Source organism: Micromonospora andamanensis (assembly GCF_016863495.1).
In the GTDB taxonomy this organism is placed as follows: Bacteria; Actinomycetota; Actinomycetes; order Mycobacteriales; family Micromonosporaceae; genus Micromonospora; species Micromonospora andamanensis.
Window position 1 is genome coordinate 229,157 of the sequence record NZ_BOOZ01000007.1, and the last position, 57,534, is coordinate 286,690.

The window sequence follows — 57,534 nt, forward strand, 5'->3', positions numbered from 1 at the left end:
GCTGATGCCGAGGTTCATGCCCTGCCCGCCGGCCGGGCTGTGCACGTGTCCGGCGTCGCCGGCCAGCAGCACCGGCCCGGAGCGGAACGTCCCGGCGACCCGGCGGTGCAACCGGAACCGCGAGGACCAGAGCACCTCGCGCACCTGGTCCGGCCGCTGCCGCGGGCCACGCTCGTCGAGCAGTCGTTGCAGGTAGGCCGCGTCCGGCTCGGCCGGCGGATCGGTGACGGTGGCGACCAGGCGTACCCGCCCGTCGGGCAGCGGCGCCCAGACCAGTGGCCCACCCCGGGCGAGGAAGATCGACGCGCCGTCGCGCGGCAGGCCGCTGTCCACGCGTACGTCGGCAAGCACGAACGACTCCTCGGAGCCCGCCGGCCCGGTGAACGTGATGCCGGCCAGCTCACGGACTGTGCTGTTGATGCCGTCGGCACCTGTCACCCACCGGGCGCGCACGGTCGTGCCGTCGAAGTCAGCCACCGCGCCCTCGCCGTCGAGGTGCAGGCCGGTGAGTCGGTACGGGCGCAGCACCCGTACCCCGGCGTCGGCCAGCCGGTCGGTGAGCACCTCCTCGGTCACCGACTGGGAGACCATCAGCGCGTACCGGTGGTGGCTGGGCAGCCCGCCGAACGGCACTGTGACGAGCACCCGGTCCCGGTCGCGGACGCTGAACCGGGCCGACCGCAGCCCTCGGGCCACAAGCGCCTCGCCGACTCCGATCCGGTCGAGCACCTCAAGGGTGTACGCGTGCACGACAGCGGCCCGCGAGGTCACCGCAGGTGTCTCCCGCTTGTCGACAACTGTCACCTCGACCCCGCGCCGGGCCAGGGTGAGTGCGGCGGTGAGCCCGGTCGGGCCCGCGCCGACGACCAGGACGTCCGTACGTTCGGGCAGCATGACGACCTCCTCGGAGGGGATGCCAACAAGTGTTGGCCAACGCTTGTTGGCAACGTTAGGCCGCCCCGGACTGGTAAGTCAACAGCCGTTGGCATACGGTCGGTCACATGACGGAGGGCGTACCCGGACCGGCTCAGCAACCGCCCACGGAGCCGGCCGGCATCGGCGGACACCGCGACGCGGATCCGCCGCCGGGCGGCGGGGGCCCCAGCACGGACCCGGCGGGCGGCGGAGGACGCGAGGCGGCGCCGGCAGCGGCGGGCGGCGGAGGACGCGAGGCGGCGCCGGCAGCGGCAGGCGGCGGACGACGCAGCTCCGAGGCGACCCGCGCGGCCATCCTGCGCGCCGCCCGCGACCGCTTCGCCGCCGACGGGTACGACCGGGCGACGATCCGGGCCATCGCCGCGGAAGCGCGGATCGACCCGTCGATGGTGATGCGGTACTACGGCAGCAAGGAGAACCTGTTCGCCACGGCTGCCGAGTTCGACCTGCGGTTGCCCGACCTGAGCGACGTACCGGCCGATCGCCTCGGCACGGCGCTGGTCAGCTACTTCTTCACCAGGTGGGAAGGGGACTCCACCCTGCCCGCGCTGCTGCGCACGGCGAGTACGAACCCGAGCGGGGCGGAGCGGGTCCGCGAAATCTTCGCCATCCAGCTCGGCACGACGGTCCGCCAGGTGGTCGCCGACCCCGACGAGGCCCCACGGCGCGCCGGCCTGGTTGCCAGCCAACTCCTCGGCGTAGCCCTGACCCGCTACGTCCTGCGCCTACCCCCGGTTGTCGACATCTCCCCCGCCGAGCTGATCGACTGGCTGGCCCCCACCATCCAGCGCTACCTACGCGCCCCCGCCCCCCACTGACCCCACTGACCCCACTGCGTTGATCATGAGGTTAGCGGCGTAGTTGATCTCATTTCCGCCGCTAACCTCATGATCAACATGGTGTCATCTGGGGTTGGGGCCCTTGACGACGGGGGCGCGGACGAGGTTGCCCCACTCGGTCCAGGAGCCGTCGTAGTTGCGTACCTTCGGGTAGCCGAGCAGGTGCCGCAGCACGAACCAGGTGTGACTTGAGCGTTCGCCGATGCGGCAGTACGCGATCACGTCGTCGTCAGGCGTCAGGCCGAGTTGGTCGGCGTAGATGGCCCGCAGCTCGTCGGCCGACTTGAAGGTGCCGTCGTCGTTGGCGGCGGACTTCCACGGCTTGCTCACCGCGCCCGGGATGTGACCGCCACGCAGCGCGCCCTCCTGCGGGTAGTCGGGCATGTGCAGCATCTCGCCTGTGTACTCACCGGGCGACCGCACGTCGACAAGCGGGCGGCCGGCGTCGACGTGCGCCGACACCTCCTCGCGGAACGCCCGCACCGGCGCGTCGTCGCGCTGCGGTACCGGATAGTCGGCCCGGGGTCGGGTCGGCTTGTCGCGGGTCAACTCCCGCCCTTCGGCGATCCACTTCTGCCGGCCGCCGTCGAGCAGCCGGACGTCCTGGTGACCGAAGAGCGTGAAGACCCAGAGGGCGTACGCGGCCCACCAGTTGAAGTTGTCGCCGTAGAAGACGACAGTGTCGTCACGGCCGATGCCCTTGGCGGCACAGAGTTCGGCGAACCGTTCGGCGTCCAGGTAGTCCCGGGTCACCTGGTCGTTCAGCTCCAGATGCCAGTCGACCTTGACGGCACCGGGGATGTGGCCACTGTCGTAGAGCAGGACGTCCTCGTCGGACTCGACGACCACGAGACCGTCGTCGCCCAGATGCTCGGCCAGCCAGTCGGTGGTGACCAGTCGCTGCGGGTCCGCGTACGACTGAAGTCGGGGATCGGGATCGTTCGGCACAGACATGGTCCCCAAAGTACGCCGGGCTTCGCTCGGCCATCGCAATTCGGGTGCAGCGGATCTGGTCCGCCAGGCGTGACACTCCTGACTGCCACCGAACACGAGGACCGCCATGACCGCAGCGCCACCAGGGGCCGACCCACCACCTGTGGAATTCAGCGAGTTCTACCAGGCGCACTTCCAGCGGGTGGCGGTGCAGCTCTACGCGTACCTCGGTGATCACGCCGAGGCACAGGACCTCACCCAGGAGGCGTTCTGCCGGACCCTTGAGCGCTGGGACCGGATCAGCGGGTACGACGACCCGTCGGCGTTCGTCCGCCGGGTGGCCTGGAACCTGGCCACCAGCCGGCTCCGCCGGGTCCGTACCGCCGTGCGTCACCTGGCTCGGCAGCGGGAGGAGCACGTGCCCGGTCCGAACCCGGACCGGGTGGTGCTGCTCAAGGCGCTCACCATCCTGCCCGCCGCCCAACGACCCGCCCGAACCGACCCCGTCACCTGGCGGTCAGGTGCTCGAGCGGAAGGTGAACCCGGTGGGGGTCGCTGGCAGGTTGGCCGAACTGCGTTTCGTCGACGCCCGGCACGGCTGGGCCCTCTTCGACACCTGCGACCCCGACGACAGCGACCGGACCGACTGCCGGCTCGACCTCGCACGTACCGTCGACGGGGGTGTGACCTGGCAGCGGACGCCACTGCCGGGCACGGCCAACAAACCCCGACCGGCGGGAAGGTACTACCTGCTGCCGGTGGACGGCCGGAACCTCACCGTGGGCGTACCCGACGGCTACCTGGTCACTACCGACGGCGGTGCCTCCTTCAGCGAGCATCCTCGGGAAGCCCCACCGGAGGTCACCAAGCTCAGCGTGGCCACCCGGCGCGGGTACCTGCTCCAATGTCCGGGAAGCGGCAAACTGATCGAAATAGATTGCGCCGAATGGGAACTCGGCCGGATCGGTGCGGCAACAGTGCCGACCCAACCCCCGGTGACCCTGAGCGATGAGGCCGACAAGGATCTGATCGACGGCGGAGACGGTCGGATCTGGGTGACGATCCGAAACGGTGGCCGGCTGACCGTCGCGGTGAGCGACGACGACGGCGCGACATGGCGGAAACTGCCAGCCGTTGCGGGTGCCGCCCGGTTGCTTGTCTCACCCGACGGTCGGGACGTGTGGCTGATCAACATGAGCCACGACAACTTCGACATCTCGTCCACGAATCGGGTGTGGCGGTTGGTAGGCGACCGGTGGCAGGAGCTGACGCAACTGCCACCCGACACGAACTCGGTAGGCGCGGTCAACGGTGGCCTGCTGGTGGTCACCAATCCGTGGGGCAACGTCGGCTACTGGACGGGTGACCGCTACCTCGACGCACCCGAACTCCGCCGCCTCGCCAACGGCGAGCACCCCCCGACGGTCCAGGTCCTCTCCGACGACACGATCGTCGTCACCACCCCGACCGACACCACCCTCGGCACCGGCCCCACCCAAACCAGAACCTGGACCCGCCACCTCCACTGACCCCACCCCACCCCACCCCACCCCACCCCCGCCCCACCCCCGCCCCTGCCCCGCCCCGTTGATCATGAAGTTATTGCCCTAGTTGATCTCCAAATCGGGCAATAACTTCATGATCAACGAAGTGAACGGGGGGTGCGTGGGTGGGTGGGTGGGGTGGGGTGGGTTAGTCGGTTAGGGGGGTGAGGGTGGGGCGTTTGGCGGTGCGGGTGTCGCCGGAGGAGCGGCCGGTGAGGCGGCGCTTGATCCAGGGGGCCAGGTGTTGACCGGCCCAGCGGAGGTCGGCGGTGCGGGCGGAGAGCCAGGGGGTGGGCTCCGGGTTCGGCGGGACCAGCAGCCACTCCTCGTCGCAGCCGACGCCGAGCGCGGTGAGCACCTGGCCGGCGACGCGGCGGTGCCCGGCCGGGGACAGGTGCAGCCGGTCGGTGCTCCAGAGCAACGGGTTCAGGTACGTGTCGTCGGCGTACAGGTCGACAAGGATCGCGCCGTGCCGCTCGGCGGTCTCCCCGACGGCACGGTTGAGCAGGGCGACCCGGGGCGCGATCAGCCGTTGGCCGGGCAGCCGTGCCATCACGTCGGCGAACCGGAACAACAGCACGTCGGCACCGCCGCTGCGCAGCCGGCCGACCACCTCGTCGAAACGGCTGACCAGGGCGTCCGGGTCGAAGCTGCGACGCAGCACGTCGTTGCCACCTGCCGCGAAGCTGATCAGGTCGGGCTTCATCGCCAGCGCCGCCGGTGCCTGCTCGGCCACCACACTCGGGAAGGTCCGCCCCCGGATGGCCAGGTTGGCGTACGCGAAATCGGGGCCGACCTCGGCGGCGAGCCGGGTGGCCACCAGATCCGCCCAACCCCGGAAGCTGCCGTCCGGGTACGCGTCGTCAAGACCCTCGGTGAAGCTGTCCCCGACCGCGACGTAACTGCGCCAGCGCACGCTCACTCCTCCGACCTGCGAGTAGGGAAGGAACCCCTGCCTACCACCGGAAGTTTTGCATCGGCCACCCGTGTGGCGGTGCCCCGAGCGGGGGAACGTGGCGGACGTCATCGACACTGCACGGGTGATGGTGTCCATCCCCGCCGGGCTGGTGCAGCTCTCCGACCGACGGACCGAGCGTCGGTGGTCGGTCGAGGTCGAGGCGTACCAGCTCGCCGCCTTCCCGGTCACCCAGGCCGAGTACGCGCAGGTCACCGGCGAGCGTCCCAGCGCCTCCCCGGGTGACCGGCGGCCGGTCGAGAGCGTCTCCTGGCGGGACGCGATCCGGTTCTGCAACGCCCGCTCGGCGCGGGAAGGGCTGCGGCCGGCGTACCGGGTCGACGGTGAACGCGTCGACTGGGACGGCTCCGCCGACGGCTACCGGCTGCCCACCGAGGCCGAGTGGGAGTACGCCTGCCGGGCCGGCACGACCGGCCCCCGGTACGGGCCACTCGACGAGATCGCCTGGTACCGCGACAACTCCGGCGGACACCTCCACGAGGTCGGTGGCCGGCAACCCAACACCTGGGGCCTGTACGACATGTTGGGCAACGTGTGGGACTGGTGCTGGGACATCTACGACGCGGAGGTCTACGGCAGCTACCGGGTGCTCCGGGGCGGCGGATGGTTCGACGAGCACTGGAGTTGCCGCGCCTCGGTACGCCGCCGCAGCCATCCGACCTTCACCGTCGACGACGTGGGCTTCCGGGTGGCGCGCTCCGGCTGAGCGGGGGGCACCGCAGTCGGCCGGTCGCGAGTAGTGTCCTGAACCACACGCCCCGTTCATGCTCCGTACACCTGAAGGATTCTGCTGTGGCCGTTGGTCGTCGCTGGCTGTCGCTGACAGCCGCTGCCGCGCTGGTTCTCGTTGGCGGGATCGCTCTCCCCGCCGGTCCCGCCTCGGCGGTCGACCCGGATCCGAAGTTCACGTTCGAGTTGACCGGTACGACGATTCCTGTCGGGTTCACCAGGAAGACGCTCCACCTGAAGGTCACCAATCTGACCGATGAGACCCCGAGTGTGATCGAGTATCGCGTCCGGCCCGACGAAGTGGCCTGGCAGGACAGAGCCTGGTTCCTCTGGGGGCAGGGTGGTGCTTCCGGCGAGTGTGACGGCGACTCTGCTGGTTGGTACTGCCGCGCCGGCGCCGGCACGTCCACGGGTCCGGAGCTGCTGCCGGCACCCGGCGGCACTGTGGACTACCCCATCTCCGTAAGCACCGGATCAGTAAAGGAGCCCTTCGAGGGCAAGATCCAGATCGAGGCCTACATGATCTGGGGCGAGGACGGGGAGCGGGTCACCGAGACCAGAGAGTTCACTGTCACGCTCGTCGACGATGCCGAAGCCGACCTGTCGGTGGTGGCGCCGGACGTCAAGCAGTCGGTGCGCGTCGGTGCCGGCGGCCGGCTGGAAACCACCGGGACGTTGAACCCGGGAGAGACGGGCGCGGTGCGGTACCGGATCGCCAACCATGGTGTGAAGGCGGTAAGCGGTGTCACCGTCACCCTGGGCCTGCCTGAGGGCGTGACCTTCACCCAGCCGCCGCAGGAGTGCGCAGTCGGCGACGACGGACGGTCGGCGGTCTGCACCTACGATTCGCTCGCGCTCGTACCGCCCGGCGAGAACAGCGAGCCGGACGACGACGTCCACTCCGCTGTCGAGTTGTACAACCTGGTGACGGTGCCTGCCGACAGCAAGGCCCCTGTCACTCTGGCCGGCGGGACCGTGCAGGTCGAGGGCCTGACCGACGGCATCAGCGCCCGCTCCGCCCCGGAGCGGACCGTGCTGCCGGCGAACGCCGTAGCCGTACCGGCGGCCGACGTCGACGCCAGCGACAACCAGGACGGGTACGCCGTCGTGGTCGCCGCGAAGAAGGACGACGACAACGGTGGCGGTGGTGGCCTGCCGGTCACCGGGCCGCAGGCCGGGCTGATCGCCGGAGCCGGTCTCGCCATGGTCGCGGCGGGCATCGTGCTGCTGCTCGCCCGACGCCGCCGATCGGTCGCGTTCGTCTCCGGCGACGACACCACCGCTTCCTGATCCTTCCGCCGACCGGCCCCGCCCGGGGCCGGTCGGCGCAGAACCGGGCCGGTGAGCGCAGAGCCGGGCCGCTACCGTGCCCGCCGACCTCAATCCGGCAGACACCGCCCCGCCGGCCCTGGTACAGCGGCGCAGGGCCGATTCCGGGCCGGTCAGTTGGTACGGCAACGGCCGGTGCAGGCGGGCGGCAGGGCGACAGCCGGCCGACGGTACGGGCCCCAGGCCACGAACCGCTGGAACAGTTCGCGCGGGGTCGGGCCGCCCTCCGGGTCGAGCCGGAACAGGTCATGGGTCGCCTCGTAGTAGAGCCCGGACAGGTAGACCGCCAGGTCCAGCCAACGGTTGTCGTACTCGACGCGGAGCAGCAGCCGGGCCTCGGCGCACGGCCAGGACAGCCCGCAGGCGCGGCACAACCAGAGCGGGCGTAGCGGCAGATGCTGCGGCCCGTCCAGCGGGCGCCGCCGGGGCCGATCGGCCGCCGGGCCGCGGCGCGGCACGGGCATTCGGTTCGGGTCGGGCATCTCCACCTCCTGCGGCGAATGGGAAGGGGCCGCCCCGACACGGGGGATAGCGGGGCGGCCCCGGCGCAGTCCCACCCCGTCCCCGATGGATGGGAGCAGGACCGCCAGTGACAGTGTGGTGACCAGGCGACTACTGTCGGAAGGCACCGCCGCCGGTCGTGGTGCGATCGCCCCCCGGCGGGGAAGCCCGTCCGAGCAGCCGATCGATCGTGGAGGCACTGTGGAATCCGAGCCGACCGCCGAACTGATCCGGGCGCAGTTGCGTCGGCTGCGGCTGGCCGCCGACCTGACCCAGGAGGATTTCGGCAGGCAGGTGCACTTCTCCGGCTCACAGATCTCCGCGATCGAGTTGGGGCAACGCCCGTTCGACAGGCTCTTCCTCAAGCGGGCCGACGAGGTGCTGAACAGCGACGGCCTGCTGCTGGGCCTGCTGCGCATCGCCGAGCTGCACGGCCAACCGCACTTCCTGCGCCCCTGGCTGGACGCCGAGCGCAGTGCCACGCAGTTGCGCTGCTACCACCCGACGCTGGTCCCGGGTCTGCTCCAGACCGAGCACTACGCCCGCGCGGTGATCCGCGCCGACGACATGCTCAGCGACGACGAGGTGGAGCGGCGGCTGGCGGTGCGAATGGACCGGCAGGCGATCCTGACCCGGCCGGATCCGCCGATCCTGATCGCGGTGATCGAGGAGGCCACGCTGCGCCGGGCCGACGAGAGCTTCCGGGGCATCATGACGCAGCAGATCGGGCACCTGCTCGACTGCGTGAAGCGCGGCGGCGTGCTGATTCACGTCATTTCGGCCGAGGTCAGCGTGCATGTTGGGCTCGACGGCCCGTTCGCCCTGGCCCGGGGGGCCGACGGCGACTGGGTCGGCTACCTGGAGAATCACGTCGGCGGCGCGACGATCGACAGGGCCGACGAACTCGCTACCCTGCATGCGAGGTGGGAGGGGATCCGCAGCGTCGCCCTCCCCAAGGGACAGTCCGAGCTGCTGATGAAGGAAGTGATGGAGTCGTGGTCCACGATCTGACCGGCGCGACCTGGCGCAAGTCCACCCGCAGCGGCAGCAGCGAGTGCGTCGAGGTGGCCGACAACCTGTCCGGCGTGGTCGGCGTACGCGACAGCAAGGACGCCACCGGCCCGGTGCTCACCTTCACCCCCACCGCCTGGCGTCACTTCGTCGCCAACACCAAGCGCGGCTGACCCGCACACTGAGCAGAGTTGAGACATGGTTCCGGTGTGATCGGCACCGGAACGCCGAGGTGGGCGTCCGGCGCTCTCCGGTTGCGGCATCTGGGGGCTTCCCAGCCGCCGGAGGCCGCATGATGCCGCAACCGGAGTGGATCAGCGGCGTCGCCGCAACCGGGCGGACCACCGAGCGCTGGTCCGGCGGGATGGGTGGTCAGGCAACTTCTTCTGCGAGTACTGCCACCCGCAGATCCGCCACACGCTCAACCGCAAGCACCTCACGCGAGGTCAACAGCCGCCACCCGGTCAGCGGGAGGCGACGGCGAGTACCGCGTCGGCGAAAGCCTGCGGTGCCTCCTGTGGCAGGTTGTGCCCCACCCCGCCGCTCACCGTGCGGTGTTCGTACGGGCCGGTGAACTGCTTGGCGTACACCTGGGGTGGCAGGTGGGGTGCGCCGTTGGCGTCCCCCTCCAGGGTGATCGTCGGCACGGTGATCGGCGGTTTGCCGGCCAGCCGCTCCTCCAGGTCCGCGTACTGCGGCTCCCCGTCGGCGAGGCCCAGCCGCCACCTGTAGTTGTGGATGACGATGTCGACGTGGTCCGGGTTGTCGAACGCCGTCGCGCTGCGCTCGAATGTCGCGTCGTCAAAGTCCCACTTCGGCGAGGCCGTCTGCCAGATCAGTCTGGCGAAGTCGCGGGTGTTCCGCGCGTAGCCCTCCCGACCGCGTTCGGTGGCGAAGTAGTACTGGTACCACCAGGCGTGCTCGGCCACCGGGGGCAGCGGCACCCGGCCCGCCGCCTGGCCGTCGATCAGGTAGCCGCTCACCGCGACCAGGCCCCGGCAACGGTCGGGCCAGAGCGCGGCGACGATGCCGGCGCTACGGGCACCCCAGTCGAACCCGGCAAGCGTCGCCCGCTCGATTCCCAGCGAGTCGAGGAACGCGACGGTGTCGACAGCGAGGGCGGCCGGCTCGGCGTTGCGCACCGCGTCGGCGGACCGGAACCGGGTGGTGCCGTGGCCGCGCGCGTACGGCAGGAGCACCCGGTGGCCGGCGCTGGTGAGCAGCGGCACGACCTCGGCAAAGCTGTGGATGTCGTACGGCCAGCCGTGCAGCAGCAGCACCGCCGGCCCGTCCGGCGGACCGGCGTCGACGTAACCCACATCGAGTACGCCAACCTCCACCTTCCGCACATCAGCAAACAACGCCCCCACCCCCACCTCAGACGGCGACCCCCACCAGTACCCGAATCTAGAACGTCGCGACGGTCACCGAGACTCCTTCCGCAGATCTTGGTGCGGGGACGCCCTGGAAGGGCGCTACCGCACCAAGATCCTCCTCAGGGACGCACGCGGGAGAGGGCCCAGGCGATCACGCCTGAGACGACGCCGACGATGACGCCGGTGAAGAGGCTGCTGATCGCGGCGAAGAACCGCACGATGACTTCCTGCGTTCCCGGCGCGAGATCTGCCAGGTTGCCGCCGAGGATGGGCTGCTCGTCGAAGGCCACCTGCCAGAGCAGCTGGTGGGTGACTGCCAGCAGGACGCCGTACAGCAGACCGACGACGAGCAGGGTCAGGAACGGGTTGGGTACCCGCTTCACCAGCGCCACTGTGATCCACACGATCGGCGGTACGACCACCAGCAGCAGGTTGACGAAGGTGCGCTCGTGTACCAGGTCCAGGTCGTGCAGCACGACCCGGGGCAGTCCGAGCAGTGCCAGCCCGAGCAGGGTGAGCAACGGAAGCCCGAGAGCCGGGCGTGCTGACGTGTTCATGCCGGCAACGCTAGGAACGATCGGCGGCCACGCCATCCGCTCACGGACCCGCTCGAAGTACGTCGGCAGGCGACTGCCGGTGTCGCCTGCCGACGACTCCGGCCGGCCTGAGCTCGCCGTACGCTGAAAATCGTGGCCGGCCAGTCGACGCAGCGGAGGGTACGTCCCTGGGTCACCGACGTGCTCCTCGGCGTGGGCGTCGCGGTCACCGTGTCGATAGTCATCAGCGCGAACGAGGGTGGCCGGCACGGGCCGGACCGGGTCGCGTACCTGTGGGCGGTAGGCCTGGGCGCGTTGATGCTGGTGCGGCGGCGCTACCCGGTGCTGGTGCTGGCCGTCAGCGTGCTCGGCCTGTTCGCCTACTACGCCGCCGGCCACCCGGCCATCGGCCTGGCGGTGCCGGTGGCCGCCGCCCTGTTCTCCGCAGCCGAACACGGCCGGATCACCGCCTCGATCGTCGCCGCCGTGCTGGTGATCATGGTCTCGGTGGTCTTCCGGCTCGCCGAGGGGCAGGATTTCTCCTTCGTCGTCGGCTACGAACTGGCCGGACACGTCCTGCTGATGGGTGCGGCCATCGCCCTCGGCGACAGCCTGCGGTCCCGGCGGACCGCGCAGGCGGACGCCCGACGGATCGCCGAGCTGACCGAGGCCCGGTACCGGCAGGAGGCACAGGCCCGGCTGCGGGACGAACGAATGGCCATCGCCCGGGACCTGCACGACTCCCTCGGCCACACCACCTCGGTGATCGCACTGCACGCCGACGTAGCCCGGGAGGCACTGGGCCGTGACGAGGCCGCCGCCCGGTCGGCGCTGGAGCTGATCCGGTCCACCGCCCGCCGCAGCATGGACGACCTGCGGCGGACGGTGACGCTGCTGCGGTCACCTGGCGACCCGCCACGCACCGTCGTCTCGCTGGCCAACCTCGACGCGGTCACCCGGGCCGCCTCCGCCGCCGGATTCGACGTCGACGTGCGGGTGGCCGTCGACACGCCCCTGCCGGCACCCGTGGAGGCCGCCGCGTTCCGGATCGTGCAGGAGGCGGTCACGAACGTGGTCCGGCACTCCGCCGGTAGCCGCGTCGAGATCCACGCCGAACAGCACGCCGGTCAGCTCACCGTCACCGTCGCCGACACCGGCTCCGAGGGCCCGCAGGCGGCGGTCCGGTCCGGGCACGGCATCGCCGGCATGCGGGAACGGGCCAAGAGCCTCGGTGGCACGCTCACCGCCGGGCACCGGCAGACGGGTTTCGTGGTACGCGCGGTACTACCCCTGGAGCCGGTATGACAAGCGTGCTTGTGGTCGACGACCAGGATCTCGTCCGAGCCGGGATCCGTACCCTGCTGGCGGCCGACCCGCAGCTCTCAGTGGTCGGTGAGGCCGCCGACGGCCGATCCGGTCTGCGCCTGGCCCGCCAGTTGCGGCCGGACGTCGTACTCATGGACATCCGGATGCCGGTGATGGACGGCCTGGCCGCCACCGCGGCGATCCGCGCCGACGACGCCCTCGCCGCCACCCGGGTGCTGATCCTCACCACCTTCGACGACGACGCGGACATCATCGAGGCGGTCGCCCTCGGTGCCGCCGGCTACCTGCTCAAGGACACCCCCTCCGACGACCTCCGGCGGGCTGTGCACACGGCTGCGGCCGGCGGAAACCTGCTCTCACCCACTGTCGCCCGCCGGGTCATGGAACGGCTCGCCGCCGCGCCGAAGCAGCCGCCGCCCGATCCTCGGCTCGCCGTGCTCACCGACCGGGAACGTGCCGTGCTGACCCGGGTGGGGCTGGGCGAGACGAACGACGAGATCGGCCGCGCGCTCTTCATCAGCCCGGCCACCGCCCGCACGTACGTCAGCCGCCTGCTCACCAAACTGAACGCCCGCGACCGCACCGCCCTCGCCGTCATAGCCCACCGCGCCGGCCTCACCACCCCCGACCCGTAACCCCCACCACCACCCCGTCCCGCATCCACGCCAGGCCCCACCCCCGCGGTGGGGTGGAGAAAGGGGTCGTTGGGGTGGGGATTGAGGTTTTAGGGTGCGGGGGTGATGTTGCGGATGTCTACGTCGTTGATCCGGACCCTGCGGGAGGATCCGGCGGACGCGGAGGTGCCGAGTCATCGGCTGTTGCTGCGGGCCGGGTACATCCGGCGGGCCGCGCCGGGCGGCTACACCTGGCTGCCGCTGGGCAGGCTGGTGCTGGACCGGGTCACCGAGATCGTGCGGGCCGGGATGACCGCGATCGGCGACCAGGAGGTGCACTTTCCGGCGCTGCTGCCGGCCGAGCCGTACCGCACCAGCGGACGGTGGACCGAGTACGGCGACGACATCTTCACCCTGGCCGACCGGCGCGGTGCCGAGCACCTGCTGGCACCGACCCACGAGGAGTTGGCCGCGCTGCTGGTCAAGGATCTGTTCACCTCGTACCGGGACTTCCCGGTGACGCTGTTCCAGATCCAGACCAAGTTCCGCGACGAGGCCCGCCCGCGCGCCGGCCTGCTCCGGGGGCGTGAGTTCCTGATGAAGGACGCGTACTCCTTCGACCTGGACGACGAGGGCCTGCGGGCCGCGTACGCCCGGCACCGCGCGGCGTACCAGGAGATCTTCGACCGGCTCGGCCTGGACTACACGGTGGTGCACGCGATGTCGGGCGCGATGGGCGGCTCCGCCTCGGAGGAGTTCCTGGCCACCACGCCGGTCGGCGAGGACACCTACGTCGGCTGCACCGACTGCGACCACGCGGCAAACACCGAGGCGGTGACCACGCCCGCCCCGGCGGCCGGCGACCCGCAGGCGCAGCCGCTCACCGAGGTGCACGACACCCCCGAGACGCCGACGATCGCCAGCCTGATCGCGCTGGCGAACGACCGCCGGCTGGCCGGCCGGGACGACTGGTCGGCCGCCGACACGCTCAAGAACGTCGTGCTGACGGTACGCCGACCGGGCGTCGAGGCACCCGAACTGCTTGTGGTCGGGGTGCCCGGCGATCGGGAGGTCGACCTGAAGCGGCTGGCCGCCGCGCTGGCACCGGCCACCGTGGACGTCTTCGACGCCTGGGACGAGCATCCCGAGCTGGTCCGGGGCTACCTGGGGCCGCAGATCTTCGACAAGCTCGGGGTCCGCTACCTGGTCGACCCCCGCGTCGTGCCGGGTACCGCCTGGCTGACCGGCGCGAACGAGGCTGGCCGGCACGCCACGAACGTGGTGTGCGGCCGGGACTTCACCCCCGACGGCACTGTCGAGGCCGCCGAGGTGCGCCCCGGTGACCCCTGTCCGGCCTGCGCCACCGGTCGGTTGACCATGCGCCGGGGCATCGAGATCGGGCACATCTTCCAGCTCGGTCGCCGCTACACCGACGCCTTCGCCGTGGACGTCCTCGGTCCGCAGGGCAAACCGGTCCGGCCCACCATGGGCTGTTACGGGATCGGGGTGTCCCGGGCGGTGGCGGCGATCGCCGAACAGCACCACGACGAGCGGGGACTGGTGTGGCCGGCGTCTGTCGCGCCGTGCGACGTACACCTGGTGGCCGCCGGCAAGGGTCCGCAGCTCGACGCGGCGCTCGACCTCGGTGCCCGGCTCGCCGACGCGGGCCTGCGGGTGCTTGTGGACGACCGGACCACCGTCTCCGCCGGGGTGAAGTTCACCGACGCCGAGCTGATCGGCATCCCGCGCACCGTCGTGGTCGGACGCCGCCTGACCGACGGGTACGTCGAGCTGCGCGACCGGGCGACCGGGGAACGCGCCGAGCTGCCGGTGGCGGACCTGGTGGAGAAACTGTCGAGCGGGTAGGGCGGAACATGGTGTAGCCGTCAGGTGACGGGGTACCGCAGTCTGATCGGCTCGACGTTTCTCTGGAGGGGCTCTCATGACCGGTTACCGGGTCGCAGACGTGATGACCAGGCAGGTGATCTACCTGCCTGCGGAGACCACCCTCGACGAGGCGGCCAGGGTGATGAAGGAGGCCGACATCGGCGACGTCGTCGTCACCGACGGCGCGAACCTGGCCGGCATCCTGACCGACCGCGACATCGTGGTACGCGCGGTGGCGGAGAACGCCAACGCCAACACCACCACCATCGGTTCGATAGTCACCCGCGAGGTCGTCATGATCGAGCAGTTCTGCACGGCGGGTGAGGCCGCGTCGCTGATGCGTGAGCGTGGCATCCGGCGCGTACTCGTCTGCGACAACGAGCGGAAGCTGGTCGGGATCGTCTCCCTCGGTGACCTCGCCATGCAGCTCGACCCCACGTCGGCCCTCAGCGAGATCAGCGAGCAGTCACCCACTGTGTGAGGCGGCGTCCCCGGCCCGGACGCCTCCGGTCCGGGGCACCGGCCGACACGTCGACCCCGCGGCGACGGCGGTAGCCTGGCCGAATGCCCGAGATGCCGAGCAAGCTGGCCGAGATCGTCGACGAGTTCGCCGGGGCACCCCGTGATCTGGTGCTGGAGATGCTGTTGGAGTACTCCGACGCCGTGCCGCCGCTGCCCGCCGGGCACCCCGGACACGAGAGCATGGAACAGGTCGTGGAGTGCCAGACCCCGTTCTTCCTGCGCGCCGAGGTGACGCCCGAGGGCACCGTCGCCACCCTGTTCGACTGCCCACCTGAGGCACCCACCACGCGGGCGTTCGCCGGCATCCTCGCCGAGGGGTTGGCCGGCGCCACCCCGGAACAGGTCCTCGCCGTCCCGGACGACCTCTACCAACGGATGGGCCTGGCGCAGGCGATCAGTCCGCTGCGGGTGCGCGGTGGCACCGCCATCCTCGCCCGGCTCAAGCGGCAGGTCCGCGAGCAGACCGCCTGACCCGGGCAGTGACCTGGGCGGCAGTCGGGAACAGACCTGCCGGCCAGCGGGTTGTCCCCGGTCATGGAGATCGACATCTACGCTGACGTGGTCTGCCCCTGGTGCTGGATCGGCCGCCGCCGATTCACCGAGGCGCTCGCGTCGTACGACGGCAAGGTGACAGTCCGGCACCGGCCCTTCCAGTTGGACCCGTCGCCGGTTCCGTCGCCGCGCCCGACGCTCGACGTGCTGGCCGAGAAGTTCGGCGGCCAGGAGCAGGCCCGGCAAATGGTCGCCCGGGTCGTCGAGGTCGGCGCGAGCGTCGGTCTGGACCTGCGCTACGACCGGGCGATCGCCGCCAACACCTTCGACGCGCACCGGCTGACCACCTGGGCCGGTCAGCGGGACCGCGACGGCGAGATGGTCGAGGCGCTGCACCGGGCCCACTTCACCGACGGCGTCGACATCGGCTCCCGGGAGGCGCTGGCCGGGGTCGCCGCCACCGTCGGGCTGGACGGCGACGAGGCCCGCCACTTCCTCGACTCCGACGCAGGGGTGGCCGAGTTGAGGGCCGAGCTGGCCGCCGCCCGGCAGCTCGGGGTGACGAGCGTGCCCACCTTCGTACTCGCCGGCAGGTACGCGGTCGCCGGGGCGCAGGAACCGGCCACCCTGCTGGCCGCCCTCACCGAGGTCGAGCAGCGGGAGGCCGCCGCACACTGACGTCCGGCCATCGACGCCGTTGATGTTTCACGTGCAACGACATCGACGTCTGTCGACGGTCAGACCGGCCTGGCCAGGTCTTCCACCACCCGCGCGCCGGGCAGTGCGGCCAGCGCCGGGCCCGGCAGCGCGATCTTGCTGTGCCGTACGCCCGACCCGATCACCACGTAGGGCATGGCCACCACCCGCGCGTCGACAAGGATCGGCCACTGCAACGGCAGCCCGATCGGCGTGATCCCGCCGTACTCCATGCCTGTCAGCTCGACCGCGTCCGCCATCGGCGCGAAGCTCGCCTTGCGTACGTCAAGCGCCCGGCGGGCCACCCCGTTCACGTCGGCCCGGGTGGTGGCCAGCACCAGGCAGGCCGCGTACCGGGTCACCCCCTCGCGCTTACCTGCCACCACCACGCAGTTGGCCGACTCGTCCAGCCCGACGTCGTACGCGGCACAGAACGCCGCGGTGTCGGCGAGGTCGGCGTCGATCGGCGCGACAAGCACCGCGTCGACGTCCACCGGAGAGCCGGCCGGCCACTGGGCGAGCGCGGCGGCGACCGGCGGAGCCAGCAGGTCGGTACGGGTGCGAGCGGGCTCGGTCTTCAGCGTTCCCATCACGCCTGTGATAGTCGCATCCTGAGTCGGCGACGCGGGCAGGGACCGCCCGGTGTACGTGCCGGTCAGCCGCCGTTGGTCAGGAAGCCGTGCCGTTCCAGCATCGCCCGGTCCCGGGAGGCGGCCATCTCCTCCGCCCGGGCGGCCTGGACGCGGCGCACCTCGATGTCCTCCAGGGCGTGCCGCACCGCGAGCCGGATCACCCCGTACAGGAAGACGAACCCGCAGACGTACAGCAGACTTGTGATGACGAACGTGAGCATGGCTCGACGGTAGGGCGAACGTGAACCCGAACAGGTGTCAACGAACCGGCGTTCGCCCGTACGTGTCGGACAGGTAGTCGGCCCAGGTCCGCCGGCCCGCCGGTCGGGCTTCGGTGACCAGGCCACCCGACCGCAGCTCCCGGCCGAGTCGACCGGGGAACCGGATCGGCAGCAGTGGACGGCGGGATCCGCGCGCCTGCCGCCAGGCCCGTACCGCCGCGTCGAAGCGCTGCACCTCGGGGCCGCCGTACTCCACGATGCCGCCGCGCGCTCCGGCCTGGAGCAGCTCGATCAGCTTGTCCGCCACCTCGCCGGCGTCGACCGGCTGGGCCAGCACCGCCCGGTCACCGACGACCGGGCCGAGCTTGCTGGACAGGCGCAGCAGCTCGTCGATGAACGGGAAGAACTGGGTGGCCCGCAACACCGTCCACGGCACCTCGCCGTTGGCGATCACCTGCTCGGCGGCGAGCTTGTGCCGGTAGTAGGAGTAGGGCACCCGGTCCACGCCGACGATCGAGACGTACACCAGGTGCGTCACTCCGGCGGCGGCTGCGGCGGCGACCAGGCGGCGGGTGCCGAGCACGTCGATCTGGTGGGTCCGCCTGGTAGGCGAGGACGCCAGGTGCAGCACCGCGTCCACGTCGGTCACCGCCGAGGCGAGCCCCTCGCCGGTGGCGAGGTCCGCCACCACCCACCGGACCCCCGATCCGGTACGCGGCCGGCGGCTGGTGGCCCGTACCTCGAACCCCGCGTCGACCAGCCGGGGCAGCACCTCGCGGCCCAGCGTGCCACCCGCGCCGGTGACAAGTACGCGCATGTCAACCTCCCTCGTCGCCTGTCCGCTCGACGGAACGAGCCGGCCACGACGTGACCGGCTGTGAGCGGACTCACTTCGCCAGGTCGAGCACCGTGATCACCGCGAAGAGCGCGATGACCGCCTCACTGACCAGCCAGGAGTGGCTGTCCGCCCAGTCCCGGATACGCGGCAGCACCACCGCTGCCCGACGACCGAGCAGCAGCAACGCCAGCAGCGGGAGAGCGAGCAGGACCAGGGTGAGCAGCACGAAGGGCAGCAGATGCCACCACGGCAGGTCGTGCCGGGCGGCGCTGGCCCCGACGGTGGCCATGGTCAGGTCGTCGGAGGGCATGCCCAGGAACAGCAGCAGGCCCACCTTCAGCGCGTACCCGGGGCTGGCGTGCTGGAGCTGGCCCATCCACCGTGGCGGCCCCGAGTGCCGGCGTAGGAACACCACCACAGCCAGTACCGCGAGCAGCGCCAGGACGAACCAGTCGAGCCACCGTTCGACGGTGCCCCGCCCCGTACCGGAGAAATTGAGCTTGAACAGGTGGACCGCCAGCCACGCCACCGTCGTACCGCCGAAGACGACGATCGCCGCGCCCGCCAGGTATCCCAGCGAGGCGGCCCGTGGCCGGTCGGACGAGGCGAAGAAGACCGCCGCCACCAGTTGGGTGCCGGCGACCATCACCACGGCCAGCGGCAGCAGCGTCAGGAAGGTCATCGCCAGCTCATCCTGCCGGCTGCCCCGACCGCGCACTGCCGCTTCGGCAATCCACCCGCCACCCGGCGCTGCTCGGCGCCACCCCGGCCCGGTCAGACCGACGCGGTACCCGGCGTGGGCACGACCCGACCGGCGAGCAGGGCCCCGACCAGCGCCAGCCCGGCCGCGACGGCGAGGGTGACCCCGTAGTCGAACCGCCCCGGTGCCACCCCTGCGGCGAGTACCGCACCGGTGAGCGCCAGCACCGTCGCCGCCGCCAACGAGTCGCACAGTTGCAGGGAAGAGCTGTTACGCCCCTGCTCGCCGGCTCCCGACAACTCCAGGGTGAGCGCCGACAGCGACGGATAGAGCAGGCCCATGCCGAGCCCGGCGACCGCCCAGCCGACAACGCCCACCCACACCGGCACTGCCGGAAACACGCAAACCCCCACCACAGCGGTACCGACAGTGATGCAGCTGAGGCCCGCCCTCGGCAACGTGCTCCGGGACCGGGGCGAACTGATCCGCCCCTGCACCCAGGAGCCGAGCGACCAGGAGAGCGCGCCGGTGGTCAGCACCAGCCCCGCAGCCGTGGGCGTGAACCCCCGCTCACGCGACAGCATCAACGGGATCACCACCTCGGCACCCACGAACGCGGCCGAGGCCAACCCGCGCAGGCCGACCACTGTCGGCAGGCCGCGAGCAGCCCGCAGGAACCCCGCCGGTAGCAGTCGCGGAACGCAGATCAGCAGGCCGGCCAGGGCCAGCCCGACAAGCGTCACGGCGGCGACGCCGCGCTGCTGACCCCCGATGTGCAGCAGTGCGGCGCTCACCCCCGCCCCACACGCCCAACCGATCCGGGCCAACGCCCCGACGGACCAGCGGCTCGCACCGACCGCGCCCATCGACCGCAAGCCCGGATGGATCAGCAGCCCCGCCGGCACCGCCACCGCCGGCACCGCCAGGAACACCCACCGCCAACCGACGTGCTCCACGACCAACCCCGCCACCACCGGCCCGACAAGCGACGGAACCACCCAGGCCGCGGCGAACGCGGCGAAGATCCGGCGGTGCAGCCGTTCCGGGTACGCCTGCGCGACGATCACGTACAGCGCCACCGACAGCAGACCCGAGCCGAAGCCCTGCACGATCCGACCCACCACGAGCGTTGCCATGGTGGTGGCGGCCCCGGCCAGCAGCAACCCGGCGACGAACCCGGCGAGACCGGACCACATCGACGCCCGCGGCCCCCGGGCGTCACACCAGATGCCGGAGAGCACCATCGCCACCACGCCGGCCGCGAAGGGACCACCGAACGCGATCCCGTACAGCGCCAGGCCGTCGAGCGCACGGGCGACAGTGGGCATGGCGGTGCCGACCGCCAACGCCTCGAACGCCAGCAACGAGACGAGCGCCACGCTGCCCACTGTCATCGCCCGCAGCCGAGGGGCGAACAACGACTCGGCGCGTACCGGAGACGGGGCGATCAGCATGGGGCAAGCCTCGGACCTCAACCCATCTTCAAGTCAAGGGTGACGCGGCTTACCTCAGGCGGACTCCAACGCCTCACCCAGCCCCTTGGCCAGGCCGGACAAATGCTGGTCGGCCAGCAGATGCCCGGCCGTGATCACCAGCGCCAGGGGCCACTCGATCACCTGGAGCACGGTCAGCACCCCGATACCTGCGTAGTACGTGAGCTTGTCCGGCGGCGGCACCGCCACCTCCCCCAGCCACGGCACATTCACCCGGCGGGTGAACATCTGCAACGACTCCCGGGTCCCACTGAGCTGTCGTGTCAGCGCACTCATCTCGCCTCCCCCCGTACCGATGTCGCCCACCTCGAATTCCTCCACCGCCACCGTCCATGCCCACCCGAGCGGGAAACTTTCCCCTGCTCCGGGGGGCATAAGGGACGTCCGGCCGGGAAGCCAGGCCGCCGGGCACGAACGGTAGGAGGCAACATGCGGTTTGACGCCGTCGGAGTACCTCCGGTGGTGGAAGCCGCCTCCCGCAGCGTCGGTGCCGTCGCGACCCGGCTCGCCCGAGCGGCCGGGCTGACCAGCCGGCGGGTGTGGTCCCGCCCCGGCCGGCACCACATCGAGGTCCACGGCGTCTGCCAGGACGGCGGCGACACCCTCGCCCGCCAGGTCGAGACGGCGCTGGAAAGAATGCCGGGAGTCAACTGGGCCCGGGTCAACGCCCCGTCCGGCCGGGTGGTGGTCGCCGTCGACACACCGGGCCCCAAGGTCCGCGAACTGGTCGCCACAATCGCCCGGGTCGAACGCACCTGCCCGCACGAACCCGATCCGGAGATCCCGCCGCCGCACCCACCCGAGGAAGGACCGCGCACCCCACGTACCCTCGGCGCGCTCGCCTCCGACGCGCTCGGCCTGACCATCTCCGCGGCCACCCGGATCCTGCCCGTCACGCCGGTCCCCGGTGAGGTCTCCGGACTGCTCAGCGCCATCGACCTGCACCCGAAACTGCACGCCCTCGCCGGTCTGGGACTGCGCCGCGACCCACGCGCCGAGCTTCTCTTCCCACTCGCCGAGGCGGTGGTGCAGGGCCTCACCGGCGGCTGGACGGGGATAGTGCTCGACGGCGCCCAGCGGATCGTGCAGTGGGGCGAAGGGCTGGCCCAGCTACGAGCCTGGGAAAAGGCCGAACCCCGGCTCACCGGCGAACCGGATCGCGCCGTCGCCCGTACCCCCACCGACGACCGTCCCTGCCCGAAACCCGACGGCTCCGTCGAGCGGTACATCAACCGGATGCTCGCCGGCGGCGCTGCCGCCTTCGCCGCGGCGACGCCCGTGGTCGGCCCGAAACGGGCCGCCGCCCTGGGCCTGTCCGCGCTGCCCAAGGCACCGGGCAGCGGACGCGAGGGGTACGCGGCCCAACTCGGCCGGATCCTGGCTCGCCGCGGCGTCATCGCGATGGACCGCAGCGTGCTCCGCGAACTCGACCGCATCGACACGCTGGTGCTGGACGCCCGGATCCTCGGCTCCGACCGGGGTGTCCTGGCCGACCTGGCCCCGCTGCCCGGCGTCGACACGTCCCGAGTGGCCGCCCAGGCGTTCACCCTCTTCGAACCGACCGCACCTGACGACGTACGCCACCTGGACGGTTGGCGGCTCGGCCCGCTTGACCGCCTCGACGTGCGGGACCCTGGCGACACCGACGACAGCCGGCGGCTACGCGAACGCGGCGGCACCCTGCTCGGCCTGGCCCAGGCCGACGCCCTCACGGCCGTGCTGCGGGTCGAACCGGAGCCGGCACCCGGCGTCGAAGCCCTGCCGGCCGTCGCCCGGCAGGCCGGCCTGCGACTCGTCGTGGCCGGCGGTGACCCGGACCGGCACGCCACCGCCGACGCACTGGTACCCGGCGGCGACCACCTCACCGAGTCGGTACGCACCCTGCAACGTGAGGGCGCTGTGGTGATGCTCGTCTCCGGCGACCGGCCCGCGCTCGCCGCGGCGGACTGTGGACTGGGCCTCGCCGACCCGGATGACTCCCCACCGTGGGGGGCACACCTGCTTGTCGGTACCGACCTGCGGGTCGTCGCCCTGATCATCGAAGCGGCCGGGGTGGCCCGGCGGATGACCGCACAGAACCTGCGCATCGGACTGGCCGGCACCGGCCTCGGCGCACTCGGTGCCTTCACCGCCGACCCGGCCCTGCTCCCCGGCCGTACGCTCGCCTCGGTGAACGGTGCGGCGGCACTGGCCTTCGCCCACGGCGTCTGGCGGGCCGGTCGGCTGACCGTGGGGACCAGCGCACCCGCGCCCGCGATCACCGCCTGGCACCTGATGCCGGTGCCCACAGTCATCGACCAGCTCGGCACGGACCGCGACGGGCTGACCGAGACCGAGGCCCAACGACGACAGGCCAACCGCCCAGGGGAGGCAACCGGCCCCGGTGGGCTGCTCCGCGCCTTCGTCGACGAACTCGCCAACCCGCTCACCCCGGTGCTCGCCGCCGGGGCGGTGCTCTCCGCAAGCTTCGGTTCGCTCGTCGACGCCGCCCTGGTCGGCGGGGTCGTCGGAGCGTCCGCGCTGGTAGGAGCGGTACACCAGCGCAACACCGAGAAGTCGCTCGCCGAGTTGCTGTCCCGTTCGGCGGTGACCGCCCGGGTCCGCCGCGACGGCGTCGAACGGGTGGTACCCGCCGACGACCTCGTACCCGGCGACGTGATCGTGCTCGAATCCGGCGACGCCGTACCCGCCGACTGCCGGGTGCTGACCTCCATCGGGTTGGAGGCCGACGAATCCTCCCTGACCGGCGAGTCGCTGCCGGTCACCAAGACCGACAAGCCGGTTGTCGCCGCCGCAGTGGCCGAACGCTCCTCCATGGTCTACGAGGGAACCAGCATCGCCGCCGGCCGGGGCGACGCAGTGGTCGTGGCCACCGGCACCGACACCGAGGCCGGACGCAGTCTCGCCCTGGCCGGGCAGGCACCACCGGTAAGCGGAGTCGAGGCCCGCCTGGGCAAACTGACCCGCACCGCGATCCCGATGGCCGCCGGATCGGCGATCGCGGTGGCCGGCGCCGGGCTGCTGCGGGGCGTACCCCTGGCCCAGACCGCCGCGACCGCCGCGAACCTGGCCGTCGCCTCAGTGCCCGAGGGGCTGCCGTTCCTGGTCAGCGCCGCCCAGTTGGCCGCCGCCCGACGGCTCGCCGAGCACGGCGCGCTGGTCCGCAACCCGCGCACCATCGAGGCACTTGGCCGGGTCGACGTGCTCTGCTTCGACAAGACCGGCACCCTCACCGAGGGGCACCTGATGCTCGCCGGAGTGGGTGACGCCGACTCGTACGCCCCACTTGAACAGCTCGACGACCGGTTGCGACGCACCCTGGCCGCGGCGTTGCGCGCCACCCCGGCCGCCGAGGACCCCGAGGAACTCTCCATGCAGACCGACCGGGCGGTACTGCGGGGTGCCCGCGCCGCCGGTGTCACCGAAGACGACGGGGCGCCCGGTTGGCGGGCCGCCGGTGGTCTGCCGTTCGAACCGTCGCGCGGGTACCACGCAAGCGTCGGCGAGACCGGCGGTGGATTGCTGCTCAGCGTGAAGGGCGCGCCAGAGGCGGTGCTGCCCCGCTGCGCCGCCCAACGCATCGGCGCCCGGGACGAGCCGCTCGACGACGCGGGCCGGGCCGAACTGCACAGGCTGCTCGGCGAGCGGGCCGGCGCGGGGCACCGGATCCTCGCCGTCGCCGAGTGCACGGTCGCCGACCCGGACATCACCGACGACGGCGTACGGGGCCTGGTCTTCACCGGCTTCCTGGCCATCGCCGACGGGGTACGCGCCAGCGCCGCGCCAGCCGTCCGCCGGATCCGCCAGGCTGGTGTGCACACCATCATGATCACGGGGGATCACCCGGCAACCGCCGAGGCGATCGCCGCCACCATCAGCGACGGAGACGCCCAGCGGGTGGTCACCGCCACCGAACTCGACACACTCGACGACAACGCCCTCGCCGAACGACTGGCCGGCACCGACGTGGTGGCCCGCTGCACTCCGGCCCACAAGGTCCGCATCATCCAGGCACTCCAGAAATGCGGACGCACCGTCGCGATGACCGGCGACGGCGCCAACGACGCCCCCGCCATCCGGCTGGCCGACGTGGGCATCGCCCTCGGCCAACGGGGCACCCCGGCGGCCCGCGCCGCAGCCGACCTGGTGGTCACCGACGACCGGCTGGAGACCATCATCGCCACCCTCGTCGAAGGTCGGGCGATGTGGTCCTCGGTCCGCCACGCGCTGAGCATCCTCGTCGGCGGCAACCTCGGCGAGATCGCGTTCAGCGTGCTGACCGCCGCCGCCACCGGCCGGGCCGCGCTCAACGGACGCCAGCTGCTGCTCGTCAACCTGCTCACCGACATGGCACCCGCGCTGGCCATCGCCGTACGGCCACCCGGCGGCGACCACGCCGACGGGCTGCTCCGCGAGGGCCCGGACAGCTCACTCGGCCAGACCATGACCCGCGAGATCGGGCTGCGCGCCGCCGCCACCACGCTCGGCGCGACCACCGGCTGGATGCTGGCCCGCTACACCGGCACCCGACGACGCGCCGGCACCGTCGCCCTGGTCTCCCTGGTCGGTACGCAACTCGGCCAGACCGTGCTGGCCGGCGGCACCAGGCCGACCGTGCTCGCCGCCACCGCCGCGTCCTTCGGCGTACTCGCCGTGGTCGTGCAGACCCCCGGACTGAGTCAATTCTTCGGCTGCACCCCGCTGGGACCTGTCGGCTGGACCATCGCCACCGGATCCGCACTCGGCGCCACCCTCGCCAACGGCGCCCTCACCCAACTCGTCGCAGGCTTCCCACAGACCGACGACGAACCGGTCGAAGGCGAACACACCGACGGTGAGCAGGCCGGCGGTGGACAGGCCGGCGGTGGACAGGGGGCCGACGACGAGCCGGCCGGCGCGGGCTCGGCCGGCCCAGGCTCAGACCGACCACGCGACCCTGCACACCGTGCGTAGCCGTTGCTGCCGCAGCGGCCCGTCCGGCGTCAGATGGCGGGGTCCCAGGTGGCGGCGGCGCGGCGCAGCCGGTCGTTGACGGCCCGCCCCAGACCGGTGTCAGGTACCGGCTCCGCGACGATCTCGGCCACCCCGACGGCGTCCAGTCGATGCAACGCGTCGAAGAGCCGGGCCGCCGCCTCGGTCAGATCACCGGAGCCGGAGAGCACCTCCACCGCCGCCCAGTCACCCGCCGGCCGGTCCCGGAACGCCAGATACCCACGCCCCGGCCCGCCGGCACCAGCCGACTCGGCGCTCGACACCAGCCGCAACGGCGTACGCGGTGCGTAGTGCGCGGCCAACGTGCCCGGCGCGACCGGCTGCCCCGAGCTACCCGGCCGCACCGTCACCGGCCCGATGACCTTCTCCAACTCCTCCACCGGCAACGCACCGAGCCGCAACACCACCGGATGGTCGCCCCGGGCGTCCACAATCGTCGACTCGATCCCACACCGGCTCGGTCCACCGTCGAGCACCACGTCCACGGCCGCACCCAGCCCGCGCACCACATGCTCCGCACGGGTGGGACTGAGCTGGCCGAACCGGTTCGCGCTCGGCGCCGCCAGCGGAACCCCGGCAGCGGCGATCAACCGTCGAGCGTGCTCGTGATCCGGCACCCGCACCGCCATGCTGTCGAGCCCGGAGGTGACGATCGGCGGGATCTCGTCCGGACGGTCCACGATGAGGGTCAGCGGCCCCGGCCAGAACCGGGCCGCCAGCGCCGCAACGGCCGGCCCCACCGCGCCCACGAGCGGTTCCAGATCCGCCGCGTCGGCAAGATGGGTGATCAGCGGATCGAAGCTCGGCCGCTGCTTCGCCTCGAAGATCCGGGCCGCCGCCCGGGCGTCCAACGCGTTCGCGCCAAGCCCGTAAACGGTCTCCGTCGGAAAGGCCACCAACCCACCCGTACGCAGCACGGCAGCCGCCTCGCCGAGGTCACCGTCGGCAGGCAGGACACGAGGAGATCCGATGCTCACACCTTCGACGCTAGCCTGCGGCTGACGCCCCGCCCGACGCACCCCGAGACAGCAAGGAAAGTGCTGGTGGAGCCCAGGGGACTCGAACCCCTAACCCCTGCCTTGCAAAGGCAGTGCTCTGCCAGTTGAGCTAGGGCCCCTTAGCGGCGTTACCGCCGCAGGTCGGCAACGAACGCCGTCAGCGCAGGTCCGGCGAGGTGGTCGCCTCGTGCCAGAGGGCGCGCTCGTCGTTGGCTTCCTTGACCTTCTTGGCCACCACCGCGGCCACGCCGACGACACCGACCAGGATCAACAGCTTCTTGAACATCGGGGCTGCCCCTTACGCTCGACGTGCCGTCGGACCATGTGCGGTGGGGCTAGCTGGAATCGAACCAGCGACCTCAGAGTTATCAGCTCTGCGCTCTAACCGACTGAGCTATAGCCCCGCGTAGCGACGAGCAAGGTTAACCCATCCGCCCAGCGGCTCCCAAATCGGGGCCAGGCCCGCCAGCCACCCTCCATCGCCCCCTGAACCTACCCGAGCACGAGGACCCGGTACACCGGGTTAATCGTTCGCACGACCTCCGGCGCACCCTCCGCAGAATGCGGCATCCCGCGAAGACCTGGCCGCCGGGGACCCCCCAATGCGGCATCCGGGGCTAACCCAGCCGCCGGAAGCCCCAACATGCGGCATCCCGCGCGAAACCCAGAAACGCCGGCCCGCGCCACCGGTGAGGGCGGCGCGGGCCGGCGTCGGAGATCGGGTCAGTCCCGCTCGGCGAGGGTCAGCTCGATGCCGCCCACCAGGTCGGCGCAGACGTTGTAGACGAACGCCCCGAGGGTGGCAAGCGCGGTGAACAGCACCACGTTGACCAGGCCGATCAACGCCGAACTGAAGATCACACCACGGGCGGTGATCTGGAAACCTTCGGTGCCCTGCCCACCGCCCGCGTTGACCAGGTCACCGAGGCTGTCGTTCACGCTGGCGAACACGCCCATCGCGTCCAACGCCAGGTACAGCACCGAGGTCGCCACGACGATGACGATGAACAGCACCACCGACACCGCGAAGGCGAACTTCATCACCGACCACGGGTCGATCCGCTTGAGGTTCAGCCGAGCCCGACGCGGTCCGCGCGAGGCAGCCGAGCTGACCGAGGTACGCGCCGCGCGTACCGCCTCACCGACCCGCGCGGCGCCCACCGCCGTGCTGACCCCCGGAGGCAGACCACCGCCGCTGGCCGGCCGGCCGAGCCCGAGCGGCCGGGTGGTGTCCGGCTTCGGACCGGCCCCGGTCACCCGGGGCTGGGTGCCCGTCGTTCCGGTGCTGGCCGTCGGCAGGACCCCGGTGCTGGTCGTCGGCAGAACCCCTGTCGTACCCCCGAAAGGCTTGCCCGCAGCGGCAGCCGGCGACGGTGACGGCTTGCCGACGGAGGTCGTGGAGACGTCCGTGGTGCTGCCGTCCTCGGTCACCTTCGCCTCGGTGGCGTCGCCCTCCGACTCGTCCGTCGGCTTGTCGGGTGGCGGAGCCATACCGGGAGCCCGGGTGAATTTCGGGGCAGGCGCGTCGGCGGGGACGGTGGCCCGGCCCACGGCCGCGCGGCCGGTCGATGGCGTGCCGCTCTTCGCGGCTTCCTCGTCGACCGGGTTGGCCGAGGTCCCCGCGTTCCCCGACTTCGCCTGTGTCTCCGTCATTCAACTAGTCCTGTTCGTCAGGCTCGTCGGCATTGCGAGCAATCGCCACGATAGTCACGCCGTCCGGAAGGTCCATCAGCTTGACCCCCATTGTGTTCCGGTCACGCGTACGGCGTACAGGCTTCACCGGAGTCCGGATGACGCCACCGTTACTGGTGATAGCGAACAGCTCATCGTCCGGGTCGATCACGACAGCGCCGACCAGACCACCGCGTCGCTCGGTGATCTTCGCAGTCAGCACACCCTTACCTCCCCGGCCCTGCACCGGGTATTCCTCGATCGGCGTACGTTTCGCGTACCCGCCGTTCGTGGCCACCAGGACGTCCAGACCTTCCCGGACGACCTCCATGGCCAACAGCTCATCTTCCTCGCTGAAGCGCATGCCGATCACGCCGGAGGTGGCCCGACCCATCGGGCGTAGCGCCTCGTCCGTGGCGTTGAACCGGATCGCCTGGGCGTTCTTGGAAACCAGCAGCAGGTCATCGGTGGGGCCAGCGAGCGCAGCACCGACCAGCTCGTCCTCATCGCGCAGGTTGATCGCGATGATGCCGCCGGACCGGTTGGAGTCGAACTCCTCAAGCCGCGTCTTCTTCACCAGGCCGTTCTTCGTCGCCAGGACCAGGTAGGGAGCCACCTGGTAATTCGGGATCTCGATGATCTGTGCGATCTGCTCATCCGGTTGGAAGGCGAGCAGGTTGGCCACGTGCTGGCCCTTGGCCACCCTACTGGCCTCCGGAAGCTCGTACGCCTTGGCCCGGTACACCCGACCCTTGTTCGTGAAGAACAGCATCCAGTCGTGCGTCGAGCAGACGAAGAAGTGGCTGACGATGTCGTCCTGCCGCAGCGTGGCGCCGCTGACACCCTTGCCCCCCCGCCGCTGGGAACGATAGAGATCAACCTTGGTCCGCTTGGCGTACCCGGTCCGGGTGATCGTGACGACCACGTCCTCCCGCGCGATGAGGTCCTCCATCGAGACCTCGCCGTCGAACGGGATGATCTTCGTACGTCGCTCGTCGCCCCACTTGGCGACGATCTCCCCCAGCTCCTCCGAGACGATCCGCCGCTGCCGCTCCGGCTTGGCCAGGATGTCCTTGAGGTCGGCGATCTCGACTTCCAGCTTGGCCAGGTCGTCGAGGATCCGCTGCCGCTCCAGCGCGGCGAGCCGGCGCAGCTGCATGTCCAGGATCGCGGTGGCCTGGATCTCGTCGATCTCCAGCAGCCGGATCAGCCCCTGCCGGGCGTCCTCCACCGTGGGCGAGCGCCGGATCAGGGCGATCACCTCGTCGAGCGCGTCCAGCGCCTTGGACAGGCCGCGCAGGATGTGCGCCCGCTCCTCCGCCTTACGCAGCCGGAACGCCGTCCGCCGCCGGATCACCTCGATCTGGTGCTCGACGTAGTAGCGGATGAACTGCGCCAGGTTCAGCGTGCGCGGCACCCCGTCGACGAGCGCCAGCATGTTCGCGCCGAACGTCTCCTGAAGCTGGGTGTGCTTGTAGAGGTTGTTCAGCACCACCTTCGCGACCGCGTCGCGCTTCAGCACCAGCACGATCCGCATGCCGGTACGCCCGGAGGACTCGTCGCGGATGTCCGCGATCCCGGCGAGCTTGCCCTCCTTGATCAGCTCCGCGATCCGCTCGGCCAGGTTGTCCGGGTTCACCTGGTACGGCAGCTCGCTGACCACGAGCGCCGGGCGACCCCGCTTGTCCTCCTCCACCTCGACCACGGCGCGCATCCGGATCGAGCCACGGCCCGTGCGGTACGCGTCCTGGATGGCGGACTGGCCGACGATCAGACCGTGGGTGGGGAAGTCCGGACCCTTGACGATCTCCAACAGCGCTTCGAGGGTGTCGGCCTCGTCGGCCTCCGGGTGCTCCAGGCACCACTGCACCGCCGCGCCGATCTCCCGCAGGTTGTGCGGCGGGATCTTGGTGGCCATGCCGACCGCGATGCCCTCGGATCCGTTGATCAGCAGGTTCGGGATCCGCGACGGCAGGATGGTGGGCTCCTTGGCCCGGCCGTCGTAGTTGTCCTGCAGGTCGACGGTGTCCTCGTCGATGTCCCGCAGCATCTCCATCGCCAGCGGGTCGAGCTTGCACTCGGTGTTGTGGCTGACGAAACCGTCGGAGACGAACGAGTGGTCGTCGGTGTCGACCCGGATGCTGTAGACCGGCTGCACACCCGCGTCCGCGACCTCGGCCACCTCGGCGTAGTAGAAACGCCCGTCGACGAGCGGCTCGACCACGTCGAGCACCTCGGTGTTGGTGATCCGGGCGGCGATCTCGTCGCGGTCCCGCTCCCACCGCTCGACCCGGTCCACGTTGTGCCGGCGCAGCCAGTCGCGCTCGGTCCACCGGCTCGTGCCGTGTTCGCGGATGAAGTCACCGACCAGCGGCACATGGTCGCTGGAGAGCGCGGTGCTGCTCGCCGGCACCGAGGCCAGCTCCGCCTCCAGCTTGGCCTGCTTACGGCCGAGGAAGCCGACCTGGGCGGCGAAGACCCGCGCGTCCCGGCGGTTGGTGACGACGACGTTGATCTCGCCGTTGTCGTACCGGCACTGCCGGCTGATCACGCCGAACTCCAGCAGCAGTTGCTGGACCTCGCGGGCGAGTCGCTCGCTGCGGGTGGAGTAGCTGATCTGGATGGTGTTGCGCGGCAGCAGCGAGGAGGAGCCGTCGCCCTCGAAGATCGCCTGGAGGAAGGCCCGTTTGATGGCGGCCGGCCCCTGCCAGACGAACTCCGGCACGAACTTCGCCGCGCTCCGCGCCCCGACCAGCTCGCCAAGGATCGACTTCGCAAAATCGGAGGTCCAGCCACGCAGCTTGTGCAGCGTCTTGCCGGTAATGGTTGTCTCGGTGCCGACCCAGCGTCGGCCACCTACAGCTAGATCGTAGGCAGCCAGGACGCGTACGAAGAACTCACGGTCGCAGTTGTCGAAGCCGACTCGATCAGCGGAGGTCCAGCCCTCACTGACGAAGGCACCCGCAAGCACAGCCGCCTCGACGTGCTCCAGCATCGGGTAGCCGATCTCGTCCGGCACGCTGCGCTGAAGGACCACCCGGTCGCCCGGGGAGATCTCGGCGAGCAGCTTCCAGAGCAGGGTCGGCACGCCGGCCACGTCCACCAGGCAGAGCACCGGGTGGTTGTGGGTGCCGGTCAGCTCGTACCCCTCGCGGGTGCGCAGCCGCAGCGTCGGGTGCTCGCCGGAGTGGAAGAACTTCGAGGCGTGGACCAGGTCGCCGTTGCGGTCGCGGACCTTGAGGTCCACGTCGGTCTCACTCTCCGGCGCAGCGCCAGGCACCACATCGCCGATCCGTACACTGCCACTGACACCACGAATGCGGACATTTGCCGTGACGCAGTACCTCATGGCCGCAGCCGGATCATTTCCGGGCGAGCCGAAGTTGCCGTTGCCGTCGACCAGGGGGTAGCGCAGCGACCAGGGCTGGGCCATCCGGACCAGGGCGTCGTAGATGGCCGAGTCGCCGTGCGGGTGGAACTGGCCCATCACGTCGCCGACGACCCGGGAGCACTTCACGTAGCCACGGTCCGGCCGGTAGCCGGAGTCGAACATGGCGTAGAGGATCTTGCGGTGGACCGGCTTGAGCCCGTCCCGGACATCCGGCAGCGCCCGCCCGACGATGACGCTCATCGCGTAGTCGAGGTAGGAGCGCTGCATCTCCACCTCGAGCCCGACGGGCTCGATCCGGTCGTGCGAGACGACGGCGGCCAGCGCCTCGGGGACCTCGGGCTCGTTAGGTGTGGACTCGGGGGAATCGGTCACTGTTAACCCTTATCAGACTTAGTGTCGCTTTTGTGCTGTGGATAACGGCTGTGGATACCGGCCAAGTTGTGGATAACTCTGTGGACCGGCAGCCGGGCCGCTCGTCGAGGCCCGGCTGCCGTACCCGTCAGATGTCCAGGAAGCGAACGTCCTTGGCGTTGCGCTGGATGAACGAGCGGCGCGCCTCCACGTCCTCACCCATCAACACGCTGAACAGCTCGTCGGCGGTTGCCGCGTCGTCCAGGGTCACCTGGCGCAGCGTACGGGTGGCCGGGTTCATCGTGGTCTCCCACAACTCGGGGTAGTTCATCTCGCCGAGACCCTTGAACCGCTGAATGTCGTCGGGCTTGGCGTTCGCCTTCTTCTGCTGGCGCAGCGCGATCAGCCCGTCACGTTCCCGGTCGGAGTACGCGTACTGCGCGTCGTCGCCCTTCTTGTTCCACTTGATCTTGTAGAGCGGCGGGGCGGCCAGGTAGACGTGACCCAACTCGACGAGCGGGCGCATGAAGCGGAACAGCAGGGTGAGCAGTAGCGTCTGGATGTGCTGGCCGTCGACGTCGGCGTCGGCCATCAGCACGATCTTGTGGTACCGCAGCTTCTCGATGTCGAAGTCGTCGTGGATGCCGGTGCCCAGCGCGGTGATCAGCGCCTGCACCTCGTTGTTCTTCAGCACCCGGTCGATCCGGGCCTTCTCCACGTTGAGGATCTTGCCGCGAATCGGCAGGATCGCCTGGGTACGCGGGTCACGGCCCTGCTTGGCCGAGCCGCCTGCCGAGTCACCCTCGACGATGAACACCTCGGACTCGCGCGGATCGGTGGACTGGCAGTCGGCCAGCTTGCCCGGCATCGAGCCGGATTCCAGCAGAGACTTGCGCCGGGCCAGCTTGCGGGCCTGCTGGGCGGCGATCCGGGCGCGGGCCGCCTGGGACGCCTTGGTGATGATGATCTTCGCCTCGGCGGGGTTGCGGTCCAGCCAGTCGACAAGTCGGTCGTTGCAGACCCGCTGGACGAAGCTCTTCACCGGCGTGTTGCCCAGCTTGGTCTTGGTCTGCCCCTCGAACTGCGGGTTCGTCAGCTTGACCGAGATGATCGCGGCCAGGCCCTCGCGGATGTCCTCACCGGAGAGCTTCTCGTCACCCTTGAGCAGCTTCTTGTCCGCGCCGTAGCGGTTGACGACGCTTGTCAAGGCGGCCCGGAAGCCCTCCTCGTGGGTGCCGCCCTCGTGGGTGTTGATGTTGTTGGCGAAGGTGTAGACCGACTCGCCGTACGACTCGTTCCACTGCATGGCGATCTCGAGCGCCATGCCCTCCTCCTCGGCACCGAACTCGATCACCGTCTTGTGGATCGGGGTCTTCGAGGCGTTGAGGTGGCGGACGAAGTCGGCGATACCGCCGTCGTACTTGAAGGTGACCTCGCGCAGCTTGCCTTCCTCGCCCTCCGCGACCCGCTCGTCCAGCAGGTGGATGGTGAGGCCACGGGTCAGGAAGGCCATCTCCTGGAGCCGGCGGTAGATCGTCTGGAAGTCGAAGTCGACGGTCTCGAAGACGTCCGGGTCGGGCCAGAAGGAGACGGCCGAGCCGGTGCGGTCGGTGGTCTCGCCCTTCAGCAGCTCGGTCGGCTTGGAGTGGTGGTACTCCTGCCGCCAGACGAAGCCGGTCTTGTGGATCTCCACAGCCATCTTGGTGGAGAGGGCGTTCACCACGCTGACGCCGACGCCGTGCAGGCCGCCGGAGACCGCGTACGCCTTGCCGTCGAACTTGCCGCCCGCGTGCAGGACGGTCAGGGCCACCTCGACGCCCGGCTTCTTGAGCTTGGGGTGCAGGTCGACCGGGAAGCCGCGGCCGTTGTCGGTGACCCGGACGCCGCCGTCGGCGAGCAGCACCACGTCGATGGTGTCGCAGTGGCCGGCCAGCGCCTCGTCCACCGCGTTGTCGACGACCTCCCACACGAGGTGGTGCAGGCCGCGTTCGCCGGTGGACCCGATGTACATGCCGGGCCGCTTGCGGACCGCCTCCAGCCCTTCGAGGACGGTGATCGACTCGGCGCCGTACTGCTGATTTTCCTGCGCTGCCACCCTCGGCCACTTTCTCGCGCCCGGCGCGCCGTGGGGCACGTCGAACGCGGGTTCGGCGGACAGACGCGACGTCGGCACGCGGACCGGCACCGGGGACAATTCCGGGGTACGGGTCGAACGCGCCGGTCGCCGCGGTTGCCCGCGGATCGCGATCGGCTCGACCCGAGTCGGACGGATGATCGCGGGCCCGCACCGGGCCCGTGACCCGTCACTCCGCACCGGGTCTTCGTCTCACGCCAATCTTACTGTGCGCGGGCGATAGAACCACCACTCGGCACCCCTTCGCAGCGGCTCAGATCTCCGTAGCGGGCCGAATCGTGCTGTCCGCGACTCCCCCTACACGCCACGGCATGATCAACGAATCTGCCGCGTGACGACGCGCCCGACTCAGACGGTGAGAGGTGGGCGGTACCGTCCGGTACGGGCCGGGACGGGCGATCCGTGACTCTCGGGTTGCCGTACCGGCCTTGATCTTTCAACGTTGGAACCGGACGATCGACCCGATCCACTCGCCCGTGCCTTGAGAGGTGACACCAGATGGGGCTGGACAACGTCGCGGTTCAGTGGCCGCGGACCGGCCGCTTCTACGACCCGGTCGCACCGGCCGAGTTCGTCGACTTCGGCGACATCGTCGACGTGCCGGGGATCTCGGCACCGACCGCCGCGCTCGCCGAGCTGATCGCGAAGACAGGCTCGGTCCGAGCCACCGCGTACACGGAAGTGGTGGATCTGATCCTCGGACTCGATGGTGTGCTCTACGCCACAGACGCCGCCGCCGAGGACGAGGACCCGGTGATCGATCCGGACGGGTGCGGTTGGATCGCGGGCGGCATCGAACGGTTCGTCGCCGCACACCGGCCGCACGGCGAGGCGGTCACCTTCGAGTCGGTGGGTACGGTGCTGCGTTCGCTGCTGGCCGACGGCCGCCTGGCGGAGCAGCAGCTACGTTGGCTGGACAGCCGGCTCGACGCGCTGCTCGACGACAGTGGCGCCGCGCCGCAGTGGACCTTCACCTGCGCGGAGCTGAGCGTGCTGGCCGCCTTCTACAGGCGGTGCGCCGACAACGGCTTCGCCATCTACGCCGAGTCGGCGGCCCCGCGCCGAGCGGCCCAGACGTAGCCACGGTTCCGGGACGCCGCCCCCGCGGTCAGCCGTAGGTGTCGCGGGGGCCCCGGCCGCGTACCCGGCGTGGCCCACGTGACCAGGACGGGGCGGCCGGGCCGTGGATGTGCAGTTTGCGGACCACGTTTTGGCCGACCTCGCGGGCGATCTGCTGCAACAGCGAACCGGCGAGCAGCCGTAGCTGCGTCGCCCAGGCCGTGGAGCGGGCCTCGACTGTCAGTTCGCCGTTCTCCAGCTTCACCGGTCGGCTGTGCTGGGCGACCTCCGAGCCGACCACCCGTTCCCAGGCGCCGAAGACGGTGGCCTCGGCGGCCGGCTGTTGCCAGCCACGGGCCTTCACCAGCCGGTTGAGCACCGCGCCGAGCGGCTGCGGGTCACGCGGGTCCGGGCCGGGACCGGAGTAGCCGCGCAGCCGTCGCTCGCCGTCGCCACCCCCGGTCGCGGTGCGGCGGGGTCGGCCGGCGGCCTGCCGCCGCGCCTTCGCCGCGTCGAGGACCGCGCGTGCCAGTTGCGGGCCGGAGACGTCCTCGCCGTCGCCGGTCACCGGCGCGGTGCCGCCGGCCTCCGCCGTGGGCGCTGCGGCTGGCGGCTCCGCCGGGCGGCCGGCGGGCTTGTCGGTTCGGCCGCCGTCGCCAGTGCCACCCTTCCTGGCGGTACGCGCACCGCGTCCCGCAGCCGAGCCACGCGGCTGCCGCTGGGGTGCGCTGTCCGGCGGTTCCGGGTCAGTCGGCACGACGCACCGCCCCCTCCGTCACCTCGTAGCGGGTGCCGCGCAGCGCGGCTGGCACGTCGTCGGCGACCGCGCAGGTCACCAGGAGCTGACTGGCGCCGCTCACCAGTTCGGCGAGCCGGTCGCGTCGACCGGCGTCCAGTTCGGCGAAGACGTCGTCGAGCACCAGCACCGGTTCGATGCCGTCGTCGCGCAGCAGGTCGTAGCCGGCCAGCCGGAGCGCGAGCGCGTACGACCAGGATTCGCCGTGGCTGGCGTAGCCCTTGGCCGGTAGCGGGCCGAGGGTGAGGGTGAGGTCGTCGCGGTGTGGGCCAACCAGGGTGGTGCCCCGTTCGATTTCGGCGGAGCGGGACTCCTCAAGCGCGGTGGTGAGCACCGTCGCGAGGGTTTCGCGGTCGGTGGTGGGCTCGGTCAGGTCCACCGACGGTCGGTACGCGATTCCCGCCGCGCCCCGGCCGGCGGCCACCGCGTCGTACGCCTTCGTCACATGCGGCGCCAGGGCGGCGACCAGTTCCAGCCGTCCGGCGAGCAGTTCGGCGCCGTGCCGGGCCAGGTGGGTGTCCCAGACGGCGAGGGTGGACAGGTCCCCGCCCCGTGAGCCGCCGGTCTTGCGGGCGAGGTACGCGGTGCGCAGCAGCGCGTTGCGTTGCTTGACCACCCGCTCGTAGTCGGCGCGCACCCCGGCGTAGCGGGGTTGGCGCAGCACCAGCAGGTCGTCTAGGTAGCGGCGGCGTTCGGCCGGGTCGCCCCGGACCAGTTCGAGATCCTCCGGGGCGAAGAGCACCAGCCGCAGCGCGCCCAGCACGTCCCGAGCCCGGCGGGCCGGGGAGCGGCCGAGGCGCGCCCGGTTGGCCTTGCCCGGGACGATCTCCAGCTCCACCAGGAGTTCGCGGCCGTCGTGCACCACGGCGCAGCGGATCACCGCTGCGGTGGCGCCCATCCGGACCAGCGGGGCGTCGGTGGCGACCCGGTGGGAGTCGAGGGTCGCGACGTAGCCGAGCGCCTCGACCAGGTTGGTCTTGCCGACGCCGTTGGCGCCGATCAGGACGTTCGGGCCCGGTTCGAGGTCGATGCCGATCCGCTCGTAGGAGCGGAAGTCGACAAGTTCGAGCCGGCGGACGTACACGGGGTCGCGGTGCCGGTCAGGGCTTGCGTACGGCGTGTCCGCCGAACTGCTGGCGCAGCGCGGAGACGGCCTTGAGTGCCGGGGAGTCGTCCTGCCGGGAGGCGAACCTGGCGAACAGCGAGGCGGTGATGACGTTGAGCGGCACGGCGAGACGGACCGCCTCGTCCACCGTCCAGCGTCCCTCGCCGGTGTCCTCGGTGTAGTCGCTGAGCTGGGTCAGCTCCGGGTCCTCGTCGAGGGCCCGGTCGAGCAGGTCGAGTAGCCAGGAGCGGACCACTGTGCCCTCGCGCCAGGACTTGAACACGCCGGGCACGTTCGTCACCAGCTCGGAGGCGGTCATCAGCTCGTAGCCTTCGGCGTAGGCGTGCATCAGGCCGTACTCGATGCCGTTGTGCACCATCTTGGCGTAGTGGCCGGCGCCGACGGGCCCGGCGTGCACGAAGCCGAACTCGCCTTCGGGCTTGAGCGCGTCGAAGATCGGCATCAGCCGGTCGACGTGTTCCTGGGCGCCGCCGACCATCAGGCCGTAGCCGTTCTGCCGGCCCCACACCCCGCCGGAGACCCCGACGTCGACGTAGCCGATGCCGCGTTCGTGCAGCCGTTCGGCGCGGGGCGCGTCCTCGCTGAACCGCGAGTTGCCGCCGTCGATGATCAGATCGCCGTCGCCGAGCACGGCGGCGACCTCGTCGATCGTGGCGTCGGTGACGGCGGCGGGCACCATCACCCACACCGCCCGTGGGGCGTCCAGCTTCTCGGCCAGTTCAGCCATGCTGGCGACGTCGCTGCGCTCCAGGTTGTGGTCCAGACCGACGACCTCGTGACCGGCGGTGCGCAGCCGTTCGCGCATGTTGCCGCCCATCCGGCCGAGTCCTACCAGGCCGAGCTGCATCTCTGGTGACCTTTCGTGGGTGCGGTACGTGCGCTGCCGGGTCAGCGGGACACGCGGATCGGCATGATGAGGTACCGGTACCCACCGATGAGCTCGCCATCCTCGCCGGCGGGGGAAATCACCGCGGGCTTGAAGGCGTCGACGAAGTGCAGTACGGCGAACTGGGTGCCGAGGTTGGACAGTCCGTCGATGAGGTACTGCGGGTTGAACCCGATGGTCAGTGGCTCACCGGTGAAGCTGGCCTCCATGGCCTCGCTGGCCCGGGCCTCCTCGGTGCCACCGGCCTCCACCACCAGTCCGTCGGCGCTGAAGCTGAGTAGTACGGGGGTGGCGCGCTCGGCAACCAGGGCGACCCGCTTGACCACCTCAATGAGGGTGCTGACCGGTACCCGGGCCTCGGCGTTGTGGCTGGCCGGGAAGAGCGATCGGACCGGCGGGTAGTTGGCGCCGTCGAGCAGTCGGCTGGTGGTGCGTCGGGTGCCACCGGAGAAACCGATCATGCCTTCGCCGGCGGCGCCCTGGGACAGGGCCAGCACGACCTGGCCGCCGAGGGGGCCGAGGGTCTTGGCGGTGTCGTTGAGCGTCCGGGCGGGGACCAGCGCGTTGAGGCTGATCTCCGGGTCGTCGGGGTTCCACTCCATCTCGCGCAGGGCCAGCCGGTACCTGTCGGTGGCGAGCATGGCCAGGTTGCCGCCGGAGAGTTCGACGCGTACGCCTGTCATCATCGGCAGCGTCTCGTCCCGGCTGGCGGCGACGGCCACCTGTGCCACCGCTGCGGCGAACGCGGCGGCGTCGACAGTGCCGGCGCTGGCCGGCATCTCGGGCAGCGTGGGGTAGTCCTCCACCGGCATGGTGGGCAGGGTGAACCGGGCGCTGCCACAGACCAGTTCGAGGTGCGCGCCGACTGCGGCGATGTCGACGGGCTTTGCCGGCAGCGCCTTGGTGATCTCGGCCAGCAGCCGACCGGAGACCAGCGCGGCGCCGTCGGCGTCGCCCTGCACCTCCACGGTGACCTGGCTGCTGACCTCGTAGTCGAAGCCGGAGACCTGCAGGCTGCCGTCGGTGACCCGGAGCAGCACCCCGGCCAGCACCGGTACGGACGGCCGGTTGGGCAGGCTCTTGGCGGTCCAGGCCACGGCTTCGGCGAGCGCGTCGCGCTCCACTCGGAATTTCATAACTGCCTCCGCGTCGACGTCGACGTCGTCAACTCTCTCATGCCGGACGCTGCCCACCGAACCGCCTGGCGTGCGGGTACCCCTCGCACCTTAGGGCGCGAGCGTATCGGCTGTGTGCCCGACCCCGTGCATCGTGTCGCTGCTGACGGGTCTGTCCGGCAGCTGTCCAACGATCCACAGGAAGTCCAACGGTGATGATTGGTTTTTGATTCTTCTAGAAGAGATAACTCATCGTCTTCATCGCACCTGTGCAAACTGTGGAGAACTTGAGTATGGGCAGGTCAGACAGGTTATGCACAGGTGGGTTCGCTGTGGATGAGTGGGGGTGGAACCCGGTCGGCGGTCCACAGGCGGTCGCCGTGCACACGGTTGTCCACCGTCGTCCACCGGTTGTCCACCGGTAATCCACCGACTTTCTCCCCAGACCTGTGGATCGTCGATGGCGTCTCGTCGACCGTCATCCCCAGAACCTTCAACAGCTTCCCCACAGGCGGTCGGCGATCGGTGGACAGCGGCTGCGGTTGTCCCCAGGCGTCCACAGGGGTCCACAAGGTTGTCCCCAGGGTTTCTCCACAGCCTGTGGGTAACCGGGTGTTGACGGGACGTGTTCATCCACCGTCGGTGGACAACGAGCTGTGGACAACGAATGGCAGGCGGTGTGGACACGCCTTCGATGGTGTGGCCTATACCTCGTTGAGGGTCAACCAGCCGGGTGTGAAAAAGGGCCCGACCGTGACCGGTCGGACCCTCGCCGTGACCGGCGGTGGGCGTACTCCTCAGGTGTTCTGCTTGATCCGGTTGGTCAGTTCGGCGATCTGGTTGTAGAGCGAGCGCCGTTCGGCCATCTGTTGGCGGATCTTGCGGTCGGCGTGCATCACGGTGGTGTGGTCGCGGCCGCCGAACGCCTGGCCGATCCGGGGCAGCGACAGGTCGGTCAGCTCGCGACAGAGGTACATGGCGACCTGGCGGGCGTTCACGAGCACCCGCGACCGGGAGTGCCCGCGCAGGTCCTCCAGGCTCACCCCGAAGTAGTCGGCGGTGGAGACCATGATTTGGTCGGCGGTGATCTCCGGCCCGGCGCCGTCCGGGATGAAGTCCCGGAGCACCTCCTCGGCCAGCGACAGCTCCACGTTCGACCTCGTCAGGCTGGCGAACGCGGTGACCCGGATCAGCGCCCCCTCCAGTTCCCGGATCGAGTTCGAGACCCGGGAGGCGATGAACTCCAGCACGTCCGGTGGGGCGTACAGCCGCTCCTGCGCTGCCTTCTTCTGCAGGATCGCGATCCGGGTCTCCAGGTCCGGCGGCTGGATGTCGGCGAGCAGACCCCACTCGAAGCGGGTCCGCAGCCGGTCCTCCAGGGTCGCCAGCTGTTTGGGCGAACGGTCGGACGTGATCACGATCTGTTTGTTGGCGTTGTGCAGCGTGTTGAAGGTGTGGAAGAACTCCTCCTGGGTCCGCTCGCGGTTCTCCAGGAACTGGATGTCGTCGATCAGCAGGATGTCGACGTCGCGGTAGCGGCGCTGGAAGGCGCTCGTCTTGTCGTCCCGGAGCGAGTTGATGAAGTCGTTCGTGAACTCCTCGGTCGAGACGTACCGGACCGAGCGGGCGTTACCCAGTGTCGTGGCGTAGTGGCCGATGGCGTGCAGCAGGTGGGTCTTGCCCAGCCCGGAGCTGCCGTAGATGAACAGCGGGTTGTACGCCTTCGCCGGGGACTCGGCCACCGCCACGGACGCGGCGTGCGCGAAACGGTTGGACGAGCCGATGACGAACGTCTCGAACATGTACTTCGGGTTGAGCCGGTTGCCGCCGCTGTCCGCACCGGTCGGCAGCCGCCGATCGTCCCGGCCGGCCGGTCGCTGGTCCGGCCCGCTGCGGCCGGGGCCACTGTCGGTGCCCCCGTCCGTCGGTATCGCCCGGATCACGTGCTGATCGCGGGGCGAGACGCCGGGCTCGTCGCCGTAGCGGGACGCGAAACCGCGCGGGTTGGCGGTCGGTCGGTCCAGGTGCCCGGCCTGTTCGGTGAAGCCCAACCGCTCCTGCGCCCGCCCTGCGGCGCTCTCCGCCGGCCGGACGGGCTCGCCGAACCCGGCACCGAAGAGGGTGTCCTGACCGTCGGAGGCACCGGGACCGGTACGGGCACCGTCCTGGACCGGTGAGGTGTCAGGTGGTGGGGGGCGGTCGAAGCGACCGGGGTGCGGCTGCTCGGGAATCAGCGGGAGTTGCCGCCCGCCCTCGGCTCCGGGCGCGGGACCTGTCGACCGACCGTCGGCCTCACCGGGACCGTGGTCGACGGAATCCGATTCGGGCGTGCTGCGGTAGACGGTGCCGGTGGTCCGTCCGTCCTCGGGTACCCGGACGGTGACGGCTACCTGGATCGGTCGGCCCAGCCGGCGGGTGAGCGCCTCGGTGATGGCCGGGCGCAGTCGGGACTCGATCACGTCCCGGGTGAAGGCGTCCGGCACGGAGAGCAGGACGGTGTCCTCGACTATCGCCCGCAGTCGGGTCAGCCGCAGGTACGCCCGCTGCTGCGCGGAAATGATCTCGTCGGCGAGTTCGTCGGTCGTCGCCGTCCACACCGCGGCAAGGTCGGTCGTACCGGCCACCGTCGTGCCACCCCCTCGCCTCTGCTCCCGGACGCCGCCGTCTCCCGGTGGCCCCGTACCGGCGGGCGAGTTGACGCCACCCACCCGATTGCCGCACCCGGTCGTTCTCCACAAGTTATCCACAGCCTGTGTACCGACCGATTGTGGCCGCCCGCCGGGCGCGGGTCGGACCTGCCCCCTGCCGTGGCTGGGCACTGAAGCGGGGTTCACCGTGCCGAACGATTCACTACCGTGTCCGGTCTTGCCTGCCGGCGACATCGGCGAAACTCCGACGCTGACCGCAATCGGGCACGGTAACAGCGTTGTCGGCGCGTCTTCAACCGCCGACGCGCCTCGCTCCTGTCGGCATCCGTGAAAACCACCGCTTCGGTCGCCTTTCGCCGCAGCTCACCGCCGAAGTAGCCGGGTTTGACGCTGATTGCGCCCCGACCTAGGCTGGAGGGGCTGCTCTCACGCCCTCTGCTAGGGTGATGGGTGCTCGCTGCCCACGGTCGCGCACCGCACAACACGGGGTCACGCACCGCCGGGCAGCACCGATCGGGGCCACCGCAGCGGCGGCCCGGACCACCACGACCCGGCGATCCACTCGTCCGGGGCGTCCGACAACGGAGAGCCTGACGTGAGCAAGCGCACCTATCAGCCGAACAACCGCCGGCGCGCGAAGACCCACGGCTTCCGGCTGCGCATGCGCACCCGGGCCGGTCGCGCCATCATCTCGACCCGTCGCGCCAAGGGCCGCGCCCGCCTGTCGGCCTGAGGCCGGTCAGGTCCGCTCCGGAGGACGTGGCTCGTGCTCGCGGCCGACCACCGACTGCGGCGCAGCAGCGACTTCGCCGCAGCGGTTCGCGGTGGCCGTCGAGCCGGTCGCGGCGCACTGGTCGTCCATCTGACCGTGCCGGGCACAGCCGGATCCGACAACACAGCGCCGAAGCCGGCGCGGGACAACGCGGAGGCAATCTCCCCGCAGCTGTCCCGCGCCGGCTTCGTGGTTTCCAAGGCGGTCGGGCCGGCGGTGGTGCGGAACCGGGTCCGCCGTCGGTTGCGGCACCTGACCCGGGAGCGCCTCGTCGACCTGCCGGCCGGAAGCACCCTCGTCGTACGCGCCCTGCCGGCCGCGGCTGACGCCACCTATCAGCGGCTCGGCACCGACCTGGATGCGGCGCTCGCCGCCGCCCGGTCCGGCCGGGGTCGGCGGCCCCGATGAGCGCCGAGCAGACCCCGTCCCGCCCGGCTACCCCGGGTGCCCGGGTGCTGACCCTGCCCATCATCGCGTACCGTCGGTGGATAAGTCCGGCGTTGCCGGCCCGCTGTCGGTTCTACCCGTCGTGCAGTGCCTACGCCCTGGAGGCGGTGGCCCGGCATGGCGCGCTCCGGGGAGCCGGTCTGACGGTCCGGCGACTGTCGCGCTGCCACCCATTCCATCCTGGTGGATACGACCCGGTTCCGGAGCCGGGCGGCCGCCGACCTGCCGACGTGACTGGAGCCTGAGAATTGAGTCTCGACTGGATCTACTACGCGATCTCGTGGATCCTGCTGGCCTGGCATTCGGCCTGGGACGCCATCGGCATTCCGGACTCCGCGGTCCTCGGCACCAACTGGGCATGGATCCTGGCCATCGTCTTCCTGGTGGTGACGGTCCGGGTCATCCTGTTCCCGGTCTTCGTCAAGCAGATCAAGTCGCAGCGGGCGATGCAGGCGCTCCAGCCGCAGGTGAAGGCCCTCCAGGAGAAGCACAAGGGTGACCGGGAGACGCTCCAGAAGGAGATGATGGAGCTCTACCGGAAGGAAAAGGCCAACCCGCTCATGGGCTGCCTTCCGATGTTCCTCCAGATCCCGGTCTTCCTCGGCCTCTTCCACGTCCTGCGCCGCCTCAACCCGGACCCGGCGAAGAACAACAAGGACATCTACGGCTGGACCGTCGACCAGTTCAACAGCGCCTCCGACGCGACTCTGTTCACCGCCCCGATCGCCAGCAAGTTCGGCTCGACCGCGGCGGAGCTGGCGCAGCTCGGTGCCAACGGCACCGTCGTGAAGATCATGGCCGGTGTCCTGGTGCTGGTGATGATGGGTACCACGTACCTCACCAGCCGCCAGATGATCCTCAAGACGGGCTGGGCGGAAGACCCGCAGCAGCGCATGATCCAGCGTCTGATGCTCTACGGCATCCCGCTGTCGCTGCTGGTCTCCGGTGCCATCTTCCCGATCGGTGTGATCATCTACTGGGTCACCAACAACCTGTTCACCCTCGGGCAGCAGCAGTGGGTACTGCGCAAGTTCCCGCCGCCGGTGACCGCCACCAGCGCAAAGCCGGGTGCCTCCGCCCGTAACGGGGCACAGCCGGCGAAGTCCGGCGGGCTCTTCGGCCGCAGCAAGCCGGCTGCCGTGCCGCCGCCCCCGGCCGCGCCGAAGATCGCCGGCCCGAAGCCGGGTGCCAAGCCGGTCAACCCGAAGAAGGGCCGCCCCGCCAAGCGGCAGGGCTGAATCGTCCGGGCCGCCGCCGGGAGACCGGCGGCGGCCCGTTGCGCGCCGTGCGGCCGCCGTCAGGCCGGCGCCGGAGCGCGAAGCGCCACGCGTGCGGTGGCGGACGGGCGAGACTGCCCTACAGACGTGCCCGTGGGCACCGGCGACGTCCCGCCGGCCGCGGGAAACCAGCGGACCCGAGGTCCGGCCGAGCGAGTACGGAGATGACACCGTGACCGACACCAGCATCCCCCGCGCCGAACAGCCCCTGGACGACGAGGAGCCGACCACGGCGGCTCCGGTCGTGGGCGAGCCGGAGGAAACCGACGCCGAGGCACCGAGCAAGGCTGCCGGCGAAGGCGACCTGTTCCGGCAGAGCGAGATCGCGGCCGACTACGTGGAGGGGCTGCTCGACATCCTCGACTACGACGGAGACATCGACGAGCTGGTGTCGGGTGGCCGGCCGGTGGTCGAGGTCGTCGGCGGTCGCCTGCAGAACCTCGTCGGCCAGCGCGGTGCCACCCTCGAAGCACTTCAGGAACTGGCCCGGCTCGCGGTGTTCCGGCAGACCGGTTCGCCGAGCCGGCTGCTGCTCGACGTGGGCGGGTACCGGGCCAACCGGCGTAAGGAACTGGCGGCGGTCGCCCGTAACGCCGTCGAGAAGGTCAAGGAGCACGGTGAGGCGGTGCGGCTGGAGCCGATGTCCGCCTTCGAGCGCAAGTGCGTCCACGATGTCGTCAACGCGATCGACGGCGTGGAGAGCGAGTCCGAGGGCGTCGAGCCCAGCCGGCGCATCGTCGTCCGTCCCGCGGACTGACGGGTGACTCAAGACGACGCCAGAGGCGTTGCCGCGTCCGGCCCGGGTGGTACGCCGCCCGGGCCGCCGGCTGTTGCGCCTCAGCCCTCCGTGGCGGTGCTGCCGCCCGAACTGGCCGGAGCGGCACGCCGGCTCTTCGGTGAACGCCTCGATGTCGCGGCTGCCTACGCCGAACTGCTCGCCACCGACGGAGTGGTACGAGGACTCATCGGTCCACGCGAGGCACCCCGGATCTGGGATCGCCACCTGCTGAACTGCGCGACGGTGGCCGAACTGATCCCTTCGGGCGCGTCCGTACTGGATGTGGGATCGGGTGCCGGGCTGCCCGGCCTGGTGCTCGCCATCGCCCGGCCCGACCTGGCGGTGACGCTCGTCGAACCGCTGGCCCGCCGTACCGTCTTCCTGGAGGAGGCGGTGGCGGAACTCGGTCTCGCCGACTCCGTACGGGTGTTCCGCGGTAGAGCCGAGGAGGCGGCGGAGTCGGAGGCCGTGCCCGGCGACGTGGTCACCGCCCGCGCGGTGGCACCGCTGGACCGACTGGCGGGCTGGTGTCTGCCGCTGACCGGGACCGGCGGTCGACTCCTCGCGTTGAAGGGTGCGTCGGCGGCGGAGGAGATTGCGGAGCACGCCGAGGCGGTGCACCGCCTCGGTGGTGGTCGACCGGTGCTGCACCGGTGCGGCGAGGGGATCGTGGATCCACCGACCACCGTGGTCGAGATCGTCCGGGAGCGTACCGTCGGGCCGGCGCGTCGGACGTCGTCCAGGAAGTCACGGTCACGGCGGCGGTAGGGCTGCCGGTCCGGCTGCTGCTTCGCTTGTCGCTCGCGCGGCTGAACCGGTCGTACGCCGCGCCATTCTGCGTGCCCGCAGCGGTGTCGGCCTGTTGTCCGTGCGCGCCGCGACCGGCAGGTTACGAACCCGACGTGGACCGGCCGCGCCCATGCGCCGTAGGCTGGCCGCGCGTCGATAGTGTGGAGCGGGCGGCGATGGATCTCCCTCCGGGGCCTGACCGCTCCCGCCGGGCGGTACCTCTGCGGAGAGAGCGCGAGTGGCCCGGTTGGACGGGTGCGGACCGACCATCCGAAGCGGGCAGGGATGACAGGTGCATGACGACGGCAGGTACGACGATCCGCGCGTGACCGGGTCCGCTGGTGACCCTGTTTCACGTGAAACCGAATATCCGAACTGGCGGCCCTCCGAGGTGCCGCAGAGCCCACCGGAACCCGGTCGGAACGCACCGACGTCGGGTGTCCCGTGGTCGGCGACCGGAGAGGGGCGCGATGGCGCGGATGCGAGTGGCCGGCCGGTCAACGCGTCACCCGACGCGCGGGTGATTCCGATCCGCCGGAACCCGTCCGCCTCCGCTCGGCTCGAAGCGGCGGCGGCGCACCCCCCGACCTCCGGGACGGTGCCGGACCCTCGACCGGCTTCCGACACGCCCGCGCCTGCGGCCGCGTCGTATGCGTCAGCCGTAACCGAGGCCGCGTACGTTTCACGTGAAACCCCGACGCGCGAAGAGGATGACCCACCGTTGGCTATGGAGGCGATGCGCGCCGTGCAGATCCTGAATCCCAGTGGCGAGGTGACAATGCCTCGGCCGGACCGGACCCGGGTCATGTGCGTCGCGAACCAGAAGGGCGGCGTGGGTAAGACCACCACAACCGTGAACCTCGCGGTGGCGCTGGCCCTGCACGGCAACCGGGTGCTGGTGGTCGACCTCGACCCGCAGGGGAACGCCTCGACCGGTCTGAACGTGCCGCACCACACAGGCGTGCCGGACGTCTACGACTGTTTGATCAACAGTGTCCCGCTGGAGGACGTGACCCAGGCGGTCGAGGGCATCCCGAACCTCTGGTGCGTCCCGGCCACCATCGACCTTGCCGGTGCCGAGATCGAGTTGGTGTCCGTGGTGGCCCGCGAGTCGCGGCTGGACCGGGCCATCACCGCGTACCCGGGGCACTTCGACTACGTCTTCATCGACTGCCCGCCGTCTCTCGGCCTGTTGACGGTCAACGCGCTGGTGGCCGCGCAGGAGGTGCTCATTCCCATCCAGTGCGAGTACTACGCGCTCGAAGGGCTCAACCAGCTCATCAACAACATCAATCTGGTTCGTCAGCACCTGAACCCGCGGCTTGAGGTCTCCACGATCCTGCTCACCATGTACGACCGCCGTACCCGGCTCGCCGACGCGGTCGAGCAGGACGTCCGGAACCACTTCGGAGACAAGGTGCTCCAAGCGGTGATCCCGCGTAACGTGCGGGTCTCCGAGGCACCCAGCTACGGCCAGTCGGTGATGACCTACGATCCCGGTTCTCGGGGTGCGACGAGCTACTTCGAGGCCGCGCAGGAGATCGCCGAGCGGGGCGTCAAGGAGCCGGTGAGCCGGAATGCGTAGTGGGGACGAGGCGCTGGGAGGCGTGGCATGAAGAACCGTCCACGGGGCGGTCTGGGACGGGGCCTGGGGGCGCTCATTCCGACCGGGCCAGCGCCGGACGCCGGCGTCGGCGTCGGCGTCGGCGCGCCCTCGACGGGGGCGAGCGGATCGCCGACCGTCGCGGCACCTGCCGCCATGCCGGTGTCGACCCAGACGATCGAGCCTGAGTCGACGCTGAGCCCGGTGCCCGGTGCGCGCTTCGCGGAGATCCCGGTCGACTCGATCGTGCCCAACCCCAAGCAGCCTCGCCAGGTATTCGACGAGGAGGCCCTGGAGGAACTGAAGACCTCCATCCAGGAGGTCGGCTTTCTTCAGCCGATCGTGGTGCGACAGCTCGACGGCGAGAAGTTCGAACTCGTCATGGGTGAGCGCCGGTGGCGAGCCGCGCAGGCGGTGGGCCGGGAGAACATCCCGGCGATCGTGCGGGACACCCGAGACGACGCCATGCTGCGAGACGCGCTGCTGGAGAACATCCACCGGGCGAACCTCAACCCGCTGGAAGAGGCGGCCGCCTATCAGCAGCTGCTGGAGGAGTTCGGGGCCACCCACGAGGAACTCGCCAGGCGCATCGGTCGCAGCCGACCGCAGATCTCGAACACCATCCGGCTGATGAACCTGCCGGCGCCGGTGCAGCGACGCGTGGCTGCCGGTGTGCTCTCCGCCGGCCATGCACGGGCCCTGCTGAGCCTTGAGGATGCGGAGACGCAGGAGCAGCTGGCGTTGCGGATCGTCGCCGAGGGCCTGTCGGTCCGGGCGACCGAGGAGATCGTCGCACTCGCGCTCAGCGACGGACCGGGAAAGAAGGAGTCGGCGAAGCGCCGCCCCAAGCCGCACGCGCCGGCGCTCACCGATCTGGCCGACCGCCTCTCCGACCGGTTCGACACCCGCGTGAAGGTCGACATCGGGCGGAGCAAGGGCAAAATCACAATCGAGTTCGCGACCGTCGACGACCTGGAGCGGATCGTCGGCATCATCGGAGTAGAACCCGAAGATCCGGGAGACTGAGCTACAGAACCGACCGGGCCGTCTCGTCCATGGTGGCGAGGCGGCCCTTGTCGTCCGGGTAGCTCGCAGCAGATCAGCACGGCAGGGTGCCAGCGGCCCGGCCCTCGCGGGCCTGAGGCGCACCGCTCGCCGCGTGCCCTGAGGCGCTCCACCGTCCCCGGCGACGCACGGTCGCGGTCAGCTTTGGGACGGGCCCCAGGTTCGGACCGGCGGCACCTCGGGGGCGTTCCTGAGCCAGGACCCTCACGGGTTGCGGTATGTCGGCCTGTCCGGCCATCGCCATGGCACGACATGCCGCAAACCCGTGACCGGCACCCCGGGTCCGGCGGCGAATCGCGGCCGGTTGTCGGAATCGAGTTGCGCGGGCTAGCGCAGATGCCGGGCGAAGAACCTGGCCGAGTCCTCCCCAGCAAACTGGGGGACGCCTGTGTGTCCGCCCATGTTGGCGTGCAGTGTCTTCTCCTTGGAACCGAAGGCGTCGAACAGGTCCAGGGCCGCCTGCCGATCGTTCCCTTCGTCATCCCACTGCAGTAGGACATGCAGCGGAATGGTGACCTGTCGGGCCTGCTCGAACATGACACGCGGCACGAAGCTGCCGGCGAAGAAGCCGGCGGCCACGATGCGCGGCTCGACCACCGCAAGCCGAATGCCGACGGAGATCACTCCCCCCGAGTACCCGACCGGGCCACCGATTTCGGGCAGCGACAGAAGGGCGTCCAAGGCGACCTGAAGTTCCGGAACCGCCTTGTCGACGAGGGGAAGGACGAGGGCGTCGATGATCTCGTCGCTGACCGGCTCGCCGGCCTCCGTGACCCGGCGCAGGTCGGCGCGGGCCTGCTCGGCGGCGACCCAAGGTGGCCGGTCACCGCTGCCGGGAAGCTCGATGGTGGCCGCAGCGAAGCCCTCCGCCGCGACGTGTCGGGCCCGCGCCACCACGCGGGGGTACATCGTGCGTAGTCCGAGCGGAGGGTGGCCGAGCAGGATCAGCGGGACCGGTGCCGATGCGGAGGCGGGCGTCCACAGGATGCCGGGGATCTCGGCGAGGGTGAATTCGCGTTGGAGGACGCCGTCGTCGAGGCGCTGCTCAGTGGTGAATCGCATGGTCGTGCCTTTCGGGAGTGCTCGTGTGGACGGCGCTCCCGGACGACCTATCGCCCGACCGTGACCCCAGAGGGGAGCACCCATGTCGAAACGTTCACGGGTACCACCTCCTCGGTCTCTCGCACGGCCTCGGGAAAACTAGCAGCGGGCCGCCGTGATCCGCCAACGTGTTTCTGAGGCAGGCGCCGTGGCCGGATGCCACGGACAGGCCGCACGCGGTCGGGTGTGATGTGCGCTCACTGGTCACACCCGACGACGGGGCCGGTGTTTCACGTGAAACGCGACAGAGTGCTGAGCGCGGCCGAGGTTCAACGCCTCAGCCGGCCGCTCGGGAGCGGTGACGAGGGTGGGCATGAGGTGACGACGCCGTCATGCGCCGACGCGGGCGGAAGTAGCAAGTCGTTTCACGTGAAACCGCGGGGCGTTGCCGGTGAGGTGTACGACGCGCGGCCGGGTCACTCGGTGTCGATCCGGCTGCTGATGTTATCCACACCGGTTGTCCACAGGCTTGCGGTGTTTCACGTGAAACATTGGCCGAAAACCCTTGTCGAGCCGGGATCGCGGTACGAATCCAGCAACCCGCCAGCCTGTGGATAACCCTGGGGAGAACTCGCCGGGGCTCGTCGTCCCGCCATACGAACCTTCCGGAGAGCTGAACCCGATTCGGGTAGGGACAGCGGTCCAGGACTCGGTTAGGGTCAGCGTCGTGCAAGACACCCCTCCCGCAATCCCGGACTTCACCCAGTGGCCGTCCTTCCCCTTCGAGGGTGACCTCCGGGTCAAGCCCCTCGCCGATCCGGTCGCAGTCGAGCCGCCCCGCAAGGGGGAGGCTCACCGAGAATGCACCGCCTGCCTGGCACCCGACGAGGCCTACATCTGGGTCGGTGAACGGTGGCGCGTCCGGGCCATGGATCGACCGACCGGCCTACCCATGGTCCTCATCCTGGAGTCACGGTCACACCTAGATCTTGGCGACCTGCCGAACCTGCTCGCCGCCGAGCTGGGCGTGATGACGGTACGTCTCGAACGGGCCATCCGATCGCTGGACGGGGTGGCCCGCGTGCACGTCAACCGGTGGGGCGACGGGTCCGCCCATCTCCACATGTGGTTCCTCGCTCGGCCCTACGGTCGACTCCAACTCCGTGGGACCTTCCTGTCGCTCTGGGACTCGATTCTGCCGCCGATCTCCGAGGAGCAGTGGCGGGAGAACCTCGCCCTCGTTGCGGCCTGGCTGGCCGAGTTTGGCGGGCGACCGCTCGCTGAGCCGCCCCGAATCCAGTGGCAGGCGCCGTCCAGCCTGGCTGCGCAGGCGGCCTCGCCGGCTGAGGTGAAGCCGGCAGAAGGCGGGTCGCTCCTGGACGCCATCGGCGAGACAGCGGAACCGCCTGACGCCCCGGGTGTGGGCCCAGAGTCGTCAGACGGAACAACCCTGGAAGCGTCGGACGGAAGGAGTCCGGAGCCGGCGAGTGACTCGGCGCCTGAGCAGACGACGGGGGCGGCACCGCAGCGGCAGACCGCAGTGGACACGGCCGAGCAGGCTCCGCCTGAGCCGACGGGCCAGCCGACTCCCCGCGCAACGGGCCGGCAGGCCGAGGCCGTCGACAGCGGTTCGTCAGCCGAGACCGCCGAACCCCAGGCAACGGCCGAGAGCGCCGGAAGCGCCGAGATGGCCGAGAGCGCCGAAGCAGCCGAGAGTACCGAGGCCACCGGAAGCGCCGGGACCGTCGAGGTAGTCGGAAAGGCCGAGGCGACCGGAAGTAGCGGGGCCACCGAAGGTGCGCCGAAGGGGGAGGCGGCAGCGGCGGATCAGGCGCGAGCGGGGACTCCGGACACGGGCCGTGCCGCGCCGTCGGTGGGCTGAGCTCCAGGAGTTGGTCAGCAACAAGCCTGCGGTCCCACGGCACGCCCTGGCGCACGTCGACATGTGGACCAGGGCTGACCGTGACCAGATCCGCCCACGCTCCAGCTGGTAGCCGGTAGCGGTCGATGAGCGCTCGCGATGCTGTCCGTTGTTCGCCCGGGAAGGCAGGGTCTCAGGCGGGTTCCGCCGGACGTCGTGTCCGGGTGGGATGTCAGCGGGCGGCGGCGCGGGCGACCAGGTTGCCGATCATGCGGCCGAAGTCGAGACCGGCGGCCTGTACGGCGAGCGGCAGCAGCGACGTCTCGGTCATGCCTGGAGAGACGTTGACCTCGAGTACGTGTGGCTGGCCGGCCGAGTCGACGATCAGATCGACCCGGCTGAGGTCACGCAGACCGAGGGCGGTGTGTGCGGCCAGGGCGACCTGTGCCACCGATTCGGCGACTGAGGGCTCCAGCCGGGCCGGGGTGTGCCAGGTGGTCCGGCCGGCGGTGTAGCGGGCCGCGTAGTCGTACACCCCGTTGCGGGGCACGATCTCCACGGCCGGGAGCGCCTGCGGGCCGTCGCCCAGGTCGACGACGGAGACCGCCACGTCCATGCCGGGAACGTACCGCTCGACGAGCGCCGTCGAGTCGTACGCGAAACAACCCACCATGGCAGCCGGCAGCGACGCCGCGTCCCGGACCACGGCGGCGCCCAGGCCGGAACCGCCCTGGGCGGGCTTCACCATGAGCGGCAGCCCCAACCGGTCGACGATGCGGTCCAGCACCGCCACCGCGCCGAGTTCGCTGAACCGGTCGTGCGGCAGGGCGACCCAGTCCGGGGTGGCAATGCCGGCCTCCCGCAGCACGGCCTTCGCCGACGGCTTGTCCCAGGCGAGGCGGGAAGCCCTAGCGTCGCAGCCGACGTACGGGACACCGCAGAGGTCCAGGACACCACGCAGCGAGCCGTCCTCGCCTGTGGCGCCGTGCAGGGCGATCACCACGGCGTCCGGTGGGTCCGCGGTCAGCGCCGGCAGCAGAGCGACGTCGGCGTCGCGCAGCTCGGCCTGCATTCCGACGGCGCGCAGCGCGTCCAGTACCCGGCGGCCCGAGCGCAGCGACACGTCACGCTCGTAGGACAGACCACCGGCGAGGACGAGCACGTGGAGATCGGTGGTCTCGGGGCCCGACACGGCGGGTTCTTCAGTAGCGGTGACACCCATGCCGGGCATCATGCCAAGTCTGGTCCCGGTGCGTCCCAGCCGGCCCGGCGTTGCCGGGCATCGGACCCGCTGACCGCGCCGAATACCCGGCGCATGGCGATGTCCTGCTCCATCACACTGGCCAGCCGACGGACGCCCTCGCGGATCCGTTCCGGGGACGGGAACGAGAAGTTGAGCCGCATGTGGCAGTTGCCGCTGCCGTCGGCGTAGAAGCCGGTGCCGGGCACGTAGGCGACCCGCGCGGCGATGGCACGGGGCATCATCGCCTTTGAGTCGAGCCCGTCGGGCAGCGTGGCCCAGACGAACAGCCCCCCGCCGGGCACGGTCCAGCGGGTGCCGGCCGGCATCAGGTCATCCAGCGCGGCGAGCATCGCGTCCCGCCGCTCCCGGTAGACCTCCCGGTAGACCTTGAGCTGCTCGCGCCAGGGCATCGTGCCGAGGTACGTGCTGACGGCGGCCTGCGCGTACGCGCTGGGGCAGAGGATCTGTGCCTCACTGGCGATCACCAGCTTGTCGCGTACCGCGTGCGGCGCGAGGATCCAGCCGACCCGCAGCCCAGGGGCGAACGTCTTGGAGAACGTGCTGAGGTAGAAGACGCCGTCCCGGCGCCGTGCCCGCAATGGCGCGGGCGCCTCGCTCTCGAAGCCCAACTGGCCGTACGGGTCGTCCTCGACCACCAGCAGCCCGGCGCGCTCGCAGATGTCGAGGACCTGTTCCCGCCGCTGCTCGGTGAGGGTCACGCCTGTCGGGTTCTGGAAGGTGGGGATGGTGTAGAGGAACTTGACCCGGCGTCCGGCCCGGGCCTGCTCCGCGATGGCGAGCTCCAGCGCGGCCGGGATCAGACCGTCGTCGTCCATCGGCACGTGTACGACCTGCGCCTGGGCGGCCTGGAACACCCCGAGTGCGCCGACATAGGTCGGCCCCTCGGCGAGCACCACGTCACCCGGGTCCAGGAAGAGGCGGGCCACCAGGTCGAGCGCCTGCTGCCCACCCACTGTCACCACCACGTCCTCCGGCGAGGCACCGCAGGCGGCGTCGATGCCGGAGAGGGCCATCACCTCACAGATCCGCTCGCGCAGTTCCAGGGTGCCCTGACCGATGCCGTACTGCAGGGTGGTGCTGCCATGTTCGGCGCCGAGCCGGCCGAGCATCTCCCCGACGGCGTCCAGCGGCAGCGCGGCGATGTACGGGGCGCCCCCGGCGAGTGAGACGACCTCCGGTCGGCTGGCCACCGCGAACAGGGCCCGGATCTCCGACGCGGTCATCCCCCGGACCCGGCGGGCGTACCTGTCGGTGTAGTCGTCGAGTGTCGTGCCGGTCATCACATCACCCCGATGGCTGCTCGGACGGCTCCGGTCCCGGATACCCCGGACAACGGCGACCATGGCGGTACGGCGCGCCGAGTGTCGATCCTAGCCGCCGTACGTCGTCCGACGCTCCCTCGATTATTCGGGCGTCCACATGCCGGACCGGCGGCCCACGCCCCTGAGGTGGACGTTCACGCTTAGTCTCCCCTGTCGGCGATCGGCGGCGTACGATCGCTCGTCGGGGGCAGGAACACGGCGGTGCCGTCCGGGCCGCTGCGGCGGCGGTGCCGTCCGGGCCGGTCCCACCGCCGAGCCTAGTGTGGGGAAGCGCCAATGTCGCGACGTCTGGTCAGCCTGACCCTGGACACCCTGGAGGACCTGCCCCGTCCCTGCCGGCAGTGCGTCTACTGGGAGCTTGATCCGGTTTCCGCGGACCGTGCCTGCGCCGCAGGCGACCCTGGGCTGGAGAAGGAGGCGTGGGTCTCGCAGACCCTCCTCGAATGGGGTTCCTGCGGCAAGTTGATCTACGTGGACGGCATGCCGGCCGGCTTCGTCATGTACGCCCCGCCGGCCTACGTCCCCCGCTCGATGGCCTTTCCGACCTCCCCGGTCTCCGCCGACGCGGCGCTGCTGATGACCGCGAACGTGGTACCCGCGTTCTCCGGAGGTGGCCTCGGCCGGATGCTGGTGCAGGGGGTGGCCCGCGATCTGACCAAGCGCGGGATCAAGGCGATCGAGGCGTTCGGCGACGCGAAGTTCGGCGACTCCGCCGATCCGGGCGGAGCGTGCGTGGCACCTGCCGACTTCTTCCTCTCGGTGGGCTTCAAGACGGTACGTCCGCATCCGCGCTTTCCGCGACTGCGGTTGGAACTGCGGACGGCGTTGAGCTGGAAGTCCGACGTCGAGTACGCGCTGGAGAAGCTGCTGGGCTCGATGAGCCCCGAGTCGCTGCTGCGTCCGGTCCGACCGACGCCCGCGACGCGTTCCACGGCCGGCTGACAGCGTCGGGCAGACCGCGACCCGAGGCCGTGGCCGGTGTTGGACCGCTGGACGCCGACGCTCAGTCGACCACAGTGCCGGCGGCGACAGCCGCCCGCAGTTGGCTGACGTCGATCGAGCCGGTGGGGACGTCCTGTTCGATCGGCAGATACATCCGCTGCACCGCGGCCACCATCGCCTCGACCAGCTTGTCCCGGAACCGGGGGGTGATAAGCCGTTCCCGGTCGGTGGACGAGGTGAGGTATCCGACCTCGACGCGTACCGCGGGCATCCGGGTGATCCGCAGCAGGTCCCATGCCTTGGCGTGGGTGCGGCAGTCCCGCAGCCCGGTGCGTGCGACGATCTCCCGCTGCACCAGCCCGGCCAGCCGTTCACCGGTCGCCGAGGTGACTCCGTTGTCGGTGCCGTAGTGGTAGGTGGCGACGCCTTCGGCCATCGGGTTGGCGTGGCCGTCGGTGTGCAGCGAGATGAACACGTCCGCGCCGAGTGAGTTGGCCAGTTGCGCCCGGTCGATGTCCGGCAGACAGGTCTCCGGCGACGGTCCTCGGGTGAGCTGCACCCGCACGCCGGACGCGGCGAGGCGTCCCTCCAACCGGCTGGCCAGATCGTGCATCAGATCCGCCTCGACCCAGCGCAGCGGGCCGTCCACCACCACCACGCCCGGATCCGTCCCGCCGTGGCCCGGGTCGATCACCACGGTCCGCCCGACCAGGGTCGGGCCGGACTGTCGGATGGCGTCGGACTCGCGCAACCACTGCGGCCGTCCGCCGACCACTTTTCGGCCCAGTCGACGCAGCGCGCTCATGGTGTGCGGGCCGCAGGTGCCGTCCGGGACCAGTCCCACCTCACGCTGGAACTGCGCCACCGCCCGGGACGTACGGATGCCGTAGATGGCGTCGGCGCGGCCGGTGTCGTACCCCATTTCCAGCAGCCGTTCCTGCAACGAACGGACGTCCTCGCCGGTGAGCGGAACCGGCACCGCGTGGTAGAGGGTGCGGGCACCCAGCCGCCAGCGGGCGGCGTCGAGCGCCCGCCAGGTCTCGGCGCCGACCCGGCCGTCCACGCTGAGCCCTCGCGACTGCTGGAAAGCGCGGACCGCCCGTTCGGTCGCTGGATCGAACTCGTCGCTGTGCGGGCCGGTCGCCTTCGACAGCAGGTCGAGGCCGGTCAACACCGCACGGATCTCGGTCACTGCGGGTCCCCGGTCACCGGGACGGATCGGACGCACGCACGACCCCCTCTGCACGGTGGTGGCTGCCGGGCCCCGCCGACGGCGGGTGGGTGCCGTCCGCGGGGACCAGGTGCTCACCGGCGTCCGGCGGCCCCGGTTCGAGGTTATGCGCTGGGCGATCCGCAGGGGTGGTGGGCGGCGAAAAACGCGTCGACCCCGGGCCAGGTCCACCGGCCCGGGGTCGACGTCGACGTCGTTGCTGGGGTCAGAGCGCCGATTCGATCAGCTTGACCAGTTCGCCCTTGGGCTTGGCCCCGGCGATCGACTGCACCGGCTCACCGTTCTTGAACACGGTGAGGGTCGGCACCGACATCACGCGGTAGGCCCGGGCGGTCTCCGGGTTCTCGTCGATGTTGAGCTTGACGATGCTGACCTGGTCGCCCATCTCGCCGGCGATCTCCTCCAGCAGCGGCGAGACCTTACGGCACGGCCCGCACCACTCGGCCCAGAAATCCACCAGGACCGGCTTGTCGGACTTCAGCACGTCTGCGGCGAAGCTCGCGTCGGTGACCGACTTGGTTGTTCCCACTGTTGACCCCTCCTCCTCAGATGTGTCTCGTCAGTCCTTGGGCAGCGTTGCGATGAAGCGTTCCGCGTCCAGGGCGGCCGCGCAGCCGGTCCCGGCCGCGGTGATCGCCTGTCGGTACGTGTGGTCGACCAGGTCACCGGCGGCGAAGACACCGGGAATGCTGGTCCGGGTGCTGGGGGCCTGCACCTTGACGTACCCCTCGTCGTCCATTTCCACCTGCCCGCGGAACAGTTCGCTGCGCGGGTCGTGGCCGATCGCCACGAACACGCCTGTGACGTCGAGCACCTTGGCCTCGCCGGTGTGAACGTTGCGTACCCGTACGCCGGAGACCTTGCCGTCCGCGCCGAGCACCTCCTCCACCACGGTGTTCCACTCGACCTTGATCTTGTCGTTGCTCAACGCCCGCTCAGCCATGATCTTGCTCGCCCGGAACGAGTCCCGGCGGTGGAGGATCGTCACCGAGTCGGCGAAGCGGGTGAGGAAGCTGGCCTCCTCCATCGCCGAGTCACCACCACCGACGACCACGATGTGCTGGTTGCGGAAGAAGAAGCCGTCACAGGTGGCGCAGGAGGAGACGCCGTGGCCGAGATACTCCTGCTCACCGGGTACGCCGAGGGGCCGCCAGGCGGAACCCGTGGACAGGATCACGGCCCGGGCACGGTACGCGGTCTCGCCGACCCAGACGGTGCTGACCGCGCCGGGGTGACCGGTGTCGGTCAACTCGACCCGGGTGACGTCGTCGGTCAGAAACTCCGCGCCGAACCGCTCGGCCTGCTTACGCATGTTGTCCATCAGCTCGGGACCGAGGATGCCGTCCGCGAAACCGGGGAAATTCTCCACCTCGGTGGTGGTCATCAGCGCACCGCCGGACTGCACGCCCTCGATGACCAGAGGCTTGAGGTTGGCACGTGCCGCGTAGACCGCCGCCGTGTAACCGGCCGGCCCGGAGCCGATGATGACCAGGTTGCGGACCTCGTCCACTGCCGTCTCCCAATCGTGTTGACTGTCGTCACCGGCGTACGGGCCGATGCCGATCCGAGTGCCGACGCGGCGGCAACTGATGTGCAGAACGTCATCGTACGAAGCGGGAATTCCCGAGCCGGTCACTCGGTGGGTCAGGTCACGTGGACGGTCAAACGTCCGGCGACCGCGGGAATCACCCTACCCGCGTACGGTAGCGGGCGTCCGAGCCGGACCCGGGTACACCACACTCCGGACCGCTGACCCACGCCCAGCTCGTGCCGGCGGCATCGGTGAACTGGAGGACCAACGCCGGGAGCCCCTGGAAACGGGCGTAGTCGATGACGTCGAAGAC

Annotated in this window: 52 protein-coding genes, 2 tRNA genes and 3 pseudogenes (2 of these 57 only partly in view); 25 read left to right on the top strand and 32 right to left on the bottom strand. The window is 70.5% G+C overall.

The features are described 5' to 3' along the window. A protein-coding gene (locus Van01_RS09405; RefSeq protein ID WP_204003995.1) for an FAD-dependent oxidoreductase crosses the window boundary here: on the bottom strand, positions 1–894 show its 5' portion. The gene continues 258 nt to the left of window position 1, outside the view; 894 of the gene's 1,152 nt are visible here — the first part of the coding sequence; it begins with the start codon at positions 892–894; its stop codon lies beyond the left edge, outside the window. Positions 895–1,001: 107 nt separating this feature from the next. On the opposite strand from Van01_RS09405, the gene Van01_RS09410 reads away from it, so the two are divergent. Then, the gene (locus tag Van01_RS09410; protein WP_204003998.1) at positions 1,002–1,754 is read left to right on the top strand and encodes a TetR/AcrR family transcriptional regulator; all 753 of its coding nucleotides are present in this window, start codon (positions 1,002–1,004) and stop codon (positions 1,752–1,754) included. 84 nt (positions 1,755–1,838) lie between these two features. Here Van01_RS09410 and Van01_RS09415 read toward each other — a convergent pair whose 3' ends face one another. Then, positions 1,839–2,729 (bottom strand): sulfurtransferase, encoded by an 891-nt coding sequence (locus Van01_RS09415; RefSeq protein WP_204004001.1) that lies wholly within the window; start codon positions 2,727–2,729, stop codon positions 1,839–1,841. A 106-nt stretch (positions 2,730–2,835) separates the two neighbouring features. Between Van01_RS09415 and Van01_RS32925 the strand changes: the two are divergent. Continuing rightward, positions 2,836–3,072, top strand: a pseudogene (locus Van01_RS32925) (sigma factor); the annotation flags it as partial. A 181-nt stretch (positions 3,073–3,253) separates the two neighbouring features. After that, positions 3,254–4,237, top strand: a complete 984-nt coding sequence (locus tag Van01_RS32930; protein ID WP_239098969.1) for a beta propeller repeat protein — start codon at positions 3,254–3,256, stop codon at positions 4,235–4,237. A gap of 163 nt (positions 4,238–4,400) precedes the next feature. Here the strand turns inward: Van01_RS32930 and Van01_RS09430 are convergent, their stop codons facing one another. Continuing rightward, positions 4,401–5,168 carry an SGNH/GDSL hydrolase family protein gene (locus Van01_RS09430; RefSeq protein WP_204004011.1) on the bottom strand — a complete coding sequence of 256 codons (768 nt, stop codon included), beginning with the start codon at positions 5,166–5,168 and terminating at the stop codon, positions 4,401–4,403. A 127-nt stretch (positions 5,169–5,295) separates the two neighbouring features. Here Van01_RS09430 and Van01_RS09435 point away from each other — a divergent pair, with 127 nt between their 5' ends. Continuing rightward, on the top strand, positions 5,296–5,934 hold the full coding sequence (locus Van01_RS09435) for a formylglycine-generating enzyme family protein (RefSeq protein WP_204004507.1): 639 nt from the start codon (positions 5,296–5,298) through the stop codon (positions 5,932–5,934). Between the two features lie 86 nt (positions 5,935–6,020). After that, positions 6,021–7,247 (top strand): COG1361 family protein, encoded by a 1,227-nt coding sequence (locus Van01_RS09440; protein WP_204004015.1) that lies wholly within the window; start codon positions 6,021–6,023, stop codon positions 7,245–7,247. A 152-nt stretch (positions 7,248–7,399) separates the two neighbouring features. On the opposite strand, the gene Van01_RS09445 is transcribed toward Van01_RS09440, so the two are convergent. Beyond that, positions 7,400–7,768 (bottom strand): hypothetical protein, encoded by a 369-nt coding sequence (locus Van01_RS09445; protein ID WP_204004017.1) that lies wholly within the window; start codon positions 7,766–7,768, stop codon positions 7,400–7,402. A gap of 220 nt (positions 7,769–7,988) precedes the next feature. On the opposite strand from Van01_RS09445, the gene Van01_RS09450 reads away from it, so the two are divergent. Further along, on the top strand, positions 7,989–8,798 hold the full coding sequence (locus tag Van01_RS09450; RefSeq protein WP_239098961.1) for a helix-turn-helix domain-containing protein: 810 nt from the start codon (positions 7,989–7,991) through the stop codon (positions 8,796–8,798). Continuing rightward, entirely contained in the window at positions 8,783–8,971 is a 189-nt protein-coding gene (locus tag Van01_RS09455; protein ID WP_204004034.1) for a DUF397 domain-containing protein, read from the top strand. The genes Van01_RS09450 and Van01_RS09455 overlap by 16 nt, the downstream gene beginning before the upstream one ends. A 291-nt stretch (positions 8,972–9,262) precedes the next feature. Here the strand turns inward: Van01_RS09455 and Van01_RS09460 are convergent, their stop codons facing one another. Both Van01_RS09460 and Van01_RS09465 read right to left on the bottom strand, forming a co-directional pair. Beyond that, complete coding sequence (locus tag Van01_RS09460) at positions 9,263–10,159, bottom strand: alpha/beta fold hydrolase (RefSeq protein ID WP_275410288.1); 897 nt, start codon at positions 10,157–10,159, stop codon at positions 9,263–9,265. Positions 10,160–10,293: 134 nt separating this feature from the next. Beyond that, positions 10,294–10,731, bottom strand: coding sequence for a hypothetical protein (locus Van01_RS09465; RefSeq protein WP_204004037.1), 438 nt, complete (start codon positions 10,729–10,731; stop codon positions 10,294–10,296). A gap of 132 nt (positions 10,732–10,863) precedes the next feature. Here Van01_RS09465 and Van01_RS09470 point away from each other — a divergent pair, with 132 nt between their 5' ends. The 6 genes from Van01_RS09470 (at position 10,864) to Van01_RS09495 (ending at position 16,229) form a co-directional block, all read left to right on the top strand. Then, positions 10,864–12,015: a sensor histidine kinase gene (locus tag Van01_RS09470; RefSeq protein ID WP_204004039.1), complete on the top strand. Its 1,152-nt coding sequence runs from the start codon at positions 10,864–10,866 to the stop codon at positions 12,013–12,015. Next, the gene (locus Van01_RS09475; RefSeq protein WP_204004042.1) at positions 12,012–12,671 is read left to right on the top strand and encodes a response regulator; all 660 of its coding nucleotides are present in this window, start codon (positions 12,012–12,014) and stop codon (positions 12,669–12,671) included. The genes Van01_RS09470 and Van01_RS09475 overlap by 4 nt, the downstream gene beginning before the upstream one ends. A 102-nt stretch (positions 12,672–12,773) precedes the next feature. Then, positions 12,774–14,516 carry a proline--tRNA ligase gene (locus tag Van01_RS09480; RefSeq protein ID WP_204004045.1) on the top strand — a complete coding sequence of 581 codons (1,743 nt, stop codon included), beginning with the start codon at positions 12,774–12,776 and terminating at the stop codon, positions 14,514–14,516. 76 nt (positions 14,517–14,592) lie between these two features. Beyond that, complete coding sequence (locus Van01_RS09485; protein ID WP_204004048.1) at positions 14,593–15,018, top strand: CBS domain-containing protein; 426 nt, start codon at positions 14,593–14,595, stop codon at positions 15,016–15,018. A gap of 83 nt (positions 15,019–15,101) precedes the next feature. Next, positions 15,102–15,530, top strand: coding sequence for a SufE family protein (locus tag Van01_RS09490; RefSeq protein WP_204004051.1), 429 nt, complete (start codon positions 15,102–15,104; stop codon positions 15,528–15,530). A 63-nt stretch (positions 15,531–15,593) separates the two neighbouring features. Further along, entirely contained in the window at positions 15,594–16,229 is a 636-nt protein-coding gene (locus Van01_RS09495) for a DsbA family oxidoreductase (protein ID WP_204004065.1), read from the top strand. 59 nt (positions 16,230–16,288) lie between these two features. Here Van01_RS09495 and Van01_RS09500 read toward each other — a convergent pair whose 3' ends face one another. The 6 genes from Van01_RS09500 to Van01_RS09525 all read right to left on the bottom strand — a co-directional run bounded on the left by Van01_RS09500 (position 16,289) and on the right by Van01_RS09525 (position 20,407). Then, positions 16,289–16,837: a YbaK/EbsC family protein gene (locus tag Van01_RS09500; RefSeq protein ID WP_204004068.1), complete on the bottom strand. Its 549-nt coding sequence runs from the start codon at positions 16,835–16,837 to the stop codon at positions 16,289–16,291. 65 nt (positions 16,838–16,902) lie between these two features. Continuing rightward, entirely contained in the window at positions 16,903–17,100 is a 198-nt protein-coding gene (locus Van01_RS09505) for a hypothetical protein (protein ID WP_099848375.1), read from the bottom strand. 37 nt (positions 17,101–17,137) lie between these two features. Further along, positions 17,138–17,917 carry an SDR family oxidoreductase gene (locus tag Van01_RS09510; protein ID WP_204004071.1) on the bottom strand — a complete coding sequence of 260 codons (780 nt, stop codon included), beginning with the start codon at positions 17,915–17,917 and terminating at the stop codon, positions 17,138–17,140. 70 nt (positions 17,918–17,987) lie between these two features. Next, positions 17,988–18,620 (bottom strand): GAP family protein, encoded by a 633-nt coding sequence (locus tag Van01_RS09515; protein WP_204004086.1) that lies wholly within the window; start codon positions 18,618–18,620, stop codon positions 17,988–17,990. 92 nt (positions 18,621–18,712) lie between these two features. Further along, positions 18,713–20,092, bottom strand: a complete 1,380-nt coding sequence (locus Van01_RS09520) for an MFS transporter (protein ID WP_204004090.1) — start codon at positions 20,090–20,092, stop codon at positions 18,713–18,715. Between the two features lie 54 nt (positions 20,093–20,146). Further along, a complete protein-coding gene (locus tag Van01_RS09525; protein WP_099852556.1) occupies positions 20,147–20,407 on the bottom strand; it encodes a hypothetical protein in 261 nt (86 codons plus the stop codon). A gap of 153 nt (positions 20,408–20,560) precedes the next feature. On the opposite strand from Van01_RS09525, the gene Van01_RS09530 reads away from it, so the two are divergent. Beyond that, on the top strand, positions 20,561–25,084 hold the full coding sequence (locus tag Van01_RS09530; protein WP_204004094.1) for a cation-translocating P-type ATPase: 4,524 nt from the start codon (positions 20,561–20,563) through the stop codon (positions 25,082–25,084). Positions 25,085–25,113: 29 nt separating this feature from the next. On the opposite strand, the gene Van01_RS09535 is transcribed toward Van01_RS09530, so the two are convergent. From Van01_RS09535 to gyrB, 7 genes are all read right to left on the bottom strand, one after another. Further along, entirely contained in the window at positions 25,114–26,076 is a 963-nt protein-coding gene (locus Van01_RS09535; RefSeq protein ID WP_204004525.1) for an L-threonylcarbamoyladenylate synthase, read from the bottom strand. Positions 26,077–26,164: 88 nt separating this feature from the next. Further along, positions 26,165–26,240 (bottom strand) — tRNA-Ala (locus Van01_RS09540). 38 nt (positions 26,241–26,278) lie between these two features. After that, complete coding sequence (locus tag Van01_RS32935; RefSeq protein ID WP_210936323.1) at positions 26,279–26,407, bottom strand: DLW-39 family protein; 129 nt, start codon at positions 26,405–26,407, stop codon at positions 26,279–26,281. Positions 26,408–26,451: 44 nt separating this feature from the next. Further along, positions 26,452–26,525: transfer RNA gene (locus tag Van01_RS09545), tRNA-Ile, on the bottom strand. A 319-nt stretch (positions 26,526–26,844) separates the two neighbouring features. Next, positions 26,845–27,774 carry a DUF3566 domain-containing protein gene (locus tag Van01_RS09550; RefSeq protein WP_204004097.1) on the bottom strand — a complete coding sequence of 310 codons (930 nt, stop codon included), beginning with the start codon at positions 27,772–27,774 and terminating at the stop codon, positions 26,845–26,847. Between the two features lie 4 nt (positions 27,775–27,778). Next, positions 27,779–31,555 carry an intein-containing DNA gyrase subunit A gene (gene gyrA / locus Van01_RS09555; protein WP_204004100.1) on the bottom strand — a complete coding sequence of 1,259 codons (3,777 nt, stop codon included), beginning with the start codon at positions 31,553–31,555 and terminating at the stop codon, positions 27,779–27,781. 127 nt (positions 31,556–31,682) lie between these two features. Beyond that, positions 31,683–33,629 carry a DNA topoisomerase (ATP-hydrolyzing) subunit B gene (gyrB, locus tag Van01_RS09560; RefSeq protein WP_204004109.1) on the bottom strand — a complete coding sequence of 649 codons (1,947 nt, stop codon included), beginning with the start codon at positions 33,627–33,629 and terminating at the stop codon, positions 31,683–31,685. 537 nt (positions 33,630–34,166) lie between these two features. On the opposite strand from gyrB, the gene Van01_RS09565 reads away from it, so the two are divergent. Beyond that, positions 34,167–34,748 carry a hypothetical protein gene (locus Van01_RS09565; protein ID WP_099848388.1) on the top strand — a complete coding sequence of 194 codons (582 nt, stop codon included), beginning with the start codon at positions 34,167–34,169 and terminating at the stop codon, positions 34,746–34,748. A 28-nt stretch (positions 34,749–34,776) separates the two neighbouring features. Here the strand turns inward: Van01_RS09565 and Van01_RS09570 are convergent, their stop codons facing one another. The 6 genes and pseudogenes from Van01_RS09570 to Van01_RS33960 all read right to left on the bottom strand — a co-directional run. Continuing rightward, entirely contained in the window at positions 34,777–35,295 is a 519-nt protein-coding gene (locus Van01_RS09570) for a DciA family protein (protein ID WP_239098966.1), read from the bottom strand. 178 nt (positions 35,296–35,473) lie between these two features. Then, the gene (gene recF, locus Van01_RS09575) at positions 35,474–36,607 is read right to left on the bottom strand and encodes a DNA replication/repair protein RecF (protein ID WP_204004112.1); all 1,134 of its coding nucleotides are present in this window, start codon (positions 36,605–36,607) and stop codon (positions 35,474–35,476) included. Between the two features lie 16 nt (positions 36,608–36,623). Continuing rightward, a complete protein-coding gene (gene gnd / locus Van01_RS09580; RefSeq protein WP_204004129.1) occupies positions 36,624–37,496 on the bottom strand; it encodes a phosphogluconate dehydrogenase (NAD(+)-dependent, decarboxylating) in 873 nt (290 codons plus the stop codon). Between the two features lie 41 nt (positions 37,497–37,537). Beyond that, complete coding sequence (gene dnaN, locus Van01_RS09585) at positions 37,538–38,671, bottom strand: DNA polymerase III subunit beta (RefSeq protein ID WP_204004142.1); 1,134 nt, start codon at positions 38,669–38,671, stop codon at positions 37,538–37,540. Positions 38,672–39,447: 776 nt separating this feature from the next. Further along, positions 39,448–40,788, bottom strand: a pseudogene (dnaA, locus tag Van01_RS09590) (chromosomal replication initiator protein DnaA); the annotation flags it as partial. A gap of 174 nt (positions 40,789–40,962) precedes the next feature. Continuing rightward, positions 40,963–41,274: pseudogene (locus Van01_RS33960) on the bottom strand (DnaA N-terminal domain-containing protein); the annotation flags it as partial. Between the two features lie 619 nt (positions 41,275–41,893). On the opposite strand from Van01_RS33960, the gene rpmH reads away from it, so the two are divergent. The 8 genes from rpmH to Van01_RS09630 all read left to right on the top strand — a co-directional run bounded on the left by rpmH (position 41,894) and on the right by Van01_RS09630 (position 47,990). Then, a complete protein-coding gene (rpmH, locus tag Van01_RS09595) occupies positions 41,894–42,031 on the top strand; it encodes a 50S ribosomal protein L34 (protein ID WP_013736606.1) in 138 nt (45 codons plus the stop codon). A gap of 33 nt (positions 42,032–42,064) precedes the next feature. After that, positions 42,065–42,478, top strand: a complete 414-nt coding sequence (rnpA, locus tag Van01_RS09600) for a ribonuclease P protein component (protein ID WP_204004162.1) — start codon at positions 42,065–42,067, stop codon at positions 42,476–42,478. Beyond that, positions 42,475–42,762, top strand: coding sequence for a membrane protein insertion efficiency factor YidD (gene yidD / locus Van01_RS09605; RefSeq protein ID WP_099848400.1), 288 nt, complete (start codon positions 42,475–42,477; stop codon positions 42,760–42,762). Before rnpA ends, yidD begins: the two co-directional genes overlap by 4 nt. A gap of 3 nt (positions 42,763–42,765) precedes the next feature. Next, the gene (gene yidC / locus Van01_RS09610) at positions 42,766–43,755 is read left to right on the top strand and encodes a membrane protein insertase YidC (protein WP_204004165.1); all 990 of its coding nucleotides are present in this window, start codon (positions 42,766–42,768) and stop codon (positions 43,753–43,755) included. 211 nt (positions 43,756–43,966) lie between these two features. Beyond that, positions 43,967–44,551 (top strand): Jag family protein, encoded by a 585-nt coding sequence (locus Van01_RS09615; RefSeq protein WP_204004168.1) that lies wholly within the window; start codon positions 43,967–43,969, stop codon positions 44,549–44,551. Between the two features lie 90 nt (positions 44,552–44,641). Next, on the top strand, positions 44,642–45,340 hold the full coding sequence (rsmG, locus tag Van01_RS09620; RefSeq protein WP_239098967.1) for a 16S rRNA (guanine(527)-N(7))-methyltransferase RsmG: 699 nt from the start codon (positions 44,642–44,644) through the stop codon (positions 45,338–45,340). A gap of 313 nt (positions 45,341–45,653) precedes the next feature. Next, positions 45,654–46,946 (top strand): ParA family protein, encoded by a 1,293-nt coding sequence (locus tag Van01_RS33465; protein ID WP_272491639.1) that lies wholly within the window; start codon positions 45,654–45,656, stop codon positions 46,944–46,946. A 27-nt stretch (positions 46,947–46,973) separates the two neighbouring features. Beyond that, positions 46,974–47,990 (top strand): ParB/RepB/Spo0J family partition protein, encoded by a 1,017-nt coding sequence (locus Van01_RS09630; protein ID WP_204004200.1) that lies wholly within the window; start codon positions 46,974–46,976, stop codon positions 47,988–47,990. Positions 47,991–48,356: 366 nt separating this feature from the next. On the opposite strand, the gene Van01_RS09635 is transcribed toward Van01_RS09630, so the two are convergent. Then, positions 48,357–49,091 (bottom strand): alpha/beta hydrolase, encoded by a 735-nt coding sequence (locus tag Van01_RS09635; protein ID WP_204004203.1) that lies wholly within the window; start codon positions 49,089–49,091, stop codon positions 48,357–48,359. Between the two features lie 727 nt (positions 49,092–49,818). On the opposite strand from Van01_RS09635, the gene Van01_RS09640 reads away from it, so the two are divergent. Then, positions 49,819–50,952 carry a hypothetical protein gene (locus tag Van01_RS09640; RefSeq protein WP_308442372.1) on the top strand — a complete coding sequence of 378 codons (1,134 nt, stop codon included), beginning with the start codon at positions 49,819–49,821 and terminating at the stop codon, positions 50,950–50,952. A gap of 211 nt (positions 50,953–51,163) precedes the next feature. Here Van01_RS09640 and Van01_RS09645 read toward each other — a convergent pair whose 3' ends face one another. Then, positions 51,164–52,153, bottom strand: a complete 990-nt coding sequence (locus Van01_RS09645) for a D-alanine--D-alanine ligase family protein (protein WP_204004231.1) — start codon at positions 52,151–52,153, stop codon at positions 51,164–51,166. 8 nt (positions 52,154–52,161) lie between these two features. Next, complete coding sequence (locus Van01_RS09650; protein ID WP_204004236.1) at positions 52,162–53,475, bottom strand: aminotransferase-like domain-containing protein; 1,314 nt, start codon at positions 53,473–53,475, stop codon at positions 52,162–52,164. A gap of 318 nt (positions 53,476–53,793) precedes the next feature. On the opposite strand from Van01_RS09650, the gene Van01_RS09655 reads away from it, so the two are divergent. After that, positions 53,794–54,459, top strand: coding sequence for a GNAT family N-acetyltransferase (locus Van01_RS09655; protein WP_099848413.1), 666 nt, complete (start codon positions 53,794–53,796; stop codon positions 54,457–54,459). Between the two features lie 61 nt (positions 54,460–54,520). Here Van01_RS09655 and Van01_RS09660 read toward each other — a convergent pair whose 3' ends face one another. The 4 genes from Van01_RS09660 to Van01_RS09675 all read right to left on the bottom strand — a co-directional run. Continuing rightward, a complete protein-coding gene (locus tag Van01_RS09660; RefSeq protein ID WP_204004253.1) occupies positions 54,521–55,687 on the bottom strand; it encodes an N-acetylmuramoyl-L-alanine amidase in 1,167 nt (388 codons plus the stop codon). Positions 55,688–55,895: 208 nt separating this feature from the next. After that, positions 55,896–56,219 (bottom strand): thioredoxin, encoded by a 324-nt coding sequence (gene trxA, locus Van01_RS09665; RefSeq protein WP_099848417.1) that lies wholly within the window; start codon positions 56,217–56,219, stop codon positions 55,896–55,898. A gap of 30 nt (positions 56,220–56,249) precedes the next feature. Continuing rightward, positions 56,250–57,200, bottom strand: coding sequence for a thioredoxin-disulfide reductase (trxB, locus tag Van01_RS09670; protein ID WP_204004255.1), 951 nt, complete (start codon positions 57,198–57,200; stop codon positions 56,250–56,252). Between the two features lie 175 nt (positions 57,201–57,375). Continuing rightward, positions 57,376–57,534 carry the final stretch of an RsmA family anti-sigma factor gene (locus tag Van01_RS09675; protein WP_204004258.1) on the bottom strand. Its footprint extends 975 nt past the window's final position, so only the last 159 of its 1,134 coding nucleotides appear in the window; its start codon lies off the right edge, out of view; the stop codon is at positions 57,376–57,378.

What these genes read in the sequence shown, in the direction of transcription:
- Van01_RS09445 (WP_204004017.1), bottom strand. Translation starts at nt 7,768, where the DNA reads ATGCCCGACCCGAACCGAATGCCCGTGCCGCGCCGCGGCCCGGCGGCC.
- Van01_RS09495 (WP_204004065.1), top strand. Translation starts at nt 15,594, where the DNA reads ATGGAGATCGACATCTACGCTGACGTGGTCTGCCCCTGGTGCTGGATC.
- Van01_RS09410 (WP_204003998.1), top strand. Translation starts at nt 1,002, where the DNA reads ATGACGGAGGGCGTACCCGGACCGGCTCAGCAACCGCCCACGGAGCCG.
- Van01_RS09530 (WP_204004094.1), top strand. Translation starts at nt 20,561, where the DNA reads ATGCGGTTTGACGCCGTCGGAGTACCTCCGGTGGTGGAAGCCGCCTCC.
- Van01_RS09520 (WP_204004090.1), bottom strand. Translation starts at nt 20,092, where the DNA reads ATGCTGATCGCCCCGTCTCCGGTACGCGCCGAGTCGTTGTTCGCCCCT.
- Van01_RS09500 (WP_204004068.1), bottom strand. Translation starts at nt 16,837, where the DNA reads ATGGGAACGCTGAAGACCGAGCCCGCTCGCACCCGTACCGACCTGCTG.
- Van01_RS09415 (WP_204004001.1), bottom strand. Translation starts at nt 2,729, where the DNA reads ATGTCTGTGCCGAACGATCCCGATCCCCGACTTCAGTCGTACGCGGAC.
- Van01_RS09510 (WP_204004071.1), bottom strand. Translation starts at nt 17,917, where the DNA reads ATGCGCGTACTTGTCACCGGCGCGGGTGGCACGCTGGGCCGCGAGGTG.
- Van01_RS09550 (WP_204004097.1), bottom strand. Translation starts at nt 27,774, where the DNA reads ATGACGGAGACACAGGCGAAGTCGGGGAACGCGGGGACCTCGGCCAAC.
- Van01_RS09515 (WP_204004086.1), bottom strand. Translation starts at nt 18,620, where the DNA reads ATGACCTTCCTGACGCTGCTGCCGCTGGCCGTGGTGATGGTCGCCGGC.
- Van01_RS09485 (WP_204004048.1), top strand. Translation starts at nt 14,593, where the DNA reads ATGACCGGTTACCGGGTCGCAGACGTGATGACCAGGCAGGTGATCTAC.
- Van01_RS09655 (WP_099848413.1), top strand. Translation starts at nt 53,794, where the DNA reads ATGTCGCGACGTCTGGTCAGCCTGACCCTGGACACCCTGGAGGACCTG.
- Van01_RS09645 (WP_204004231.1), bottom strand. Translation starts at nt 52,153, where the DNA reads ATGGGTGTCACCGCTACTGAAGAACCCGCCGTGTCGGGCCCCGAGACC.
- Van01_RS09565 (WP_099848388.1), top strand. Translation starts at nt 34,167, where the DNA reads ATGGGGCTGGACAACGTCGCGGTTCAGTGGCCGCGGACCGGCCGCTTC.
- gnd (WP_204004129.1), bottom strand. Translation starts at nt 37,496, where the DNA reads ATGCAGCTCGGCCTGGTAGGACTCGGCCGGATGGGCGGCAACATGCGC.
- Van01_RS09630 (WP_204004200.1), top strand. Translation starts at nt 46,974, where the DNA reads ATGAAGAACCGTCCACGGGGCGGTCTGGGACGGGGCCTGGGGGCGCTC.
- Van01_RS09490 (WP_204004051.1), top strand. Translation starts at nt 15,102, where the DNA reads ATGCCCGAGATGCCGAGCAAGCTGGCCGAGATCGTCGACGAGTTCGCC.
- Van01_RS09525 (WP_099852556.1), bottom strand. Translation starts at nt 20,407, where the DNA reads ATGAGTGCGCTGACACGACAGCTCAGTGGGACCCGGGAGTCGTTGCAG.
- Van01_RS09465 (WP_204004037.1), bottom strand. Translation starts at nt 10,731, where the DNA reads ATGAACACGTCAGCACGCCCGGCTCTCGGGCTTCCGTTGCTCACCCTG.
- Van01_RS09475 (WP_204004042.1), top strand. Translation starts at nt 12,012, where the DNA reads ATGACAAGCGTGCTTGTGGTCGACGACCAGGATCTCGTCCGAGCCGGG.
- Van01_RS09505 (WP_099848375.1), bottom strand. Translation starts at nt 17,100, where the DNA reads ATGCTCACGTTCGTCATCACAAGTCTGCTGTACGTCTGCGGGTTCGTC.
- Van01_RS32935 (WP_210936323.1), bottom strand. Translation starts at nt 26,407, where the DNA reads ATGTTCAAGAAGCTGTTGATCCTGGTCGGTGTCGTCGGCGTGGCCGCG.
- Van01_RS09435 (WP_204004507.1), top strand. Translation starts at nt 5,296, where the DNA reads ATGGTGTCCATCCCCGCCGGGCTGGTGCAGCTCTCCGACCGACGGACC.
- dnaN (WP_204004142.1), bottom strand. Translation starts at nt 38,671, where the DNA reads ATGAAATTCCGAGTGGAGCGCGACGCGCTCGCCGAAGCCGTGGCCTGG.
- Van01_RS09650 (WP_204004236.1), bottom strand. Translation starts at nt 53,475, where the DNA reads ATGACCGGCACGACACTCGACGACTACACCGACAGGTACGCCCGCCGG.
- yidD (WP_099848400.1), top strand. Translation starts at nt 42,475, where the DNA reads ATGAGCGCCGAGCAGACCCCGTCCCGCCCGGCTACCCCGGGTGCCCGG.
- Van01_RS09635 (WP_204004203.1), bottom strand. Translation starts at nt 49,091, where the DNA reads ATGCGATTCACCACTGAGCAGCGCCTCGACGACGGCGTCCTCCAACGC.